At 70.0% G+C, this 57671-nt stretch carries 44 protein-coding genes and 6 pseudogenes (1 of these 50 only partly in view); 22 read left to right on the forward strand and 28 right to left on the reverse strand.

From position 1 onward, the window contains the following. The first annotated feature begins 20 nt into the window (after window positions 1–20). On the forward strand, window positions 21–1136 hold the full coding sequence (locus OG878_RS00600) for a DUF4037 domain-containing protein (protein WP_328884883.1): 1116 nt from the start codon (window positions 21–23) through the stop codon (window positions 1134–1136). A 400-nt stretch (window positions 1137–1536) separates the two neighbouring features. Here OG878_RS00600 and OG878_RS00605 read toward each other — a convergent pair whose 3' ends face one another. The 3 genes and pseudogenes from OG878_RS00605 to OG878_RS00620 form a co-directional block, all read right to left on the reverse strand. Continuing rightward, the gene (locus OG878_RS00605; protein ID WP_328884884.1) at window positions 1537–2943 is read right to left on the reverse strand and encodes a cellulose binding domain-containing protein; all 1407 of its coding nucleotides are present in this window, start codon (window positions 2941–2943) and stop codon (window positions 1537–1539) included. A gap of 283 nt (window positions 2944–3226) precedes the next feature. Next, window positions 3227–4654 carry a glycosyltransferase gene (locus OG878_RS00610; RefSeq protein WP_328884885.1) on the reverse strand — a complete coding sequence of 476 codons (1428 nt, stop codon included), beginning with the start codon at window positions 4652–4654 and terminating at the stop codon, window positions 3227–3229. Window positions 4655–5799: 1145 nt separating this feature from the next. Next, a pseudogene (locus tag OG878_RS00620) lies at window positions 5800–6039 on the reverse strand (hypothetical protein); the annotation flags it as partial. 395 nt (window positions 6040–6434) lie between these two features. On the opposite strand from OG878_RS00620, the gene OG878_RS00625 reads away from it, so the two are divergent. Beyond that, on the forward strand, window positions 6435–7043 hold the full coding sequence (locus OG878_RS00625) for a flavin reductase family protein (protein ID WP_328884886.1): 609 nt from the start codon (window positions 6435–6437) through the stop codon (window positions 7041–7043). Between the two features lie 294 nt (window positions 7044–7337). On the opposite strand, the gene OG878_RS00630 is transcribed toward OG878_RS00625, so the two are convergent. Further along, window positions 7338–9806 (reverse strand): SpoIIE family protein phosphatase, encoded by a 2469-nt coding sequence (locus OG878_RS00630; RefSeq protein WP_328884887.1) that lies wholly within the window; start codon window positions 9804–9806, stop codon window positions 7338–7340. 481 nt (window positions 9807–10287) lie between these two features. On the opposite strand from OG878_RS00630, the gene OG878_RS00635 reads away from it, so the two are divergent. From OG878_RS00635 to OG878_RS00650, 4 genes are all read left to right on the forward strand, one after another. Further along, window positions 10288–10734 carry a GntR family transcriptional regulator gene (locus OG878_RS00635; RefSeq protein WP_328884888.1) on the forward strand — a complete coding sequence of 149 codons (447 nt, stop codon included), beginning with the start codon at window positions 10288–10290 and terminating at the stop codon, window positions 10732–10734. 13 nt (window positions 10735–10747) lie between these two features. Continuing rightward, window positions 10748–11731 (forward strand): ABC transporter ATP-binding protein, encoded by a 984-nt coding sequence (locus OG878_RS00640; RefSeq protein WP_328891087.1) that lies wholly within the window; start codon window positions 10748–10750, stop codon window positions 11729–11731. Beyond that, window positions 11728–12768, forward strand: a complete 1041-nt coding sequence (locus OG878_RS00645) for an ABC transporter permease subunit (protein WP_328884889.1) — start codon at window positions 11728–11730, stop codon at window positions 12766–12768. Before OG878_RS00640 ends, OG878_RS00645 begins: the two co-directional genes overlap by 4 nt. A gap of 392 nt (window positions 12769–13160) precedes the next feature. Beyond that, window positions 13161–13922: a MerR family transcriptional regulator gene (locus OG878_RS00650; protein ID WP_328884890.1), complete on the forward strand. Its 762-nt coding sequence runs from the start codon at window positions 13161–13163 to the stop codon at window positions 13920–13922. Between the two features lie 224 nt (window positions 13923–14146). Here OG878_RS00650 and OG878_RS00655 read toward each other — a convergent pair whose 3' ends face one another. The 3 genes from OG878_RS00655 to OG878_RS00665 all read right to left on the reverse strand — a co-directional run bounded on the left by OG878_RS00655 (window position 14147) and on the right by OG878_RS00665 (window position 17429). Then, on the reverse strand, window positions 14147–14626 hold the full coding sequence (locus tag OG878_RS00655) for an ATP-binding protein (protein WP_328884891.1): 480 nt from the start codon (window positions 14624–14626) through the stop codon (window positions 14147–14149). Continuing rightward, window positions 14569–16437: a SpoIIE family protein phosphatase gene (locus OG878_RS00660; RefSeq protein ID WP_328884892.1), complete on the reverse strand. Its 1869-nt coding sequence runs from the start codon at window positions 16435–16437 to the stop codon at window positions 14569–14571. The genes OG878_RS00655 and OG878_RS00660 overlap by 58 nt, the downstream gene beginning before the upstream one ends. Before the next feature lie 410 nt (window positions 16438–16847). Beyond that, the gene (locus tag OG878_RS00665) at window positions 16848–17429 is read right to left on the reverse strand and encodes a TetR/AcrR family transcriptional regulator (RefSeq protein ID WP_328884893.1); all 582 of its coding nucleotides are present in this window, start codon (window positions 17427–17429) and stop codon (window positions 16848–16850) included. A 93-nt stretch (window positions 17430–17522) separates the two neighbouring features. Between OG878_RS00665 and OG878_RS00670 the strand changes: the two genes are divergently transcribed. Further along, window positions 17523–18365 carry an alpha/beta fold hydrolase gene (locus OG878_RS00670; protein ID WP_328884894.1) on the forward strand — a complete coding sequence of 281 codons (843 nt, stop codon included), beginning with the start codon at window positions 17523–17525 and terminating at the stop codon, window positions 18363–18365. 288 nt (window positions 18366–18653) lie between these two features. Next, window positions 18654–19286 carry a chloramphenicol phosphotransferase CPT family protein gene (locus OG878_RS00675; protein WP_328884895.1) on the forward strand — a complete coding sequence of 211 codons (633 nt, stop codon included), beginning with the start codon at window positions 18654–18656 and terminating at the stop codon, window positions 19284–19286. Window positions 19287–19683: 397 nt separating this feature from the next. On the opposite strand, the gene OG878_RS00680 is transcribed toward OG878_RS00675, so the two are convergent. Then, a complete protein-coding gene (locus OG878_RS00680; protein WP_328884896.1) occupies window positions 19684–22281 on the reverse strand; it encodes a carboxypeptidase regulatory-like domain-containing protein in 2598 nt (865 codons plus the stop codon). A gap of 932 nt (window positions 22282–23213) precedes the next feature. Here OG878_RS00680 and OG878_RS00685 point away from each other — a divergent pair. Next, window positions 23214–24209, forward strand: a complete 996-nt coding sequence (locus OG878_RS00685; RefSeq protein ID WP_328884897.1) for a winged helix-turn-helix domain-containing protein — start codon at window positions 23214–23216, stop codon at window positions 24207–24209. A 260-nt stretch (window positions 24210–24469) separates the two neighbouring features. On the opposite strand, the gene OG878_RS00690 is transcribed toward OG878_RS00685, so the two are convergent. The 3 genes from OG878_RS00690 to OG878_RS00700 all read right to left on the reverse strand — a co-directional run bounded on the left by OG878_RS00690 (window position 24470) and on the right by OG878_RS00700 (window position 27561). Continuing rightward, window positions 24470–25459 (reverse strand): nitrilase-related carbon-nitrogen hydrolase, encoded by a 990-nt coding sequence (locus OG878_RS00690; protein WP_328884898.1) that lies wholly within the window; start codon window positions 25457–25459, stop codon window positions 24470–24472. Between the two features lie 576 nt (window positions 25460–26035). After that, complete coding sequence (locus OG878_RS00695; RefSeq protein WP_328884899.1) at window positions 26036–26638, reverse strand: CGNR zinc finger domain-containing protein; 603 nt, start codon at window positions 26636–26638, stop codon at window positions 26036–26038. Between the two features lie 563 nt (window positions 26639–27201). Further along, a complete protein-coding gene (locus tag OG878_RS00700) occupies window positions 27202–27561 on the reverse strand; it encodes a hypothetical protein (RefSeq protein WP_328884900.1) in 360 nt (119 codons plus the stop codon). Between the two features lie 484 nt (window positions 27562–28045). Here OG878_RS00700 and OG878_RS00705 point away from each other — a divergent pair, with 484 nt between their 5' ends. The 7 genes and pseudogenes from OG878_RS00705 (at window position 28046) to tatC (ending at window position 33630) form a co-directional block, all read left to right on the forward strand. After that, window positions 28046–28519 carry a VOC family protein gene (locus OG878_RS00705; protein ID WP_328884901.1) on the forward strand — a complete coding sequence of 158 codons (474 nt, stop codon included), beginning with the start codon at window positions 28046–28048 and terminating at the stop codon, window positions 28517–28519. Window positions 28520–29013: 494 nt separating this feature from the next. Further along, window positions 29014–29379, forward strand: a pseudogene (locus tag OG878_RS42105) (alpha/beta fold hydrolase); the annotation flags it as partial. A gap of 79 nt (window positions 29380–29458) precedes the next feature. Continuing rightward, complete coding sequence (locus OG878_RS00715) at window positions 29459–29848, forward strand: alpha/beta fold hydrolase (RefSeq protein ID WP_328891532.1); 390 nt, start codon at window positions 29459–29461, stop codon at window positions 29846–29848. 983 nt (window positions 29849–30831) lie between these two features. Next, window positions 30832–31356, forward strand: coding sequence for an allene oxide cyclase barrel-like domain-containing protein (locus tag OG878_RS00720; protein ID WP_328884902.1), 525 nt, complete (start codon window positions 30832–30834; stop codon window positions 31354–31356). 438 nt (window positions 31357–31794) lie between these two features. After that, window positions 31795–32178, forward strand: a complete 384-nt coding sequence (locus tag OG878_RS00725) for a Sec-independent protein translocase subunit TatB (protein WP_328884903.1) — start codon at window positions 31795–31797, stop codon at window positions 32176–32178. 241 nt (window positions 32179–32419) lie between these two features. After that, window positions 32420–32683, forward strand: coding sequence for a Sec-independent protein translocase subunit TatA (gene tatA / locus OG878_RS00730; protein ID WP_328884904.1), 264 nt, complete (start codon window positions 32420–32422; stop codon window positions 32681–32683). A 98-nt stretch (window positions 32684–32781) separates the two neighbouring features. Further along, window positions 32782–33630 carry a twin-arginine translocase subunit TatC gene (gene tatC / locus OG878_RS00735; RefSeq protein ID WP_328884905.1) on the forward strand — a complete coding sequence of 283 codons (849 nt, stop codon included), beginning with the start codon at window positions 32782–32784 and terminating at the stop codon, window positions 33628–33630. A 1120-nt stretch (window positions 33631–34750) separates the two neighbouring features. On the opposite strand, the gene OG878_RS00740 is transcribed toward tatC, so the two are convergent. The 4 genes from OG878_RS00740 to OG878_RS00755 form a co-directional block, all read right to left on the reverse strand. Next, a complete protein-coding gene (locus OG878_RS00740) occupies window positions 34751–35182 on the reverse strand; it encodes a hypothetical protein (RefSeq protein WP_328891533.1) in 432 nt (143 codons plus the stop codon). Window positions 35183–35756: 574 nt separating this feature from the next. Further along, the gene (locus OG878_RS00745; protein WP_328884906.1) at window positions 35757–36209 is read right to left on the reverse strand and encodes a MarR family winged helix-turn-helix transcriptional regulator; all 453 of its coding nucleotides are present in this window, start codon (window positions 36207–36209) and stop codon (window positions 35757–35759) included. Between the two features lie 198 nt (window positions 36210–36407). Further along, window positions 36408–37013 carry a TetR/AcrR family transcriptional regulator gene (locus OG878_RS00750; RefSeq protein WP_328884907.1) on the reverse strand — a complete coding sequence of 202 codons (606 nt, stop codon included), beginning with the start codon at window positions 37011–37013 and terminating at the stop codon, window positions 36408–36410. A 45-nt stretch (window positions 37014–37058) separates the two neighbouring features. Continuing rightward, window positions 37059–38417: an MFS transporter gene (locus tag OG878_RS00755; RefSeq protein WP_328884908.1), complete on the reverse strand. Its 1359-nt coding sequence runs from the start codon at window positions 38415–38417 to the stop codon at window positions 37059–37061. Between the two features lie 671 nt (window positions 38418–39088). Here OG878_RS00755 and OG878_RS00760 point away from each other — a divergent pair. Then, a complete protein-coding gene (locus tag OG878_RS00760; RefSeq protein WP_328884909.1) occupies window positions 39089–40444 on the forward strand; it encodes a mycothione reductase in 1356 nt (451 codons plus the stop codon). A 149-nt stretch (window positions 40445–40593) separates the two neighbouring features. Here the strand turns inward: OG878_RS00760 and OG878_RS00765 are convergent, their stop codons facing one another. Further along, window positions 40594–40857, reverse strand: a complete 264-nt coding sequence (locus OG878_RS00765; protein ID WP_328884910.1) for a hypothetical protein — start codon at window positions 40855–40857, stop codon at window positions 40594–40596. Window positions 40858–40991: 134 nt separating this feature from the next. On the opposite strand from OG878_RS00765, the gene OG878_RS00770 reads away from it, so the two are divergent. Together OG878_RS00770 and OG878_RS00775 are read left to right on the forward strand one after the other, a co-directional pair. Next, entirely contained in the window at window positions 40992–41474 is a 483-nt protein-coding gene (locus OG878_RS00770) for a hypothetical protein (RefSeq protein WP_328884911.1), read from the forward strand. 1250 nt (window positions 41475–42724) lie between these two features. After that, complete coding sequence (locus tag OG878_RS00775; RefSeq protein ID WP_328884912.1) at window positions 42725–43585, forward strand: alpha/beta hydrolase; 861 nt, start codon at window positions 42725–42727, stop codon at window positions 43583–43585. Between the two features lie 716 nt (window positions 43586–44301). Here OG878_RS00775 and OG878_RS00780 read toward each other — a convergent pair. The 4 genes from OG878_RS00780 to OG878_RS00795 all read right to left on the reverse strand — a co-directional run bounded on the left by OG878_RS00780 (window position 44302) and on the right by OG878_RS00795 (window position 49333). Continuing rightward, on the reverse strand, window positions 44302–45303 hold the full coding sequence (locus OG878_RS00780; RefSeq protein ID WP_328884913.1) for a helix-turn-helix domain-containing protein: 1002 nt from the start codon (window positions 45301–45303) through the stop codon (window positions 44302–44304). A gap of 325 nt (window positions 45304–45628) precedes the next feature. Further along, window positions 45629–46096: a MarR family winged helix-turn-helix transcriptional regulator gene (locus OG878_RS00785; RefSeq protein WP_328884914.1), complete on the reverse strand. Its 468-nt coding sequence runs from the start codon at window positions 46094–46096 to the stop codon at window positions 45629–45631. Window positions 46097–47655: 1559 nt separating this feature from the next. After that, window positions 47656–48168, reverse strand: a complete 513-nt coding sequence (msrA, locus tag OG878_RS00790) for a peptide-methionine (S)-S-oxide reductase MsrA (protein ID WP_328884915.1) — start codon at window positions 48166–48168, stop codon at window positions 47656–47658. Between the two features lie 370 nt (window positions 48169–48538). After that, window positions 48539–49333, reverse strand: coding sequence for a maleylpyruvate isomerase family mycothiol-dependent enzyme (locus OG878_RS00795; RefSeq protein WP_328884916.1), 795 nt, complete (start codon window positions 49331–49333; stop codon window positions 48539–48541). A 414-nt stretch (window positions 49334–49747) separates the two neighbouring features. Here OG878_RS00795 and OG878_RS00800 point away from each other — a divergent pair, with 414 nt between their 5' ends. Continuing rightward, window positions 49748–50668: a hypothetical protein gene (locus tag OG878_RS00800; RefSeq protein ID WP_328884917.1), complete on the forward strand. Its 921-nt coding sequence runs from the start codon at window positions 49748–49750 to the stop codon at window positions 50666–50668. A gap of 243 nt (window positions 50669–50911) precedes the next feature. On the opposite strand, the gene OG878_RS00805 is transcribed toward OG878_RS00800, so the two are convergent. The 6 genes and pseudogenes from OG878_RS00805 to OG878_RS00825 form a co-directional block, all read right to left on the reverse strand. Continuing rightward, window positions 50912–51256 carry a hypothetical protein gene (locus OG878_RS00805; protein ID WP_328884918.1) on the reverse strand — a complete coding sequence of 115 codons (345 nt, stop codon included), beginning with the start codon at window positions 51254–51256 and terminating at the stop codon, window positions 50912–50914. 177 nt (window positions 51257–51433) lie between these two features. Next, the gene (locus OG878_RS00810) at window positions 51434–52018 is read right to left on the reverse strand and encodes a hypothetical protein (protein WP_328884919.1); all 585 of its coding nucleotides are present in this window, start codon (window positions 52016–52018) and stop codon (window positions 51434–51436) included. Window positions 52019–52063: 45 nt separating this feature from the next. Further along, window positions 52064–52876, reverse strand: a pseudogene (locus tag OG878_RS00815) (SDR family NAD(P)-dependent oxidoreductase); the annotation flags it as partial. 304 nt (window positions 52877–53180) lie between these two features. Next, window positions 53181–53744 (reverse strand): annotated as a pseudogene (locus OG878_RS42110) (MFS transporter); the annotation flags it as partial. Beyond that, window positions 53726–54154, reverse strand: coding sequence for a hypothetical protein (locus OG878_RS00820; RefSeq protein WP_328884920.1), 429 nt, complete (start codon window positions 54152–54154; stop codon window positions 53726–53728). The gene OG878_RS00820 and the pseudogene OG878_RS42110, both read right to left, overlap by 19 nt. A 257-nt stretch (window positions 54155–54411) precedes the next feature. Next, on the reverse strand, window positions 54412–55422 hold the full coding sequence (locus OG878_RS00825; RefSeq protein ID WP_328891088.1) for an NADP-dependent oxidoreductase: 1011 nt from the start codon (window positions 55420–55422) through the stop codon (window positions 54412–54414). A 112-nt stretch (window positions 55423–55534) separates the two neighbouring features. Between OG878_RS00825 and OG878_RS00830 the strand changes: the two genes are divergently transcribed. Continuing rightward, window positions 55535–56098, forward strand: a complete 564-nt coding sequence (locus OG878_RS00830; protein ID WP_328884921.1) for a TetR/AcrR family transcriptional regulator — start codon at window positions 55535–55537, stop codon at window positions 56096–56098. 1 nt (window position 56099) lies between these two features. Here OG878_RS00830 and OG878_RS00835 read toward each other — a convergent pair. Both OG878_RS00835 and OG878_RS00840 read right to left on the reverse strand, forming a co-directional pair. After that, window positions 56100–56700, reverse strand: a pseudogene (locus OG878_RS00835) (IS5 family transposase); the annotation flags it as partial. A 597-nt stretch (window positions 56701–57297) separates the two neighbouring features. Continuing rightward, window positions 57298–57420, reverse strand: a pseudogene (locus OG878_RS00840) (TetR family transcriptional regulator); the annotation flags it as partial. 192 nt (window positions 57421–57612) lie between these two features. Here OG878_RS00840 and OG878_RS00845 point away from each other — a divergent pair. Then, window positions 57613–57671, forward strand: partial view of a VOC family protein gene (locus OG878_RS00845; RefSeq protein ID WP_328884922.1) — the beginning only. The gene runs 412 nt beyond the window's last position; the window shows 59 of its 471 coding nt (coding positions 1–59); its start codon is at window positions 57613–57615; its stop codon lies beyond the right edge, outside the window.

The following is a 57671-nucleotide window of genomic DNA, read 5'->3' on the forward strand; positions in this document are numbered from 1 at the left end:
GCATCCAGCACAGTGGGACGATGACGATCTCTGGCGCCGCATTCATGCCCGGCATCGAGCTGTCCAGGGCCCTGTTCGAGGGGGCGGTACGGCCGATTCTTGAGGATGTCTTTCCAGGACTGCGCTACGCGGCTGCCCGGGTTGGCAGCGGTTCTGAGGTGCTGGGCTTCGACACACCGCGGTCCGCGGACCACGAGTGGGGTCCTCGGCTGGAGCTCTTTCTGACAGCCGAGGACCACGCCCGATACGACGCGGGTATTCACCGTGTCCTGGCCGAGCGGCTGCCGAAACAGGTACACGGCTGGCCCACTCACTTCCAGGAGAGCCAGGATCCGCTGGATCCGGTCGGGCGCATGCATCTGACTGATGGTCCGATCAACCATCGCGTAGACGTGTATGCCATGGATGAATGGGTGGCCGGGCAACTCGGACTGCGTCCGGCCGACGCGGAACCGAGCGTGAGCCAATGGCTGGCGATGCCCCAGCAACGGCTCGCCGAGATCACCGGCGGCAGGGTGTTCCACGATGATCTCGGCGCCTTCACCGCCGTCCGGCGCATGTTGGCGTGGTACCCGGAGCAGGTGTGGCGGTACTTGCTGGCGTGCCAGTGGCAGCGCATCTCGCAGGAAGAGGCGTTCGTGGGGCGCTGCGCCGAGGTCGGTGACGACATCGGCTCAGCCGTTGTGGCCGGCCGCCTGGTGCGAGATCTGATGCGGCTGTGCCTGCTCCTGGGCCGGCGCTATGCCCCCTACGGCAAGTGGCTCGGCAGCGCGTTCGGCCGGCTGCCGGCGGCAGGGCTGGTCGCCCCGTCGCTGCGCGGTGCGCTTGCGGCGACGGATTACCCCACCCGGGAGAGACATCTGTGCGATGCCTACGAGGCAGCGGCTTCACTGCAGAACGCATCCGGGCTCACCACCCCGGTGGACCCGAAGCGTCGGCGCTATCACTCGCGCCCCTTCCTGGTTTTGCACGCTGAACGCTTCGCGCACGCACTTGCCCGGATCATCACGGACCCCGCACTTCGCGATCTGCCCTTGGTAGGAAGCGTGGACCAGTGGGCAGACAGCACGGACCTGCTCCACCGGTCCCGCGCCATCCACGCCGCTACGCACGCGATCAGTGATGAGAATCCCTGACAATCCCCAGGGCACTCGCATTCCCCACGTGGCGGCGGGACTTCCGGACAGACCGTTAGGTCATGAAACTCCGCCTGCCTAAGGGCTGTCCCGTAATCCCTGGTGGATCAGCGCGCGGCGTCAGATGCGGTGCATCGCAAGGCGGAGGGACGTCCGCATACTGGGCGTATACGGGCGTTCCGACAACGCGGCGAGGTGCCGTAGCTGTCGTCGTGCGCCCGCCAGGGGTTACGGGACAGCCCTTAAGGTGCTCGCTCTTCTCTGGCTTTGCTGGAGCATTTACCGGCCTGGGATGTTTTGTTGAGCGAGCGTCCGAAGCTTCGCAGTATGCCCTCTCGCTCTTGGCGTACCCCGTCCCCGTCTGAAGGGCTGCCCGGCAGTCGCGCAAAATGCCGCAGGTTCAGGACTTGGGGACGGTGTTGATGTAATGGGTGCCGCTGTCGTAGAGGTTGTTCACAGCCTTCTGCACATCCGTCAGGGACTGGGCCTTGCCGGCTTTGTAGTAGAACCAGTTGACCCGCATGTCCCAGGTGCGCGGACCCGTGAAGGGGAGGTCCACGAACCAGGTGTTGAAGTTGATGGACATGTTCTGGCGCGGGAAGTATTTGCCGCCGCTGCTGAACAGCTTGTGGCCGTCCACCGAGTAGGTGGCCACGCCGTGCACGGCCGTGATCATCATGGTGTGCCAGCCTTGAAGGCTGGAGGTCAGTTTGTGTGTGACCCGGTCCCCGGTGTCGGCGCTGTACCAGCTCGTGGTGTCGAGTTTGGGCCCCGGCGCACCCCAGCCCCCGTTCGGCATGTACTCGTTGTCGAGTTCGCTGTAGCGCGAGTTGTCGGGCGAGATCGTGTAGAAGGACTCGTTGACGTGGTCGCCGTTGCGACCGCTCGTGGGCTTGTCGTTGAAGTAGATCCGGGCGGCGTAGGTCCCCGTCATGAAGCCGGTGCCGCTGCTCTGCACCTCGGCCTGCTTGGTGCCCGCCTTTGTCCCGTCGGTACTGGCCCGCAGTTGCAGGACCTGTCCGCCCACAGCGGTTTTCTCGGCCGGGAATGTGACGCCTGCGGCCGACCATGTGTCGTGGATCCCCGGGCCGCCGGGGCTGGTGCGGACCAGCCAGCCGTGCGCGTGGAGCGCGGGATCGTCGGGGCCGCTGTAGTGGAAGTTGTCGAACATGATCCCGCGCGGGTGGGCAGGCCTCGGGCGGGGGGCGGACGAGGCCCGTGCGGGCGCGGCGGCGTGGTCAGTGGAGCCTGTACGCCTGGTGGGGCTGGTGGGCTCGTCCCCCCAGACATGGGCACCGCGCAGGTATCCGGTCACCGTCTTCGACGGCTGAAAGGTGGTGGCAGCGGCATTGAACGAGCGGTCGTCCCGCTGGTCCAGCTTCCTGCCGTCGGGGCGGTACAGCTGCAGTCCGATGGCTCCGCTCTTGGCACCGGGTGCCAGGCTGCCGGCGCCCGGCGTGAAGCTGATCTGGAGGTAGCGGTCGGCGGTGGTGGCTGGATCAGCCGGCGCAACGGTCTCCCCGGCGATGTTCGAGCAGCCGACAGCGGCCTGGACGCAGTTGAACGCGTACGAGGAAGTCCCGTCCGCGGTGAAGTAGTACCGAATCGCCACGTCCGACAGGAGCACCCTCTTGGGGGAGGTGTTGACAACTTCCAGCCATGGCCGAGCCACCGCGGCCGTGGCAGGGCTCCCGGCCTTGTACCGGATGGTGAGCTGCGGAGGCGCCTGGTGCGCGGCACGCCATTGGGGATAGAGCGCGAGACCACCGGCGACGACGGCGATCACCAGGAACAGCGTCTTGAACACGGTCCACGCACGACGTCGAGGCCCGCGGCCGTCGTCAGGGCGGACAGGGCGGACGGTAGGGCGGGCAGGGCCCACAAAAGCTCCTAGGAAGGGGCGATACCGGGACCGGTGCGGGTGACGGTGGCGGAGGCTGGCGCCGTCCTCCGTGAGCACGTTTGACCTGGACGGTCAGGACGGGCAGCGGCGGTACTCTCCGTCGTACCGCCGCAGAGCGGGTCGCCGGCCGTGTGGGATCCCGTGTGTGCCGGCTTTCGGACGGCTCCTGCTCCGGACCGGGCGGCGCCTACCGGACGGCGTGCGCCGGGGAGCCGGGAGAGTCGAAGGCCGGAAGTGCGACCCCGTCGTCCGGGCTGTACGTGGGCCTGGTCCGTGCGTTCGCAGTGCCGCCCCACGCCTGGTGAGGGACTGCGGGGGACGCGGCCAGAGCGCCGCCGGCCTCGGGGGTTTCGGCGTCCACGCCGACCTCGATCTTGGCGCGGGTGCCCCACTTGGTGCGGCGCAGGGTCGCCAGGGACCACAGGCGCAGCGGCAGCAGCAGCCCGATGTTGAGCAGCGCGTACAGCGGAGCGGCGAGGAATGTCAGCACGCGGTCGACGAGCCCGACCATGGCGGCGCCGCGCAGGTAGTGGAGGGAGCGCACCCACGACATGACGCACATGTAGGCGATGTAGCTGGCGAGCAGGGCCCAGCCGGTCGGATGCAGCGCGATGGCCACGAGGGCGGTGAGCAGGGCTGCGGTGAAGCCGACCCAGGTGACGAGCTCGATCAGATTGAGCCACCAGTACGTGCGGCGCAGCCGGAACTTGGCGAAGAGCAGGAACCCCTCGCGGATGAAGGACTTGCCCCAGCGGATCTGCTGGCGGATGTAGTGCCCGAGGCGTTCCGGGACGTCGGTGTAGCCGACAGCGGACGGCTGGATGAGGGACTTGCCCTCGGTGAGGCAGTAGTACGTGAGGCGCCGGTCGTCGCCGAAGGTCGCGGGGCGTCCGAGGAACCGCTGGTCGAGGAAGTCGTCGAGATTCTTGCGGATGACCCAGCCGCGGTACATCGCGAGGGAGCCGCAGGCGCACAGGACGGAGCCGAGGCGGGAGTAGGCGACCCGTTCGCCGAGGAAGGCGTTGACGTAGCGCATGTCTATCAGGCGCGTGAGGAGGTTGGTGGCGCGGTTGTGGGCGAGGACCAACCCGGTGACGCAGTGGACACGGCGCTCCCCGAAGGGCTGGGCGAGCTCGGCGACGGCGTGCTGGTCGAGCACCGTGTCGGAGTCGATGCACAGATACGCGTCCGCGAGCGGTTCCTGCCGGAAGCCTGCGGCGAGCCCGTGGCGCTTGCCGCGGTTCTCGGGAAACCGGATGAAGCCGAGACGGATTCCAGCACGGTCGAACTGCGGACGCATCTCGCCGATGAGGGCAGCGGCGGACTGGTCGGCGGAGCAGTCGTCGATGACCGTCAATGACTGAGGTGGCAGGGTCTGCGCGAGGATGGATTCCAGGCAGCGCCTCAGCATCGCGGGGGATTCGTTGTACACCGTGACGACCCCGTGAATTTCAAGCTGACGGGTCGTTTTCTTGAACGTGAGCCCGGGGCTGCGGCGCCGGCGGATGGACAGGAGCAATTTGACACCGAGGAGGGAGCCGACGGCCATCCCGTACCAGTGCAATTGGCGCCAGGACGCGTATATCTGGTCCCAGACGTGTATGAGGGTATGCATGACGAGTGAGGGCTCCCTAACATCGTCGATTTGCTCGTACCCCGAGTATTAAAACTTGTGTGTCCCAAATGAAGACGTTTTGTCTGAGACATACGACACATGAAGCTTCCGCGGCACCCGTGAGCAGGCTTAATCAGGCCGCAGTTCCAGGCGGGGAAGGGTGCGTTATCCGAGCCGCCCGGGAGCAGAATTTCATCGGGAATGTATGGGGCTCGTCACTTTGAGTTCCGCAAGCTTGTGTCTCCTGTATCCGGGAGTGGAGTTCCGCGTTCGCTGATGCATGATCGTCTGTCTTGAGCATCGGCGTCGATCGCAACAGGCGTGGAAACTCGCCGTGCACGGACAGCTCGGCGGCCGGACTCGACTTCGTCGGAGCCGCGATCGGTGCGCTGAGGGTTTTCGGGGGTCGTACATCCGGCCGGGTCCGGCCCGTCTGCAGCGGGTGGGCCCGGCCCCGGCTGCGTGGTGGGAGGCCGTGATCGCCATGGCACGGCGGGGCGTGGCCGAGCGTGGACCTCGCCGGCTTCCTCGCTCTCCTGGATACCCGCCCTGTCCCCCATGGGCTGCGGGCCGGGCTCGAGGCGGTACTCGCCAAGGGCCTGGGCGTATCGCCCGCCACGGCGGGGATCCGGGCATGGGCCGGAGCCTTTGCCGGGCCGGTGCCGCGTGCGTGGTGTGCCGTTCGGGGGCTGTCGCCTGTGCTGCCCGATGCTGTGCGCGCCCCGGCAGCCGGTACCGGCCCTGCCGGCGCAGATGTGCGGGCCGCCCGATGCCCGGCCCGTGCTGAACCGTTGCGATGACGAAGGCCTTGTCGTCGGCGCCGCGGGGACGGCCTCCCGCCCATCGAGGGTCCGGGCGGGCCAGGCCGATCTCGTTGAACCGGTGGTTCACGTCCCGGACGGTGTCCATCAGCTGGGCGATCGCCGGCCCCCCGTTTCCCGCCTGCCGGGGGCCGGCGGGTTCATCGCGTGCCGGTAGCGCACCGAACTCGTGCTGTCTCGGTGTGCGTCAGGGCCGGCGCGACGTACAGCTGAGGCTGGGGGCCTGGATCGGCGACCAACGCTCCAGGGCAGCCATGCTCACACCCGGAGCGGATCGGCCGAGGGCCGGTGTCACTGAGGACCTTCCTCGGAACGGTCCGTGCTCACCGATGAGACCTGGCCCGCGCGCATGATGCGTACCTTGTGCTCGCCGCAGTTCAGGCACGTCGGCCGGGACAGCGGTGACGGAACGTGCACCCCGTCCGCCTTGTAGATGATGAAGTCGTGTCCTGTGGCGTCCGTGTGGTGCTCTATCTCGTACGCCTGCTCCCAGCCGTGTCCGCAGCGCATACAGGCAAAGGCATAGGCCTCGTGTTCGACGCGGATGCCTTCGATCTCGCTCATGTGAACTCCTCTGGGTGTGTTGAGCGCGGTGTGCCGTGGCCGGCCTGTCCCACTGGCTAGGGACCGGGCAGCCGCCGTGTTTGTGACAGCAGCCGTCATGGGCCGAGGGTTTGGCTGAGTTTGCGTGTCGGTGCGAGGCCGCCCGTCTCCGTCCCGTGGCCCTGATCGTCGACTCGCGATCCGTTCAGCCCCGGTCCGGTCGGCCCCCCGGACGGCCGTGGATCCGGCCGGCCTCGCTCGCCCGGCTCGAACCGGTGCCCCACCGGGTGCACGTGCTCATGGCTCGGGCACGCGCCCGGTGCGGCAGCCGATCGTCCGAGCGCGGTCTCGGCCCGACACACGCTCGCGGCGCCTACGGCAGGGATCACGGCATCCTGGGTTCGATACTGAAGCGCATGCGCGTCGAATGCGACCCTCAGGCGATAAGTGGCACGGCCTTCTACAAGTTCCTGACGTCAGTCGTCGTTCCCCGGCCGATCGCCTGGGTCTCGACGATCACATCGGACGGAGATACCGAAAACCTCGCCCCGCACTCCTTTTTCAGCATCGCCAGCACCGCTCCCCCGATCGTCCAGTTCACCTCGATCGGCCGTAAGGACTCTCTGCGCAACATCGAGGACACCGGTGAATTCGTCGTCAACTTCTCGTCCGAACCGCTGTTGGAGCTGATCAACGCCACCGCGATCGACTTCCCCCGGTCGGTCAGCGAATTCGACACCGCAGGTATCGAGCGCGAAGCCAGCAGGTGCGTCCGGCCGCCGAGGGTGGCCGCCTCCCGTGTGGTTCTGGAGTGCCGTTCGCACACCACCTTGCGTATGGGCAACTCCACCCTCGTCTTCGGGCGCGTGGTCCATGCGGCAGTGGACGAGGACTGCATCGTCAATGGCCGTCCCAGCAGCGAGCTGCTGCGCCCGCTCACCAAGCTCGGCGGCGATGAATGGGGCACTCTCGGCGAGGTCCTGCACTTGGGCCGCATCCCTTACGAGGAGCCGGGCACCGACTGATCGGGGTCCGGACAATGGTCCTTCGGGCGTCCCTTCCAAGGGCTTTTCGCGAGGGGCGACGGATGGGAGGGCTGTTCCGTTTCCGCGGCCTCCGTTTCCGTTGCGGCGATGGCGACGGGGAAGGCGTGGGCGGGCAAGGCACCGGTGGCAGCCGGTACGGGTGGATGTACCGGCTGCCTCGTACTGGTCGCAGGCCGCGCTCGTTCTTCGCGCTCTGGAAACAGGTCCGGTCGGTGGACACGTATGCCGGATGCTCGCGTGGCGTGGTGCGGCTGCCCGTCGGGTGCGGGCGGCCTACCGAAGGCCCGTGTGGGTGAGGTTGCGGGGGGCAAGGTCTTCTTCGGCCCAGACGACCTTGCCGCCCGATACCGAGCGGGTGCCCCATCTGCGGGACAGCTGGGAGATCAGGAGGAGGCCGCGGCCGTTCTCATCGGTGGTCTGCGCGGGGCGCTGGCGCGGGGCACAGACGTTGGTGTCGAACACTTCGCAGGTCAGGACCTGGTGCTGGATCAGGCGCAGGCCGATCGGGCCGGTGCTGTGGCGGACGGCGTTGGTGACCAGTTCGCTGACGATCAGCTTGGTGGGGTCCTCGAGAGTTCCCAGGCCCCATTCGGTCAGCTGGCGGGCCGCCATGTGCCGGGCGCTGCGGACGGCGGTCTGGTCACTCGGCAGCGTCCAGGAGGCGACCCGGGTGGGGCTCAGTGAGCGGGTGCGCACCAGGAGCAGGGTGACGTCGTCGCACGGTGCCTGACCGGGGAAGGACTCCGTCGCGCGGGTGCACAGCTCTTCCAGGGAGCGGTCCGGTTGCGCGAGGGCGGTGGCCAGGCGGTCCATTCCCTCCTCGATGTCGTGGCCGCGGGTCTCGACCAGGCCGTCGGTGTACAGGGCGAGGAGACTTCCCTCGGGCAGTTCCAGCTCCACGGACTCGAAATGGGCCCCCAGCCCGATGCCGAGCGGGGCTCCGGTGGGAAGGTCGGGGAAGGTGACCCGGCCCTGCGGGTCGATGACCGCGGGCGGGAGGTGTCCGGCCCGGGCCATGGTGCAGCGGCGGGTGACCGGGTCGTAGACGGCGTACAGGCAGGTGGCGCCCACCATCGTGGAGGTCTGGTGGGGGGCGTCGGCGTCTTCCTCGGCCAGTCGCTGGACCGTGTCGTCGAGACGGGCCAGCAGCTCCTCGGGGGGCAGTTCCATGTCGGCGAGTGTGTGCACGGCGGTGCGGAGCCGGCCCATGGTCGCGGCGGCGTTGATGCCGTGTCCGACCACGTCGCCGACGACCAGGGCCACCCGGGCGCCGGACAGCGGGATCACATCGAACCAGTCGCCCCCGACGCCGTTGTCCATGTCGGCGGGGAAGTAGCGCGAAGCCGCCTCGACCGCCTCGCCGCCCCTCAGACGTTGGGGGAGCAGGTTGCGTTGGAGCGCGAGGCACGTGGTGTGTTCGCGGGCGTACTGGCGGGCGTTGTCCAACGACTGTGCGGCGCGGCTGACGAGTTCTTCGGCCAGGAGCAGATCGATCTCCTGGAACGGCATCGGGTCCTGGCTGCGGATGAACATCGCCACGCCCAGCAGGGCGCGCCGCACGCGGATGGGTACGACCATCAGCGAGTGCACGCCGTTCTCGTCGAACTTCTGTGCCAGTGCCGGAGCCTGATCGATCCACGTGCCCGGAGCGGTGTCCAGGATCGGCTCCAGGTGGGACTTCCCGGTGGACGCCACGTCGGCGAAGGGTGAGGTGGGCGGTACGGGGACCGCATCGCCGCGCAGCCATGGGGATTTCGGGTCGCCTTGGTGGAACGAGGCCAGCCCGGCACGTCGCAGCATGGGCAGGCGCTTGTCCGTCGCGCCGATGTGGAACGGGGGCCCTTGGCCGAACGGGACCGACTGCTCCAGGTCGACGACGGCGTAGTCGGCGAGAAGGGGCACGGCAAGGTCGGCCAGTTCCTGGCTGGTCTGCATCACGTCCAGGGTGCTGCCCAGGCGCGTACTGGCTTCGCCGAGGACGGTGAGGCGCTCGCGCGCCTGCCGGCTCTCGGTGACGTCGACGACGACGGTGCACAGGCCCAGCGCCTGGCCGTCGGCGCCCTGGAGGCAGAAGAGCGAGGCCGCCATCGTGTGCTCCCGGCGCGGACTCGTCGGCGGCCACATCCGGTACTGGTGCACCTTGGTGGTGCCGCTCCGCAGTACCTGCCGCATCACGGCCTCGACTGCTACGGCCTTGGAATCGGGCAGCATGTCGGTGAATCGACGTCCGAGCCGCCGGTCGGGGGACATGCCGTCGTGGCTCTCCATCGCGTCGTTCACCCAGGTGCACCGCAGGTCCAGGTCGCGAACGGCGACGCCGATCGGTACGCGGGTGAGAAGCGACTCCCGCGCCGATCCGTCCATCGCTCTCCCGGAGATGCCGATGTCGGTCACGGACACGAGCCACCGAACCGCTCCGCCCTGCCCCCGCAGCATCGAGATCCGCAGGTTGACGTCGAGCATGCGGCCGTCTTGATGGCGCACCACCGTCGTGCCCAACCAGCCGTTCTGGGCACGGCACTGCTCGACGAACGCTGTTGTCGCCTCCTCGGAGGACGGCAGTACGCGTGCGGCGGACCGGCCCACCACGTCCCCGGCAAAGTATCCGAGAAGCTGCTCACCGGCCTGCGTCCATGCGACCACCGTCCCGCGCTCGTCGAGCATCGCGATCACCGAGTCGGACATTTCGGTTGCGTTCATCCGCTTACCGAGTGTCGCGGTGCCGGTTGCGGTCGTGGTCATCGCTGGTGTCCTCAGGTGGGTGGCAAGGGGGGACGGTACGGGATACAGAAAGCCGGATATCTTCCGTTTTGCACCTTTGGGGTGATTGACCGGGCAGGGCTCCGATCTGTGACAAGCCGCGGCCGGCGCCGGCTCGGCCGCTCAAGTGGCCCACGGGGGGTCCGGCGGCCGGTTCCCGGCGGACCGCGGGAAACGCGCAGCGCCGGCTCCCGCCTCGTCCCGAGCGCAGCGCGGGCGCCGGCACCCGGGCCGGCCGGGTCCGGACGAACCCGATGACGAAGCGGCCACCGAACCTGCCCGGCACTCCTGCCGTCCGCCCGGCCGCCGCCCGCGTCCTCGGCAAAACGCATGCGCCACCGCCGGGCGGCCAGAGGGACTGCCCCGCCGCGGGCCGGCAAAGGCCGTGGGAGCGCGGTCCGTTTGACATCTCCCGGACCGGCCCCCATCATCATCGTCATTCCACTAATTGAGTAGCTAAAGGGTGAGTGAGTTCGTGGAGTTCCGCATCGACAGGCGGAGCGGGATCGCCGCCTACCAGCAGATCGTCCAGCAGACCAAGCAGGCCCTGCGCCTGGGCGTTCTGATGCCGGGAGACCGGCTGCCCACCGCCAAGGAGGTCGCCGAGACCTGCGCCGTCAACCCGAACACCACGCTCAAGGCCTACCGGGAGCTGGAACGCGAGGGGCTGGTCGAGCCGAGGCCTGGTCTGGGCACCTTCATCCGCCGGTCCTTGGCCCGCCCCCAGGCGGGCGCCGACTCCCCGTTGCGCGGGGAGCTGGAGGCGTGGATGGCGCGGGCACGCGAGGCGGGCCTGGAGCGGGAGGACGTGACCGCGCTGGTCGCGTCCGTCCTGCAGGAGCGGTACGCCGAGACCACGGCGGCCGCCGGAACAGCGGAAAGTACAAAGCCGAGGAGTGCCAGTGAGTAGCGCCAGGGATGCCATGGACGTCGGGGGGCCGGCGGAGGAATCGGCGATAGAGGCCTACGGGGTGGGCCGGAAGTACCGTCGGGGCTGGGCCCTGCAGAACTGCTCGTTCCGGCTGCCTGCCGGCCGGATCTGCGGGCTGGTGGGGCCCAACGGGGCGGGCAAGACGACGCTGCTGGCGATCGCCGCCAATCTGCTGGAGCCGACGGACGGCACCCTCACGGTGTTCGGCGCGGCACCGGAATCCGCGCAGGCCGGACGGCGGACGGCTTTCCTCGCCCAGGAGAAGCCGCTGTTCCGCCGCTTCACCGTGGCCGAGACGCTGCGCCTGGGCCGCGAACTGAATCCCGGCTGGGACCAGCGGGCCGCCGAGAACATCGTCCGCGCGGGCAATGTGCCCATGGAGGCGAAGATCGGCACCCTCTCCGGTGGGCAGCGCACCCGGGTCGCCTTCGCCCTCGCCTTCGGCAAGCGTCCCGACCTGCTGCTGCTCGACGAGCCGATGTCCGACCTCGACCCGCTGGTACGCCACGAGCTCATGAGCATGCTGCTGGCCGAGGCAGCCGAGCACGGCACCACCGTGCTGATGTCCTCCCACATGCTCGGCGAGCTGGAGAGCGTCTGCGACTTCCTCCTCGTCATCTCCACGGGCGGACTGCGCATGGCCGGCGATGTGGACGAACTCCGCAGCGCCCACGTGCTGCTGCAGGGCGTCCCGAGCGGCGAGGGCGACAGCCGGCGGCAGGGGCATGCCCAGGGCGTCCCGGCGGAGCTCGCCGGTCACACCGTCGTCGAATACCGCACCAGCGGACGCCAGGCCACCGCCCTCATCCGCCCCGACGGCCCGGTCACCGGCCGGTGGCAGACCCACACCCCGAACATGGAGGAACTCCTGCTCTCCTATCTGCGCTGCCCGGACGCACCCCCCTTGATCAGCCCCGGAGCGCAGGTGCCGGGCCGGATGTACGGCTGCGACGGCCCGCGGGGAGCGGCGGCATGAACAACCCGACCCAGACCTCCGCCGGGCCCGACGGGTCCCTCACATCCGCTCCGGCCCCCGTGTCCCCCATCGCCACCAGCCGCACCCGCGGTCCCCGGCTCAGCGGCGTGACCTGGCTCGTCTGGCGCCAGCACAGGGCCGGCTTCTGGACCCTCCTGGCCGCCACCGCCGTTACCGTGGCGTTGCTCGTCCATCAGCGTGCCGACATGCTGGACCACCTCACCGCCCATGGCTATGGCCGGCCCGACTCAGCGTCCGACGAGTGGCTCGCGGGCATACACCCCCAACGGCTCCAATTCGTGAGCTACGGCTTCGGGTTCATCCCCCTCGTGCTGGGCGTCTTCCTCGGCGCCCCGCTGCTCGCCGGCGACCTGGAAAACGGCACCGCCAAACTCGTCGCCTCGCAGTCCGTCAGCCCCAGCCGCTGGCTGGCCACCAAGCTGGTCGTCAGCGCCCTGGTGGTCATCGTGTGCACGGCGGCGCTGTCCATCGCGTTCGGCCGGTGGTGGGGGCCGGTCAAGTACGAGGCCACAGTTCTGGGGTGGAGCGATGGCCCCGCGTTCGACAACACCGGCCCCGTGCCCGTCGCGCTCACACTCTTCACCGTCGTGAGTGGTGTGGCGATCGGCATGCTCCTGCGCCGCACCCTGATCTCCATGATCGTCACCTTCGCCTTCGCCGTCGTCGTCCAGGTGGTCTGGCACTTTCAGCGGCTGAACCTCGGCCACGTCATCACGGTCACCACGGACAAGGGAGTCGGTCCGGGCGCGCCCCGGGTGCCGCTTCCTGAAGCCGCCCTGGAGATCGACCACTGGCTCCTCTCGAGCTCCGGGCAGACCTACGGCTGGGGCACCTGCGCGCACGAGACGTCGCAGAAGGTCTGTACTCAGAAGTACGACCTCGTGGGCTGGTCGGTGGACTACCTGCCGATCTCGCAGATGAGCAGCATGCAGTGGTTCGGCGCCTCGATCCTCTTCGCCCTGACTGCCGCCGTTGCGGTGTTCATCTTCATATGGGGCCGCAAGCGCCTCGTCTGACGCCCCCGAGCCCCGTCGTTCCGGGACGCCGATCATCGACGTACCGAAACGCCGACGCACGCACGACGCCCCCCGCCGAAGGTCTCCGGCGGGGGCGTCGTGCGTGTGCTCCGGCTTCGATGGCCATCGGCCAGTGGCTCTGTTCACGAAAGGAGGCAGCGTTTCGACGGTGGTTCACGAGGCACCGGGCGGCCGGGGGAGGATCGCCATGCTCACGGGTTCCGACGGCAGCCGGCCCCTGCACGAGCCGGTCGTGGGGGACGTGCGTGGGGTCCAGAGGCCGAAGCCGGGTGAGCCTGGATTCGGGGTTGAAGTTGCCGCTGCGGCAGCGTCTACCGTCCTGACCAGGGCCGGAGAGACCGGCCCGGTGACGCACTCGTGAGGGAGCGGCGATGGAGTGGTCGATTGCGGAGGTCGCCCGTATGTCGGGCGTGACCGCCCGGACCCTGCGGCACTACGGCGAGATCGGTCTGCTGCCTGCGGCCCGGATCGGTGCGGGCGGCCACCGCTACTACGAGGAGCGCCAGCTCCTGCTGCTGCAGCAGATCCTCGTCCTGCGGGCCCTGGGCGTCGGACTGCCCGAGATCGGCCGGATCCTGGCCGAGCAGGTCGACGAGGTGGAGGCTCTGCGTGGCCACCGCCGGCGGCTGCTCGCCGAGCGGAACCGGCTCGACGCCCTGGCCGCCACCGTCTCCCGCACGATCGCCGAACTGGAACAGTCCAGGAAGGACGGACAACCCATGACTGCCATCAACCGACCGGAGAACCTGTTCGAGGGCGTGCAGCCCTCCCAGTACGCGGAGAGCCTGCGTGACTTTCCCGAGCACGCGCAGGAAGTCACCCGGCGGACCGCGGAGATGAGCCCGGCCGAGGTCCAGGCTGGGCAGCGGGAGCGCACGGCGTGGATGATCCGGCTGGCCGAGCTGATGGCCGCCGGCATCCCCGCCGACGCCGAACCCGTCCAGGCCGAGATCGACACCCAGTACCGGGCGCTGACCGCACTGCGCACCGTCTCCACCGACGAGTATCGCGCGATGGGGCGTTCTTGCGTGGACAACGAGGCCTGGTACACCGCGTACGAGGCGATCGCCCCGGGCCTGGCCGCCTATCAGCACGACGCCATCGAGGCGTACGCCGCGTCCAGGCTCGGCTGAGCCGCGGCAGGGCCGCTGCGGGGCGGACCGGCGGCGGCCCTGCTGCGGGTTCGCCGGCGCAGGGACCGGCGCATCGAGGAAGGCGTCCCTGTCCCGGCAGCGGTCCGGGGCCGCTGTCCCTTCTCCTGGACAGCGGCTTCGGTCCTTGACGAGTGCCTCCCGGCGAGGTGGACAACTGCTGCCGGGGCCCGTGGGCGAAGCCGGCTGCTCGTGGGTGATCGGGGTCATTCAGAGGTCGTTGACGGCTGTGTCGGCTGCTCTGCCCAGATGGTCTTTCCCTGTGTGTGGTAGCGGGTGCCCCACTGGTTCGCGAGGCTCGCGATGATGAACAGTCCCCGGCCCGTCTCGTCGATGGTGCGGGCGTGTTTCACGTGCGGAGCGCTGGTTGCGGCGTCGCTGACCTCGCAGGTCAGCATCCGCTCGAAGATCAGGCGCAGTTGCAGGGGCGGAGCACCGTAGCGGACCGCGTTGCCGACGAGTTCGCTGACGATGAGTTCGGTGGTGAACGCCGTCTCCTCGTCGATCCCCCACTCGTCCAGCCGGCGGCGGGCCGCTGCGCGGGCGGCCGGTGCGGCCTCGGGGCCCGCGGGCAGGGCGCAGGTCAGTACCCGGTCCTGGGGCAGTGTCTTCGTACGGGCGAGCAGCATCAGGGGTTCGCCGGTCCGGTGGCCTTGTGTGAGTGCGTGCGCGATGGTGTCGCGCACGTCCGGCAGGGGCCTCGTGCCGGCGCCGTCCAGGAGCGGGCGCAGCGGGCCGGACGGTGCCAGGACCTCGTTCGTGAGCGCGGCCGTGCCCATCGCCAGGATGCTTCCTTCGGGGAGGTGGACGGTGGTCGCGGGGAAGGGGGCGCTGTCCGTTCCGGCGAGCAGGGGGCCCGGGGGACGGGCAGGTCGGCCGAGGTGCCGTCGGCATGGACCACGACCGGTTCCGGGAGGCCGGCGCGGGCGATGGTGCAGGTGAGTTCGACCGGGTCGTAGATCGCGATGGCGCATCCGGCGGTGAGGGGCCCTTCCTGCAGGGGATCCGTGGGAGGCAGTGCGGCGTACGCGGCGGCGAGACGGGCCGCGGTGTCGCTCAGGCGGGCCAGCAGTTCGTCGGGCGGCAGGTCGAGGGCGGCCAGTGTGTGGGTGGCTGTGCGCAGGAGTCCCATCGTGAGGGCCGCGACAACGCCTTGCCCTGCCACGTCGCCGACGATCAGCGCGGTCCGTGCGCCGGGAAGGGCGATCGCGTCGGACCACGCGCCGCCGCCCTCCGGGCCGGGAAGGTGCAGCTGGGAGATCTCCAGGGTGGTCTGTGTGGCCGGTTGTCGGGGAAGCAGCCTGCGCTGGACGGTCGACGCGATGATCCACTCGCGCATGTAGCGGCGGGCGTTGTCGATGCAGAGCGCAGCGTGCGCGCACATGGCGGCCGCCACCGCGACGTCCTCCTCCTCGAAGGGGTCTTCCTGCTGGTGGCGGTAGAAGCTGGCCACGCCCAGGGCCTGGCCTCGCAGTGCCAGGGGGGCCACGATCAGGGAGTGGGCGCCGGATTGCCTGATGGCGTCGGCCCGGGCGGGGTCGGCGGCCAGCCACGAGCTGTCCTCGTCGATCGGTACGAGGCACGGCCGAAGGTCGGACAGGACGTTCGAGAAGGGGGTGCCGGCCGGCAGGGGGTGCACCTCTTCGACCGGGCGGGCCGGGATTCCCCCGAGGGCTGTCAGGCGCAGGGGAACGTCCCGGTGGACGGGCACCGCCGGAGGCTCCTCTCCGCGGACGACGTCTTCGACCACCTCGACGACGGCGATGCCCGCGAAGGCGGGCACGACCGCTTCCACCAGCTCCTGGCAGACAACGCCCACGTTCAGCCGGTGCCCCACCCGTGTGCGGACCGTGTCCAGGAGGGCCAGGCGGCTCCGTGCGTTCTCCCACTCGGTGACGTCGGCCGCGGAGATCACCAGTCCGAGCACCCGGCCGTGGGAGTCCTCCAAGCGGAAGCAGGAGACGGAGTAGAGCCGGCGTGGTACCTCGGCACCCCGGACGAGCCGGTTCAGTACCGGTTCTCCGCTGTCCAGGACCCCCTGCGCCACGGCGGCTTGCGTCTCGGGGTCCTCGAGTTCACATGCCTCGGTGAAATGCCTGCCCAGCAGGTGCCCCACCGGTGTGTCATGCAGCCCGCGGGTGGCGGTGCTCATGCGGACCACGCGCAGCTGGTCGTCCAGGACGTGCAGTGCCACCGGGGACCGGGTGAACATGGCTTTCAGGACCGCCATGTCCTGCCCCGACACGGTGTTCCCCGCCGCGAGCACCTGCCACACCACGGATGTACCTCGCAGCGCCGGCTTGACCAGCACCGCGGCCGTGTCCGAGAACTTTTCCCGCTGCCCTTCGCCGTCGGCGGCGGCCTCATGCATGAGAGCGGTCACGGACCGGCCGACGGCCTCCTCGGCGGACCACCCGAACAACTCCTCAGCCGGACGCCTCCACTCGACCACCCGGCCACCCTCATCGACGAGGACGAGCACGTCACCGCTGGGCATTCGACAACACCTCCGCCCCCATCCCTGCCCGCCCCGTGCCGACGGCAGGCCCGCTCGCCCGACAGCTGCACCGATCGGCGCAGCCCGCCTCCCCCAGGGCTGTGCGGAGCTCTTCGAAGTCCCTGCCGGCGAAGCCCGGGACCGCATGGCGGTGTGTCAGGCATTGGGCGCAGCCGCCGGCTGCCCGGGCAGCGCGGCCTCGTGTGCCGGTCCGTACCGGTGGATCACCTGGGTCCAAGACACAGGCCACGGCAGGCACTCCCCCGCCGGGCGATTGATCCGCCGGGATCCGTGCGCGGCGCCCGTGCCATGCACGGCCGGCCGGGAGCGGTCGTCATTTCCACGGGCCCAGGGGCCTTGCAGACCGCACCGGGCGGGTCCGGGGCTGCGCCGTCGTGACCCAAGCGGGCTCAGGACCCGGCCGTGTCCGTGCCTTCCAGTGCGCACCGGATGAGGGTGTCGGCGGCGGCGCGGGCATGTGCCGCGGTATCGGGATCCCCTGAGATGGCGGCCGTGGTCTGGGCGCCCTCGGCAAGGAGGACCAGCTGCGGGGCGAGCCGGTCGGGGCCGCCGGCAGCGCGGGCCAGTGCGGCGACGTCACGCCGGAAGGACGCCTTCTGTTCGCGTACCACCTCGGCGACCCTGCTGCTGTCGGCGCCCAGTTCACCGAACACGTTGATGAAGGCGCAGCCGCGGAAGTCGTCGTCGCGAAACCAGTGGGCGAGGAAGTCGAAGACGGCGAGCAGCTTCTCGCGCGGCGTGCCGGCGCCGTCCACGGCGGTGGCGAGACCGCTGTTCCACTGGTCCGTGCGGTGCCGCAGCACGGCGACGATCAGGTCCTCCTTGGAGGGGAACAGCGCGTAGATGCGTTTGAGCGAGACGCCGGACTCGGTGCGGACGGTGTCCATGCCGACGGCCTGGACACCGTGGGCGTAGAACAGCCGGTCCGCGGCGGACACGACGTGTTCACGTGCCGTCTTTTCGTCAATCACGAGAACCCCCTTGCACGGAGAACCAACGTTCTCTACTCTAAACCACACAAGCGGAGAACGATCGTTCTCCACGTCTGGGAAGGAATGTCCGCCATGGGCCACATCACGGTCGGGACCGAGAACAGCACCGATGTCGAGCTGTACTACGAGGACCAGGGATCCGGGCAGCCGGTCGTCCTCATCCACGGCTACCCGCTGAACGGGCACAGCTGGGAGCGTCAGACCCGCGAGCTGATCGCGGCCGGCCACCGCGTCATCACCTACGACCGCCGCGGCTTCGGGCAGTCCAGCAAGGTCGGCAGCGGTTACGACTACGACACCTTCGCCGCCGACCTGAACACCGTCCTGGAGACCCTGGATCTGCGCGACGTCATCCTCGTCGGGTTCTCCATGGGCACCGGGGAGCTGGCCCGTTACGTGAAGAACCACGGCCACGAGCGGGTCGCCAAGCTGGCCTTCCTCGCATCGCTGGAGCCGTTCCTGGTGGCCGCCGACGACAACCCCACCGGCGTCCCGCAGTCGGTGTTCGACGGCATCGCCGACGCCGCCCGGAGCGACCGCTACGCCTGGTTCACCCAGTTCTACAAGGACTTCTACAACCTGGACGAGAACCTCGGCAGCAGGATCAGCCAGGAAGTCGTCACGGCCAACTGGAACACCGCCACCACGTCCGCCCCGGTCGCCGCCCACGCGGTCGTGCCCGCCTGGACCGAGGACTTCCGCAAGGATGTGGCCGCGGTCCGTGCGGCCGGCAAGCCGGCGCTGATCCTCCACGGCACCAACGACAACATCCTCCCCATCGACTCCACCGGACGCCCCTTCCACAAGGCGTTCCCGGAGGCCGAGTACGTCGAGATCGAGGGCGCTCCGCACGGCCTGCTCTGGACGCACGCCGCCGAGGTCAACGAAGTGCTCCTGGCCTTCGTCACCAAGTGACCCATGCGCCGGCCCGCACCGTCCGGGCATCGGGGCGTGCCGGGTCCGCAGCCCGCGCAGAGGCCTGACGCAGGATCGTACGGACGGTTCCGGGTGCTTGTGCCCGGACGGTGTTCGCAGGCCGGGGCGTGCCGTTCCCGGCCGGGGTCGCACCGGCCCGCGCCGTACCGGTCCTGCCGAAGGGCCGGGGCGGCAAAAGGGGGGCCGGGAGCGGACGGTGGTCTGCCGAGGCTTTCGCAGACCGGCGATGATGATCAGACTCCACCGGTGGCAGCGAAGGAGACTGACATGCCCAGGGACGGCGACCACGGTGTGCCCGAGTCGGCCGGGAGCGGCACCTGCTCCGCTCCGGCCCGCCGGGGTCGGATCATCTTCTTGAACGGGACGTCCAGTTCAGGCAAGTCCAGCATTGCCGGGGAACTGCTGCAGGTCCTGGACGGGCCCTGCTTTCATATGCCCGTGGACGCCTTCCACGCGATGCGATCCCGTCGGGAGGTCAGCCCCGAGGAACTGCCCGGTGTGCTGCGGCGGACGTGGATGGGCTTTCACCGGGCGGTCGCCGGTATGGCCGCGGCCGGCAACGACGTGGTGGTGGACCATGTGCTGAGTGAGCAGTGGCGTCTCCTGGACTGCCTGGAGCTCTTCAGGGCCAGGGATGTCGTTCTGGTCGGCGTGCGGTGTTCGCTGGAGGAACTGCAACGGCGCGAGCACGTGCGCGGCGACCGCCCGGCGGGCCTCGCAGCCCGGCAGTTCCCCCGTGTGCACGCGCACGGCCTGTACGACGTCGAGTGCGATACGACCAGCACCAGTGCTCTGGAATGCGCCCGGCAGATCAGCGCCTTCCTGCCGCAACGACCGCTTCCCACCGCGTTCGAGCGGCTCCGGACGACACTGCGTCCCGATCTGCCGGCCGTCGGCTGACGGCCGGGGCGCTGTCATGACGGCAGGACGCGTCTGCAGCGGGACGGGGCCGGCGCGCCCGGACATCCGGCGCTTGCGCGTCTTGATGCGGTTCGCGTGTCCTTCGACGACGCCGAAGTTCCAGGGCGGCGATGACGGCGTCGCGGCCGATGCCGGCGGCGAGGGTGCGGAGGCTGGGCAGGTCGTCGGGCCGCACCGGAAGGTACCGGTGCGGCCCGACGTCGTTCACGCCCTTCGGGCTGCCCGCGCAGGGGCCGGTGCTCGTCCCCCGGCCGCCTGTGCGGGGCAGGCGCGTGACGCTCCCGGCCGGTTCGCGGCGGGCCGTACCGGCGGACGGCGTCCCGCCCGGCCCCACGTGGTGCACGGCCGGGCGGGACGCCCGCTTGCGACGGGGCGGTCAGCCCGACGTCGCCGGTGCGCTCTTCAGGAGGAAGTCCGCATGGACCGCCCTGTCCGCGCGCACCCTGGTCTTCTTGTCCGTGGTGGCGTGGCCCGGTGCGCCGGCACGCAGGGTGTGCTTGCCCGGGTCCGCGACGAACAGGGTGAAGAGGCCGTCGCCGACCGCCGGGTCGTCCGGTGTCGCGACGGTGAGCGCCATGGTGTCCGGGTGCTGCAGGTCGCTGACGCCGGCGCCGACCAGGCCCGCGCCGGTGGTGCTGTCGCGGACGGTGCCGACGGTCAGGCCGCCGGAGACCGGCACGAGGCTGCGCATCCCGACGTACACGTCGTCGACGGACCAGGAGTAGCCCCAGTCGGCGACGAAGTGGAAGCGCAGCTGCACCGCCTTGTCACCTGCGTACGTGCGCAGCGGGACGTGGACGGTCAGGCGGTCGGCGCTTCTCACCGAGGTGAGGGAGGTGGCCCAGGCCGGCTCCCAGGTGGCGCCGCCGTCGGTGGTGACGTCCACGCTCATCCGCTGGTTGGCCGGGTTGAAGGTGTAGGCCGTCTTGAAGTCGAGTTCCGCCGACTGGCCGCCGGAGAAGTCGTACACCGGGCTGATCAGCTGGGTGTCCTGGTGCGGGCCGAACGGCCAGCTGTCGCTCTCGACGACGGCGAAGGCGCCGCTGCCGCCGGTCGCGTTGCCGCGCTGGATCGGGTCGTCGAACTGCCAGCCGTTGTCGGTACCGGGAGCGTTGACCACGGTCCAGCCCTGCGGAGCGGTGGCGGTGGAGTCGAACGTCTGCGTCGCGCCGTCGCGCCTGAGCGTGTAGCCGACGGCCGTGGCGGCGTCGGGATCCGCGGTCAGCGCGAAGTCCTTGCCGACCGGGCGCTTGCCGACGGTCACGCTCTGCTCGGCGGGTTCGTAGCCGGGCAGCTCGGCGGTGACGCCCAGGGTGTAGTCGGCGCCCCTGGGCAGGGAGAGCTCGTAGGCTCCGGTGGCGGGGTCGGTCCAGACGGGGGCTTCGGGGGAACCGTCCACCGTGACCTTCGCGTAGAGCGGCCAGCCGTGGCCGGAGCCGTCCTCGACGGTGCCGCGGACCTTCTGGCGGGGGATCGCGGCGAGCTCGAAGTCCCGGTCCAGGGACTGTCCGTCGGCGATGGTGAGGTGGGCGGGGGCCGGGGAGGTGTAGCCGAACGCACGGACCGTCAGGTCCTCGACGGTGCCTGCGGGCAGGTCCAGCTTGTACGCGCCCCGGCTGTCGGTGGTGGCGGTGTCCACGCCCGAGGAGACGGTCGCCTGACTGACCGGCTTGCCGGTCGCGGCGTCCGTGACCGTGCCGGAGAGGGTGCCGTGCGGGCCGCTGCGGAACGCGCCCAGGCCCGCGGGGGTGCCCAGGCCCGTCGGGCCGTCGTAGCCGGGGCCGGCGTTGCACAGGTACGCGGCGGCGCAGGTGCCGTTGGTGCCGGTGGTGACGTCGTTGAGTCCGGTGGCGCCGGCCGCGTACGGGTAGGCGGCCGGGTAGGTGCCGGGGCGGGGGGTGCCCGCGAGGGCGTACACCGCGGCAATCACCGGGGTGGCGACGCTGGTGCCGCCGAAGCGCTGCCAGCCGGCCTTGGTGCTGAACGTGTGGTAGACGGCGACGTTGTCAGCGACAGCGGAGACGTCCGCGACGCTGCGCCCGGTGCAGCCGGTGTCCTTCTGGTAGTCGGGCTTGGTCTGGTACTGCGCGCAGCCGGAGCCGGGCCCGTAGTTGTCACGCGCCCAGACCGTCTCGGTCCAGCCGCGGGCGGTGTCCGGGGCCGGGGTGAGATCAGTGCCGCCGACGGCGGTCACGAACGGCAGCGTCGAGGGGTAGGAGACCCCGTACCGGAAGTCGCCGCTGGCCGCCACCACGGCGACACCGGGATGGTTGTAGGAGGCGCCGTAGTTCGCCAGGTCCGAGGAGTCGTCGCCCGGCCTGCCGTAGGAGTTCGAGACGTACTTGGCACCGAGGGCGACGGCCCTGTCGACACCGGCGGCGAGGTTCTCCAGGCCGGCGTTGTCCGTCTCGACGAGCAGGATGTGCGCGGCCGGGGCCGCCGCGGAGACCATGTCCAGGTCGAGTGCGATCTCGCCCGCCCACCCCTCACTGGGTGTCGGGTAGTTGGTGCCGCCGCGCTGGTCGACCTTCTTGAAGCAGCCGTTGGCGGTCGTGCAGGGCGGCAGGCCGTACTGCTCGCGGTACACGGCCAGATCGGCCTCGGCGTTGGGGTTGTCGTACGCATCGACGATCGCGATCGTCTGGCCCGCACCGCCGTTCGGGGGCAGGCTGTAGGCGCTCTGGATGTCCGCCGGGCCCAGCCCGGCGGGAGTGGCCGCGCCGCTGAGCCGCATCACGGCAGACTCACCGGTGGCGCGCATCGCGTAACAGGTGGCCTGGCCCTTGCCGGGCGCCCCGCAGACGGGCTCCAGGTGCGCCGGGGCGTCCTGCCCTGCCGGTTGCGTCGTGGCCGGCGCCGTCCGGACGGGGGCGGAGTCGGGGGCCGGGGCGGCCTGCGCGGCCGGCTGGACCCCTAGCAGCGCGAGGGCCGCGGCGGCGCCCATGGCTGCGACGCCGCGGCCCAGTATGCGCAAGCCCGTGGCGGAACTTCTCGCGGATGGGGATATCGACACTGTTGCTGCTCACCAATCCGTAAAGGGCCCGAAAAACGGGCCCGGTGACAGCGGATTTCGTGCATCCGCCGGTGATCAATTACGAGTGCGATGTGATTCCGCGTCAATACGTTGACCGCTGCGGCCGCACGGCGCGGGCGTTTTCCCCATGCAACGGCCTTAACAATCAGGCACATTGGCGGGAAGAATCGGGACAGTGATGCCAGGTCTGCACGACCCCGGCGGCCAATTGCCCACCGGGCTCGCCCACTTCAGATTTCCGGCCCGGGACACCTCCGCATGCCCGACAGGCCGGAATTGATCGGCACCCTTATGCCGATCGTCGCGGCACCGCGCCGCAGTGAACCACCAGAATCCCTGCCGAGAACCCCATCCGCGCACGTCACCTTGCATGTTGGTACGCGCGGAGGTGCCACCGAACCGCTCGCGTCGCCCTGCGCCTGGACCGGTGACTTTTCCGGACCCGTGAACGGCAGCGGAAAGCGGTTGCCGCGGGCAGGCATTGACGACACCCCGGCGGAGGCGGCGGGAGCCGTGTTCCTCGAACCGCCCCGCCGGTCACCTCATTGGGCGAGTCCGGACAGCAGATGAAGGTGCAGACAATTCCGGTGAGGGCAAGAAAGTACTCTGCCTCGTCATCGATCCGCGCCCATTCATCCGAAGCCCCCTCCGTCTCACCGCCAGGCCGCGCCGATTTCGCTCCGGGTCCGCAATATTCGCGCAGACCCGGATGAGTGACTCACGACGGGCCGGCCCGTCGACCCGATTTCTGACGGGCCGACAGCTTTTCCGCATCGGCTGACGGGTCCAGCTTCCTCTTCGATCGATATGATCTCGACCTGCTTCGGCCTGACCCGAAGAACGACATTCCGGAAGGATCACCTCAGGCTGCCATGGTCTACCGCATACACTTCACGGTTCAGGATCTGGCCCGGACACGTGTGGCCGAGGCGCCGATGCCGCTGCATGAGCTGGAACTTGCAGCGCGAGCCCTGCAGAGCCGCAGCCAGCCCGCACGGCTCGACGCCTGGCGCCACCGCGCCCGCACGCAGCTGTCCGCCCAGGCGCGCATGGCCCTGGCCCTCATGCCCGCAGTGGGGCATTCGCCGGGCTTCCTCAGTCCTGCCAGAGCGGGCGCTGTCGAGGAGCTCCTGGAACAGGTACGCAGTACACCTCGCGAACGCGTGAGGACGAATCTGCTCGAAACGGCGCACCGTCGTCCGTCCTTGCCCGCGTGGACCCGCCGCCTGGCAGACGATGCCTCACTGTTCGCCGAGCTGTGTACAGGGCTCAGCCATCTCCACGCATGCCTGCTCGCTCCGCACTGGGACCAGTTCACCGAACACCTGGCGGTCGATCGGACTCTGCGCCTGCAGCACCTGCTCACCGGCGGTGTCGAGCAGCTGCTGACCCGGGCCAACCCCCAGTGGATGCGGTGGAACCCGCCGGTTCTGGAAATCCGGATGATGAACGGAGCCGATCGTGACCTCTATCTGGAGGGGGAAGGCTTCTTGCTCATTCCGTCGATGTTCTGCACGCGCACCGTCGTCACCGACGGCCGGCCGGTCGCCGTGAGCTATCCCGCCTGCCCGGACCAGTGCCCCTGTGAGCTCACCACCCCTGTTTCGCCCGGCCGGGTGCACTCCCCCGGCGTGTCGATGCTTCTGGGCCGCACGCGCACCGCAGTGCTCACCACCATCGCAGAGCACCAAGGCTGTTCCACCAAGGAATTGGCCGCCCGTGCGGGTATCGCGTCCGCGAGCGCCAGCGAACACGCGACCGTTCTTCGCGAGGCCGGACTGATCCGCTCCCTTCGCCACCGGAACTCCGTGCTGCACAGCCTCACCCCTCTCGGCCTGGCGCTCCTCAACGCCCCGGAGGCAGACTGAGACTCTTCGGGGTGGGCCCGGCACGAGGGGGACCTCTCCTGCCGGCGGGACCCCCGCCCCGTGATCGTCATGGTCGGCGCGACACATCTGCCAAAGGCCCTGTTCTGCGTCATCCGAGGCTCGATGAGCCACCGGCCGGCCCCCTGCGACGCGTCTTCCCTGACGGGGCAGGTCGGCCCCGGCCGACAGCCCGTCCGCCGAGGGGAGTTGTCACTTCGTCAGCTCGGCGGCCGTGCGGGCGGGGCGGGTGGGAGAAAAGCTCACCGGGCCTCGAGGGTGCGGTCCTCGTCAGCGGCCGGGGCGGTGCGGACCGGCAGGTGGGTGCCGCGCTCGTGGAGGTTGGCCGTCGGCGTGCGTTCGATCTGCAGGCTGAGCAGTTCCGGGCGGCTGTAGTGGCCGCGCGCATCCATCAGGCGCTTGCGCAGGTCGATCTGTGCGAAGTCCAGGTCGGCGATCACTTCGCCTTCCCCGGACGTGAGCGGCTCGCCGATGATGCGGCCCTCGGGATCGACGATGGCGGTGAAGAAGCCGCCGGACATCGCACCGACGGGGCCGCCGGTGTCCTTGGCGATCTGTGCCTGCTGGCCGGCATCGAGCCAGGCGGTGGCGTTGACCACGAAGCAGGCCGACTCCAGCGCATGCTGGCGGATGCTGACCTCCATCTGGTCGGCGAACTGCTGGCCGCCGAAGGAGCCGGGGTACATCGCGGCGTGGATCTGCTCGCCGTCGGCGATCAGGGCATAACGCGCCAGCGGCAGGTAGTGCTCCCAGCATGCGAGCTGGCCGATGCGGCCGACGGCACTGTCCACCGCATGCAGGCCCGAACCGTCGCCCTGGCCCCAGACCATCCGCTCGTGATAGGTCGGCGTGATCTTCCGGCGGCGCTGAATCAGTGTGCCGTCCGCGTCGAACAGCAGCTGCGTGTTGTAGATGGTGCCGCCGTCACGCTCGTTGACGCCGATCGAGACGACCATGCGGGCCTCCCGGGCCGCTTCGGCGATCGCGTCGGTCTCCGCGGACGGCACGGTGACCGCCTGCTCGAGCAGGCGCAGGTGTTCCTTGGCCATGGTGTAGGGCGGCTGCACGAAGGAGAAGTAGGGGTAGTAGGGAACGACGGTCTCGGGGAAGACCGCGAACTGAACGCCCTTCTCTCCCAGTTCACGGATCTTCTTCACGACTTTCTCGACGGTGCCGGCACGGCTGTAGAGCACGGGACTGATCTGGACTGCAGCGGCCTTCACGACGGTCATAGGGGTGTCTCCTTCAAAAAAATGCCTGGTGGATCAAGCCTGTGGCGCTGTGCCCGTCCGCAGGCAGGCACGAAGCGGGAAAAGAGCCGGGACCGCCCGGGGGCCCGGCAGGATGCGGGGCGATGCACCGGGAACGGGGCGGCGGCAGAAGCGGCAAACGCCGGCGAGGGAAAACCCTCACGCAGATACGAGCATACGCTCCTATCTGCGTGGAGGCAAGGACGGACCCCCGGGCCGGGGCTGCCGGGCCCACCTCTCACTGCCGCGCCCGCGCGCGGGCGGCAACCGTGCCGCGGGCCGAGGCGGAGCAGTGAAGGCGTACGTACGGCACCTGGCTGAGCAGCGGCACCTCTGCGCTCTCCGTGCAGGCCGGTACCTCTGCGCCCTTCGTGCAGGCCGGCCCCGCATGGTGCTCACCGGCGGGCCCGGTGGACGCCGCAACCGTCACCGCCGCGGATGGGCTTCCCCGGCACGCCCTGAAGGCGAGCGGGACGGCGCGGTCCCTGCCGCGTACACGGGCGGGCGCCGACGGTCACCGCATCCCCCGAGGCAGCGGGCCTCTCCCCCGCGGCGCCGTCAGGTCGGCGGTGCGGCAGTCAGCTCCTTCCTCCTCTGCCGGTAGGCGCGCATGGACGCCTGCGAGCCGCATTTCGGACCGCAGTAGACGGAGGAGCTGTTCCGCGTCCGGTCGAAAAAGCAGAAGTGGCACGGCTGGTTCCGGCACGCCCGCACCCTGTCCCACACGCCCGCCTGGGCGAGTTCGGTCGCGCTCGCCAGTACGGTGGCGAACAGCCCGGGGACACCGGTCCGCGTGGTCGCCAGCGAGGCCCCCGAGGCGGTGACGACCGTGACCAGCGGATACCGGGACGCGATACGGCGCAGGCGTCCCTCCGCCTGGGCGAGCACCTCGGGCGTGATGTCCTTGTCGCCGGAATGAGCGAGCAGCACGGTGATCAAGGCGTCGCGCAGTTCGCGTGCGCGGGCCGCGTCGGCCTCCGTGACGCGTGTGGCCTGCGAGCCCATGGCGTTTTCCAGCAGCCATGCGTGCATGTCCTGGGCGCTCTTGAAGTGCTCCGGCAGCCGGTGGGGGCCCGCGGGGTGGGTGTTGACGAATTGCAGGACGACATCAGCCTCCGGCGGCTGGGTCAGCGGGCTGCGCTCGGTCTCGCGCGAGAGCATCGTCGGCCTCCTTGATCGAAGGAAGGCTAAACCATCCGGCGTTAGGCCTGAAACCGTTACGGTGGCAATTTTCTTCCCGTGAGGCGAGGTGCCCCTCCCCCGGACACGGAGCGGAACCCGGGGATGTTCGCCGGGTGACCCGGCGGTGCCGCGCCGCCGCACCGGGGGGTGACGCAGTGGCGCGGAGCCTGCGGGGACGCCCCGGTGATGGTGCGGGTGATCGTGGCGCAGTGCTGCTGCGAACCGGCCGGGGCGCCGCCCGGGCGGCCGGGGCGCCGTTTTCGTCGGGGTGCGCGGCAGGACGGTCCCGATCAGGGGCGGCGCGCCCCGGCGTGCGCACGGCCGCGAGGGCGGCGCAGGCGGTCGTCCCGCCCGTCGCGACGGTCGGGGCGACACGGTGCGCCGGTGCGGGTGGCCAGGCCGAAGGGGGAGGTCACCGGCGGGCACGGCAGCGGATGTCCCGGTGCGGTGACGGCCCGGCCGGCCGCCGTCCCGGCGCGTGGCAGGGCGGTGATGTCCCACGCCACGATCCGTGCGCCCGGCGAAGCGGGCCATGGCCGCGCTCAGAACCCGAAGGCTCCCGCGCAGATGCCGGCGGCCCGCCGGCCTGTGGGTGGCCCGTTCCCGTGGCCGTGGCCGTGGCCGTGGCGGGGAGCGCGCATGGTGGCACCGGCGCCTTGACAGCCCAGGTCGGCCGGCGGCGTGCCCAGGCCCGGCCGTGCCAGGGCGCCGGTGGCGCCGTGGGCGCGGGCGGCGCGGATGGTGTGCACCGCGCCGGGCGGCGCGGGCCGGGCCCACCACGGGCCTCCCGGCGGACCGGCGGGGACCTGGGCGGTCGCGCCGTGCTTCTTGTGCCTGACGGGGGCTGCCCCGCTGCTCGCACCATGCGATGCCTTCTTCGCACCGGGCACGAAAGAAGACATTGCATGTTGCGAGCTAACCGCTTATGGTCATAACCATGAAGAACGCACCGGGCCGTACGGAGAGGCCTCGGCGGATCCTCGCCCGAGCCCTTCTCCCGTACCGAGCGGGCACTTCTTCTCACGGTGGCGGTCGCCGACGGCCCGCCGCTTCGGCGCTCTGAAAGCACGGCTCAAGAGCCTCGACGACCGGACCGAGTCCGCTCGGGAGCCGATCCGTGGACAAGTGCTTCACGGTCGGCGCCGCCTGCGCCGGCCGACGGCACAGGCGCATCACCGTGGCTTCGAAGGGACCGGCCACAAGGACCGCCGCGCGACGCGGGGCGCAGATCCCGGCGCGGCTTCCTCACATCTGAATGATCAGCATCATCCGGATTGCCTCACCGAGCCGATGGGCGGCAGGTATCGCCCTGCCGGCCTCGGACACCCATCGAACCGGTGACTCGCGGGCGCGAGATTCACCGACTCAGAAAAGAGAGACCCTCACATGGATCTGAAGCTCGAAGTCATCGTGCTGCCCGTCTCCGACGTCGATCGGGCCAAGGCCTTCTACGAGGCGGCCGGCTTCCGTCTGGACCTCGACAAGGCCGCCGGCGAGAACTGGCGCGCGGTGCACTTCACGCCGCCCGGCTCCGCGTGCTCGATCATGTTCGGCACGGGGATCACCTCCGCCGCACCCGGCTCGGCCCAGGGTCTGTACCTCGCCGTCTCCGACATCGAGGAGGCCCGCGCGGAGCTCGTCGGTCGCGGCATCGAGGTGAGCGAGGTCTTCCACGACGCCGCAGGACTGCTCTACCACGGCCACGAGGCCGGAGAGGTCACCCACCGGGTCGAGGGCCAAGGCCGGCTTGCCGGCCCGCACCCCGACCGCGCCTCCTACGGCTCCTTCGCCGACTTCAGCGACCCGGACGGCAACGGCTGGGTGCTCCAGGAGATCACGCAGCGGTTCCCCGGCCGCTGACATCTCGTCAGCCGTCCGGCGGATCCGATGCCGGGCGAGCATCAAAGCACCGCCAAATACGAGCATATGCTCTTGATTGTCGGGTGTCCTGGCTGTGCCCTGATGCTCGAGCAACATGGTGAATTCTCATGACCATGTCTCCCATGGAGCCGCCCGCGCAGGAAGGCCCCGGCTCGGAGCCGGTGTCACACGGTGCCCGGCGGGGGTTGTCCCGACGCGTCTTCGTCGGTGGTGCGGCTGCTTCTGCTGCTGCGGCGGCCGGCCTCTCGCTGGTGGGTGCGCCGTCCGCCCTTGCCTCCCCCGCCGTGCGCAGGCCGAAGGGGTTCGGTTCGCTCGCCACGGCTCCGGGGCTGCCTGCCGGGTTCGCCAAGACGTTCACCAGCCGGTTCGTCCACGCCGGCGGACTGCGCCAGCACGTGGTCACCGGAGGCGAAGGTCCGCCGCTGCTGCTGGTGCACGGCTGGCCGCAGAACCGGTACGCGTGGCGCATGGTGATGCCGGAACTGGCCCGCAACCACACGGTCATCGCCGTCGACCAGCGTGGCATCGGACTGACCGACAAGCCCCACGACGGGTACGACACCCGCACCTTCGCCAATGACCTGATCGCGCTCATGGACGCGCTCGGCCACCAGCGGTTCGCCGTGGCCGGCCACGACACCGGAATGCTGATCGGCTACGCGCTGGCCGCGGACCACCCGGACCGGGTGGAACGCGTGGCCCTCGCCGAGGTCCCCGGTCCCCGGTCCCCCGACGCTGGAGGCCTCGCCGCCGCTGTTCATCGACGAGGCGCACAACAACAGGCTCTGGCACATCCCCTTCAACCGGGTCGACCACCAGCTGACCGAGCAGCTCGTCAGCGGACGGGAAGAGATCTTCTTCGGCTACGAGTTCGCCATTCAGGGCGGCGAGCTGCCCCAAAGGGCGATCGACTACTACGTGCGCCTCTTCTCCAACCCCGAGTCCCTGCACGGCAGTTTCGGGCTCTATCGTGCGTGGGACGCCACCCTTGCGCAGAACGCCGAGCGCGCGGGGACGAAGCTTGCGATGCCGGTCCTGGCGATCGGCGGAGCGGACAGCTGGGGCGCGGGCGTCGGGAAGGCGATGAAGGACCTCGCACAATCCGTGCAGAGCGTGGTCATCCCCGGCGCCGCCCACTGGGTCGCCGAGCAGGCTCCCAAGGAGATGCTGACGGCGCTGACCGCGTTCCTGGCCCCGTACCGCGCTGCCGCCGCGTCCCGCCCGCTGCGCCGGCCGACACCGCCCGGGCGTCCGGGCGTCCGGGCAGGCCCTCGACGAGAGCGGGATGGGGCTCGACCGGGGTGGTAACGGCTCTTCACCGAAGAGCTCGATGGCTTGCCCGTCTCCTGTGCTGATCTCAGGCCCCGGTCCTGCCCGCCGGTGTCCCGGCGGGCAGGACCGGGGCCGTCGCCACTCCATCGCCACGCTCGCCCGCATTACCGTCTTCGTTGGCCCCGCAATGGGGCTCCCGGCCTTCGGGCCCGGCATGACTCCCCCTGTCAACCAACCATGATCCGGGGGGGTCACCGGGCCCGGGACGGGCGGCGAGCGGCCCAACGGCGGCCGGGCGCAGTCAGGCAGCGGCATTCACCAGATCGGTCAGTTCGGCCTCGGTGGCGCCGGCACGCAGCTGTACGTCGAAGGTGTAGCCCTCATCGCAGAACACCAAGTCAAGGTCTGCCTTGCCGGGGCCGGCTCGCGGAACGCGTCGCCAACCGGACAGCGTCTTCTTGCCGGACGTCCCTGTACAGGCAGGTGCCGTCCTGGTGCAGATACGCCTCAGCCGGACCATGCGCCGTCTCGAACTCCCAGAGGAGGCTTTGCACTTCGCTGGGGTGACTCGAGTCGATCTCGATCTCTGTCCACCGCGCGCAGATCGCCTCCGTCAGCGCCGTCCGGCCGACATGCCATCCGCCCGCATCACCTCGACCAACGCCAGGAACGTCATGGACAGGGTCTACCAGCTACCCCGGACAAGGCGCCGGACGGCGTCGGCCCGAGGTTGGAATGGGCTCAGTGTGACCCGAACCCCCTTGCTGTCATCACAATAGGAGCTTATGCTCGTATTGTGCCTGTTTGCGGGATTTGCGCAGACGTTGCCAGACCCGGCACCCAGGGCACTTCCACGAATCACCCTCATCACCTCACAAGCAGGTGACGAAGTAATGGTGCGAGTGCCCGATCACCAACCCGACAGGGACTCGGCTCGAAAGGGCCGGCCCGTGCATCCGGACCGGGTCCTGCACCTTTGTGCCGCCAACGGATCGACCCATCACGAAACGGAGAGAAAATTGCCGAACACGCTGAAGCTCAACAAGGTGCGATACCTCACCGCAGCGGCCGGTATCGCCACAGCCCTCGCCGCCGGCGCAGCCACCGCCCCGACGGTGTCGGCCGCCACACCTGCCTCGCCCGCCTCCATCAGTGCGCACGCCGCCGGACACCACATGGAGACCTTCGAGCTGACCGGCAAACAGACCTCCCTCGAAGACCTCGACCTGGGCCGGGCGGGAATCAGCCCGGGTGACCAGCGCGTCATCCACGAAGACCTCTACCGCGACGGCAAGAAGGCCGGCGATCACAGCGTCGTCTGCACCTACACCCACGTCGACCCGGCCGCGCTCCAGTGCCTGGGCACCTTCTCTCTGCCCGAAGGACAGATTGCCGCACAGGCACTCCTCCATCTGCCCGCCCCCTCCTACGTCGACGTCGCCATCACCGGCGGATCAGGCGACTACCACAACGCCCGGGGCTTCGTCCGCACCGTCCCCGCCGGAGACACCGAACGGCACTTCACCGTCCACCTGAACCGCTGACCACCCACCGCCCCGGCTGCCGAGCCAACGATTGGCACCGCAACCGGAGGTCGCCCCTCATTACCGTCTTCGGTGGCTCCGCAATGGGGCTCCCGGCCTTCGGGCCCGGCATGACTTCCCCCCTGTCAACCATGATCCGGGGTGGTGTCACCGGGCCCGGAGGCACTGACTGACCGCCGATCAGAGGCTTGACCACCGACTTTCCACAGGCCGGGAGACTCTTCGTCATGTGGATGCGGCGATCGGTGCCATGGGTAGAGCCGGGCGAAAGCACGGCCGGAGGACGCTCGCCCCGGGGCGGTAGGCCTAGACGTCCTCACACCGTTGTGCGGCCGTCCCCCTGCGGGGCGGCTGCCGGGTCCGTGCAGCCGGCCCACCCTGCTTCCCCTCCTGCCCGGGAGGCGACGGAGCCTTCACCACCCCAGACGGGAGTCGTAGATGTTCTCCGACATCGGCCCGCTCGAAGTTGTCACACTCATTGTGCTGGCCGTCATTCTGGTCGGGCCCGACAAGCTCCCCAAGATGGTGTCCGACACCGCGCGGACCCTGCGCAGGATCCGCGAGCTCTCCCAGAGCGCTCAGGCGGGCATTCTCAACGAACTCCCCCCTGAGCTGGGGGATCTGACGCTTGAGGACCTCAACCCGAAGGCCTTCGTGGCCAAGAACCTGCTGAGTGCCGAGAGCCTGGACCTGACCGGGCTGACCACGGGCTTCGACCTCGAGGAGGAACCGCCCGCCGGTGCCGCGGCGCAGGCCTTAAAGCACCCCGGAAAGTCCGCCGGACCCGGCTCGAAGTCCACGGCCGCCGGCCACCGGCCTTGAGGAATCACCGGCGCCGGGGACCGGTGGGCCCCTTGCGGCCGCGGCAGGAACACCCCCGTGACACCGGCCTTTGCGCGCCGCCGTGCCGGCGGCCCACCCACCGTTCGCCGCGGTCGCCGTCGGCCCGGTGAGTCCACCCACCGATCCGCACACAGGGCAGGGCTCCCGCATCCGCGGGCAGCCAGGCCGACCGCACCGGAGCACCGCTCCCGTGCCGCAGTCCCTCGGAAAGGAAACGCCCATGTTCGGAAGGCTCGGAGCACCCGAGATCATCCTCATCCTCGTCGTCGTCCTGCTGCTCTTCGGCGCCAAGCGGCTCCCCGATATGGCCCGCTCCTTCGGGCAGTCGCTGCGGATCCTCAAGAGCGAGACCAAGGCCATGCAGAAGGACGACGCGGGCGAACCCCCGGCCGGCGTGGACGCCGTCGCCGCCCTTCAGCCCGTGCCCGCCGGCCGGCACACGGCCCCCGAAACGGCCGAGGCAGACATCCCTCACCGGCGCTGAAGCGCCCGAACCACTGACCGACAGGTGTGCGGCCGGTGCTGCACAGGAAGGGACCGGGACCGCCCATGCCCACCCGTACACCGCATGACGCTGCGCAGATGCCCCTTGGAGAGCATCTTCGCGAGCTGCGAAACCGTCTGGTCAAGGCCGTCGGAGCGATCCTGCTCGTCACGGTCGTGGCAGCCCTGTTCTACAAGCAGCTGATCGGGTTCCTCATCGATCCGCTGCCCGGCTGCGCCCCGGGCCGGCCGGCCGGCCGGAGCGACGCGGGGCACTGCGGCGTGATCGCCCTCAACGGCCTGCTCTCCCCGTTCACCCTCGCGCTGAAAGTATCGGCCACCGCGGGAATCGTCGCCGCGAGCCCGGTGTGGCTGTATCAGCTGTGGGCTTTCGTCGCGCCAGGACTGCACCGCAACGAGAAGAAGTACACGCTGGTCTTTCTCGGGGCAGGTATCCCCCTGTTCCTGTCGGGCGCCGCCGTGGCGTACTGGAGTCTGCCGACCACGACACGGGTGCTGATCTCCTTCACCCCGGACAACGCCACCAACCTCCTGCCCGTCGACGACTTCCTCGACCTGGCCACCCGCATGGTCGTCGTCTTCGGTCTCTCCTTCGAACTCCCGGTCCTCCTCGTGCTGCTGAACCTCGGCGGCCTGATCACCGCGCGCCGGATGATCGGCTGGTGGCGCGGCATGCTCATGGGTATCGCCGTCTTCGCCGCGGTCACCACTCCCAGCACGGACCCGCTCAGCATGCTGCTGCTCGCCACCCCCATCAGCCTGCTGTACCTGGCGGCATGCGCGATCTCCTGGTGCAACGACCGCCGCCGAGAGCGCACCGGCGGGGCCGGGCCGGACAAGAACCCGCAGGACACCGAAGCATCCCCCGTGGACCTGACTCCGGCCCCCGTCGAACCGCCCGACCGTGTCACCACCAGCCGGCCGTGACGGCCAGGTGACCGGATGAGTATGCGGCTGTCGCGAGGGGGCGCCCTTGCCGCACCCCACATACGAGCAGCCTCCAAGCGGGGTCGGTCCCGTCCGGCCCCGGCCCGAAGCCGTTGCCGCGCGGGGCCCGGCACGGGTTGTCCCGACGCGCCTTCGTCGGCGGCGCTGCCTGGCTGTCGCCGCTCCCACGCGCAGGGCGAAGGGGTTCGGTGCGAGCACGATGAAGCTCGCCGCGGACAACGTGCAGAGCCTGGTCATTCCCGGCTGCGGTCACTGGGTCGCCGAGGAGGCCCCCAAGGAGATGCTGACGGCGCTGACCGCGTTCCTGGCGCCGTACCGTGCTGCCGCCGCGTCCCGTCCGCTTCGCTGGCCGACACCGCCCGGGCGTCCGGGCATGCGTTTGCCCGGTGGGGCCGAGTGGCTGAACCACGAGCCGCTCGGCCCCACCGGGCTGCCTGCCCGCTGCCTGCCGCTGCCTGCCGCTGCCTGCCGGATCCTGTGCCCGTGCCATCGGGTGTGTGGGCGGGCGCAGACCAGGGGCGTCAGGGGGGTCTCCCCGGCGCGAGGCGGCGGTGAAAGCGGCGGTCGTCGTCCCCATCCGGTCGGCGACGCGTCCACGGCGAGGCGGACTTGTCGAGCCGCGACCGCTGTTGGCCTGACGGCTGCGGTCGGGCGCCGCCGTGCCCGGCAGGGTGATGCCTCGTCCGGCGGGCGCACTCGGTCCTCGCCGGGTGATGCGGGCGGCGAGGTGTCCGGCCGGGGCCGGGTGGGCGTCGACGAGGTCGTCGTGGATCCGTTCGGTGATGTCGACGTCCTGGACGGGGCGATCGCGGTGATCACCCGGCCGGCCGCCTCGAACCGGACGGTGCCGCAGTCTCGGTCAGGCGGACCCGGCAGCCGCTCCGGTGCCCCGTCGGCCGTCCGCCCGCCGGCTCAGGGGCGAGCCGGCGGGCGGTCGTCACGGTGCCCGTCGCCGGGGCGCGAGCGATCGGCACCGGGGGCGTCAGAAGACCTGGACGAAGCAGCCCACGGCAACGGCGGCCGAGAGCATGGCCACTGACACTGCCATGAGGGGTTTGGGTATGCGCATGGGAGTCCTTCGTTGTCGGGCCGATGTGGGTCACAGGCAGTAGCGAACGAGCCACTCGTCGGGGCTGTAGGTGTTCTTCGCCGGGTCCGGCACCGTGGCCGCCCGTTCTTCGACCATCTCCTCGGGGCGGATTCGCTTCGGCAGGCTGCCGAACCGGGCGCGGCGCGCCGTTTCGGCAGGGTCGGGGCTCTCCTGCACAGATTGCATTGCATCGTCTCCTTGAGAGATCCGTGATGGTTCCTGGTCGGTGGCGGGCCGATACGGCCCGCACGGTGCAAGTCGGCCCAGAGGTAAGTCCTTGCGCGCGGCGACGAACGTCTCGACCGACCGGGCAGGTACGCCCGTCACGTGTTCGACGTCGTCGAACGCGCGGTCCAGCGGTACGTCCGCACGGAACACCGGGTGCGGCCCGTGCCACCGGCGCCGGCGCCGGCGGACAGGAACAGGGGTGCCGGCAACCATCGGTCGGTCTCCTTCCGGTGACTGATGCATCCGGATGTGATCACACGCGGGTGTGGCGCGTGGAGGATGTGCGCGACGTGCGGCCCTGAAGCTGCTGCCGGCGCCGGTAGGGGGCCGGGAGCAGGGACCCTCCCGGAGCGTGGGTGGATATGCACCACCCACTAGGAGTATATGCTCGCATTTGCGGGACGGCAAGGACGGCGCCGGCCCCCGCCCGACGCAGAGCCAAGAACGCCGGTACGGCCGGGGTCTCCTCGCCGTGGCGGCCGTGACCAGTGCGCGGGAACAGTTCGCCGGCCGGGGCGAGGCGGTCTCGCCGGGCATGCCCATCCGTGCTGCCCGAGCACGACATGCCGGCCGCCGCCGTCCGCACTCCCCGCACGCCGGCGCCCGGCCCGGTTGGTCCGCATCGATCCCGCCGACGCCCTCGGCCGCCTCCCCGCCCCTGCGCCCGGGCCGGGGCGGCGGCCGCGTCACGAGGGCCGAAGTCCGCCGCGGCCGGCGGGTGCACGGGATGCCGGCGGCGTCCGGGCGTGCGGGGGCGGCCCGCCGGCAGCGCCGGAACCGTCGCGCCCTACTCGGCCCAGGGATCGAAGCCGGTGTCGAGGACGGCTCTCAGTGATGCGCGCAGCCGGGCCGCCTTGTCGGCTCCGAAGCTCCCCTCGAACCGGTCCTGCACGGCTTTCCACAGCGGCAGTGCCGCCTTCACCCGGGAGAGGCCGTCCGGCGTGATCGTGACGATCCGTGCCCGGCGGTCGGCCGCCGACGGCTCGACGGTCACCAGGCCCTCCCGCGCGAGCGGCTTGAGGTTCGAGGCCAGCGTCGTACGGTCCATGGCGATCATGTCGGCGAGGCCGGTGATCGTCGTTTCTCCGTGCGCACCCAGCTTCTGCAGGATGCTGAACTGCGTCGCACGAAGACCGACCGGGGCCAGCGCCTTGTCGTACGTCGCGCCGAGATACCGGGCCGCCTTGCGCAGGGTCAGGTTGTTGCACGCATCGTCGGGGTTCGTCGGCGCAGGGGTCATCGTCTCCTCCAAAGCTTCCCCTCCCAGGATAAGAGCATGTGCTCGCACATGGAAGCCGGGCCGGCGCCCTGAAGCCGCGGGAGCACCGGGCCGTGTCGGCGGGCGGCCGGCGGGATGTGCGCGTCCCGTCCGCGGCTCGCGCGCGGGCCGGGGCGTCCGGCCGGCGGCGGCCGGGGCGGGAGCGGTCGTCGTGGGCCGTCAGTTTCCCGGGGCGGTGGCCGCGGGTTCCGTGAGCGGCGCCGCGTCGAGCAGGACGGCCGCGGCGGCGCGGGCGGTGGTGGAGGCCGAGGGGTCGCGGTCCATCCGTGCGGAAAGTGCGGCGCCGTCGTAGAGCAGGTGCAGCCGGCGGGCGAGCCCTTCGGGGTCGGCGTACCCGGCCTCGGTGGCCAGTTCGGTGAACAGGCCGCGTACCCAGGTCCGGTAGTCGTCGGCCGCGCGGCTGATCGAGCTGTCGTCGGGTGCTTCGGCGGTGGCCCGCACGAACGCGCAGCCGTTGTACCGGGGGGTGGTGAAAAGCTCGCCCTGTGCGTCGAAGACGCCGAGCAGGCGTTCGCGGGGGGTCCTGAAGCGGGTCAGGGTCCGCAGGATCCGGTCCTGGATGCGCGTCTTGCGGGATTCCAGGTAGGCGCAGACCAGGCTCTCCTTGTTCCCGAAGGTGTTGTAGAGGGATGCCTTGGCGACGCCGGCGTGCTCGATGATGCGGTCGATGCCGACGGTCTGCACGCCTTCGCTGTAGAAGAGCTCGTTGGCGGCCTCGAGCAGGCGCTCCCGTGCGGACGGCTTCGTTGCGGTCCTGGTCACCATGACGATCACCCTTTCAGACAGATCAGTCTATTCTAGCCTTGGTCTTCAGCCGGAGACGGTCTGCGGCACCTGTGCGCTCTGCGGTGCGGGTGCCGTCTCGTCGGCGGCTTCCGGCCGGAGCACTGCCACCGGTTCCGCGCGGCGGCCGCTGAGGAGCAGCCCGGCCAGCGCGGCGACCGTCAGCACGATGACGGCGATGCCGTACTCCCGGGCGGTCTGCAGCAGCCCGCCTCCGTGCACGACCAGGACGCCGCCGATCACCGCGGGGACGCCCAGGCCCAGGTAGGACACCACGTACAGCAGGGACAGCACACCGGCCCGCTCGTGCGGTCGCGTCTGCGGCATCACCATCCGGATGCCGCCCTGGAACCCGCTGCCGAAGCCGAAGCCGGCGATCGCGCTGCCCGCGAAGAACCCGGTCGCGGCGGCCGGGCCGCCGGTGCCCGAGCCGATGGACACCAGGGTGATCGTCACACCGGCAACCAGTGCGCCGGCGCCGATCAGCATCACCGTGCGCGTCGAGGTCCCGCGCAGCACCAGGACGGCCAGGCCCGCAAAAGCGGCGAGCACGAACAGCGGCAGCCCGCCCCACACGAGGGAGGTGGAGTGCACCAGGGTCCGGACGATGGCCGGGCCCAGCGAGCCGTAGAAGCCGGCCAGTGCCCACACCGCGAACAGGACGGGGGCGGCGATCGCCACCGGGGTGCGGGCGGCCCTGGGCAGCTTGATCTCGGGGGCCAGGCTGGCCAGCGCGCCCGGCTTGCGGCTCACCGTCTCGCGCAGAGCGAGCACGCCGAGTGCCTGCAGGACGAACATGCCGAGCAGTACGAAGTAGACGAGGCGGGTGGGCACGGGCAGGTACTGCACGATCAGCCCGGAGACCAGGGCGCCGCCGGCGGTGCCCACCGCGGGCGCGAAGGAGTTCAGGAAGCCGCCCCTGCGGGGGTCGATGTCGAGCATGCCGGCGCCGATCGCGCCGAGCGCGGCGCCGGTGCCCACGCCCTGGACGACACGGGCGGCCAGCAGTGCGTCCACCCCGCCGGCGGTGGCGAAGACGACCATGGCCGCGACCTGTCCGGTCAGCGCCGCCAGCAGGACCGGCCGGCGGCCGACGTGGTCGGAGATCTTGCCGAAGACCAGGAGCGAGACCAGCACGGCGAGCGCGTAGACGCCGAAGACGATGGTGGTGGTGATCGGCGAGAAGCCCCAGCGCTGCTGGTAGATCGCGTAGAGCGGGGTCGGGGCGCTGGATGCGGCCAGCAGCGACACGACGATCGAGGCGAGCAGGGCAAGGGAGGCGATGGGTCCCAGGTCCCGTCGTCGCCGGTGGGCGGCGGGCGCGGCGGACCGTCGTACGGGGTTGTTCGTACGGGCGGCGGAGCGCGCAGTGGGGGTGAGGCTCATGGGTCACTCTCATGGTTAGACAGGTCTGTCTAGTACAGGGAAGAGATTAGACAGACCTGTCTAGTCCGGTCAAGTGAGGGGTTGATGACTCAGGTCACGCGGCTCCACCGATCGGTCTGACTGTTCGGCCCGGGCAGGTTCGCGGCAGGGGGCGGAAGCCTGTGGCGCAGGCGGGGAGCCCGGCGGGCATCACAGGGGCGCACCTGGCGCAGGGGACGCCATGAACCGTCATGCCCTCCCGCGGGCGCGGGAGGTGCCGGTGGGCGGGGAAGGGGTCGCATCCACCGGGGCGCCCGGCGGGCGGGCCGCCGGGCTCGGGCGTCGGCCGTGGGGCGCCGCGTACGCGCGATGGGCCCGACGGCGCTCCGAGCCCGGGCGGCGCCACCGGCCGAGGGGGCGTCCGGGGTGGCGGCCGGGCCGTCGCGCGGCCGGACGGGCGCGGCGGGTGCCGGCGTCGTGCGGGCACGGCCGGGGTGCGCCCTGTCCGTGTGGACGCCGCGCTCCCGTATCGGCGTTGCCCGCTGATGTGCTGTTTGTCGTGATAAGTACCTGGAGGGAATGGGTGTGGAAAGGGGCCGTGGGGCCGAAGTCCGGGTGAAACGGGTTCGGGGCCTCGTGGGGCGGCCATGCGCTGCAGGGCCGAACATTTCGCCGGCGGAAGGTGTACGGGCGTGCGGCATTACGATCTCGTGGTCCTGGGGATGGGCAGCGGCAACATGCTGCTCACCGACGAATTCGCTCATCTGCGTACCGCTGTCGTGGAACCGGACCGCTTCGGTGGCACGTGTCTGAACCGGGGCTGCATTCCGAGCAAGATGTTCGTCGTCACCGCCGACGCGGTCGAGGGGGTGCGGGCGGCAGCGCGGCTCGGTGTCCATGCGAGCGTCGAGCGCGTCGACTGGAGGGCCATCCGTGACCGGGTGTTCCACCGGATCGATCCGCTGCACGACAGCGCGCTGGACTACCGCAGGGAAAACGGCGTCGACGTGTACACCGAGGAGGGGCGGTTCGTCGCGCCGAAGGTGCTGCAGGCCGGAACCGAGCGGATCAGCGCCGACACGTTCGTCGTCGCGGTCGGGTCACGGCCCGTGGTGCCGGACATCCCCGGCCTGGACACCGTGCCGTACCACACCTCGGACACCATCATGCGGATCGACGAGGTGCCCGCGTCCATGGTCGTCATCGGTGGGGGTTTCATCGCGGCCGAGTTCAGTCATGTATTCGGCGCGTTCGGTACGGATATCACGATCGTGCAGCGGGGGCCGCGCCTGCTGATGGCGGAGGACGAGCAGGTGTCGGCGCGGTTCACCGAACTCGTATCGCAGCGACATCGCGTACTTCTCGAGGCCGCCGTCACCTGCGTCGAACGGCATGCCGACGGCGTCGCGGTCACCGTGACCTGCCCGGACGGCGAGCATGTCGTGCGGGCCGCGACGCTGCTGGTGTGCGTCGGCCGCCGGCCCAACACCGACCGGCTGGACGCGGCCGCCGGCGGGCTGGACCTCGACGAGCACGGCCACATTGCGACCGACAACACCTACCGCACCTCGGTACCGGGCGTCTGGGCACTCGGCGACGTGGTGAACCACTTCCAGCTCAAGCACATGGCCAATGCCGAGTCGCGGCTCGTGCAGCACAACCTGCTCCACCCCCAGGACCTGCGCACGCTGGCCAACACCGTTGCGCCGCATGCGGTCTTCACGAGCCCGCAGATCGCAAGTGTCGGACTGACCGAGCAGGAGGCGCGCCGTCGCGGGATCGAGTACCTGGTCAGTACCCGCCCCTACGCGGAGGCCGCGTACGGATGGGCGCTGGAGGACACCACCAGCTTCGTGAAAGTCCTGGCGAACCCTGTCGACCGTACGGTCCTTGGCGCGCACATCATCGGCCCGCAGGCCTCGACGCTCATCCAGCCCTTGATCCAGGCGATGACACTGGGCCTGACGGTGGACCAGGTCGCCCGGGACGTGCTGTACATCCACCCGGCCCTGACCGAAGTGGTCGAACAGGCTCTGCTGGCCCTGTAGCGCCCCGGACCGGCCCTGTGGGCGTCCGGCCCTGTAGCGCCCCGGACCGGCCCTGTGGGCGTCCGGCCCTGCAGCGCCCCGGACCGACCCTGTGGGCGTCCGGCCCTGTAGCGCCCCGGACCGGCTCTGCGGGCGTCCGCCGCCTCGGATCAGGTGCGCGGCTGCTCGGCCCCGACCGGTGCCCGCTGCACGCCGTGCGGGAGGGCGGGCCGGGAGGGCTTCGGCCCGTCACGGTCGTCCTCGTCGTCGGCCGGTTCCCCGAGGCCGAGGGAGGCCGTGGCCTCACCCAGGCCCGCCGCGTCCTCGGCCTTGAGGAGTGCCGCCGGTGCCCCGGCTCGGCCGGCCGGCAGGGCGCCGGCCCGCGTCTGCGCGGCCTGCGTTCCCGTCGGCTGCGCCGTGGAACTCCCCGACACCCTGCCCGGCCACCCGCCCCGACTCCGCCGCCAGGAGCAGGGAGCCGTCGAGCACCCGGCGGGCCCGCCGGGTGCTCGACGGCCGGCCGGCACCGGCGGCCCGCTCTCGGCCATTCGGGTGACACACTTCCTCCATGACGACCCCCACGCCGCAGCAGGCCCGCATACTCATCGCGGCGTTCGCGGTCACTTTGATGACAGTCCTGGGCGCTGCAGGCGGCTACCTTCTGGATGGCCCTGTCGCCGCTGCCGGCGCGGGTGTCTCGACGGGGTGCGGCGCCCTGCTGGGCACCTTCCTGGTCCGCGGCCGTCAGGCTCGGCAGGAAGCAGCGCTGCGGGGCTACGCCGACGGCATCGCGCACATGGTCCTTGCCCACACGGCCGCCTACGAAGCTGCGGTGTTCCCCGTCTCGGGTCCGGGCGCCGTCACACCCCAGGAGCGTCAAGCGCGCCGCACCCGCTCGTATGCGGTCGCGGCGGAGGAGGCGCTGCCGCACCCGGTGCGCAGGGCGGCGGCCGCGGCTCTCGCCGCGCTCGATCACGGCAACGCCACAGCGTCGCGGGAAGCGATGCAGAACCTCTTCTTCGCCGTGCACGAGGAGACCGTCCGGCCCTGACGCACCCCGGAACGGGAGCGTCGCGGTATGCATGTTCTCGTTCTCGCTCCCGCCGCTCCCCGGTGCCGTCGATCCGGCGCGCGGGAGCAGGGCGAAGAATCCCGGCGTGGCCCCTCGGCGTCGCCGCACCGGCCCCACGGACGTCGTCCGCCGACTCGTGCGCGACCGTGACGGCGGACACTGCGTGCGCTGCAGCAGCGCCCAGAGCCCGGCCATCCACCACCAGGTCAACCCCGGGGGGTGAGCTCCTCTTGTGAGGAGGGGACCGATCAGGCGGGCCATCTGCTGCTCGCGTGCGCCGTCCGCACCCCCCGGTCCGGGGACCGCCCCTGCGGGTCCTGAGCCCACGGCGGGAAGGGAAGGTCCGCCGCCCGATGCTCCCGGGCGAGAATGGCCGTCGCCTCCCCCGGCGGCGCCCCTGCGTGCTCCCGCCCAAACGGCGGTCGCGTGCGCGCCACGCGGACGGGCGGCACGGTGAAGGCCCGCACGATCCCGCTCACGTTGCACCGGCCCGGTCCGCGTCCACGAGGACGACCCGGCCACGATCCGTCGCAGCACACGCCGAGCATCGCCGGGTACACCGTCGGGCCGGCGCGCCTCGAGGCCGCCCCGCCCGGTGTCACCCGCGCCCGGTGTCACCCGCGCCCGGTACCAAGGCTGCGGCCGGTCCGTCCCCGGCAGGTGGCACACCGTGCGCACCGTCCCCTTCAGTGCCGGACGGGTCGCGGCAGGGGTGCCACCGGACCGGCGTGCTGATCACGATCGCCTCACGCTCACGGACCGTCCACGCCGGTGTGGACCGGAGCCGAGTACCGCGAGCACCGGTGGGCCGGGACGGATGACGGCCGCCCCGACGCCCGCCCCTGCCAGCAGCGCAGGTGCCGCAGCGACAGATGCCGGCGGGCGCGGCGGGGCGCGCCGCGGTGGCGCTCACACGAGGAGGACCCCGCAGCGCCCTGAGCCCGGGACGCCCTGGACCCCAGGGGCGCTGCGCCGTCCTGGGGCAGGACACCGGCGGGATACGTGTCAGGACGAGCGGCCCGTGGCCGACGAGAACCGCCGCCGCCGTCCGCCGTGTCCTCACCGACCTCATCAACTTGTGCACGATTAGTCAGCTCACCGTCGCATAACTCACAATTAACTTGTATGCGTGGTAAATGCTCGCTACCTTTTTCAGGAAGGCGGAAAGCCGGGGCCCATCCGGGGCCCCCTGCCCGACCGGTCCGTCCACACGCTCGAGGAGAACCACCATGAACCGACTGTCCGCACGCCGCTCGCCCCGCGTCTACGCCTCCGTGTTCGGCGTGGCCGGTGTCGCCGCGGTCATGGCAGCCGCGACCGGTGCGGTGGCTGCCACCGCCACCCCTGCGAGCCGTGCCGGCAGCAAGCCGACCGTGGTCCTCATCCATGGCGCCTTCTCCGAGTCCGCCGGCTGGCACGGCGCCGTCAAGCGTTCGCAGCACGAGGGCCGCCCGGTCGTCACACCCGCGAACCCGCTGCGCGGCCTCACCGGCGACACCCACCCGGCCGGCGCCCCCACCAGCGTCAAGGGCCCCGGCGCGCTCGCCGGGTACCCCTACGGCGGCTCTGTCATCGCTCAGGCCACAGCCCACAAGAAGAACGCCAGGGCACTCGTCCACATCGCCGCGTTCTGCCCCGGCAAGAGCGAGAGCACCACCGAACTCGCCGGCAAGTTCCCGGGCCACGCCCTCGGTCCGGCCCTGAACAAGGCCCCCTTCGCCCTGGAGAACAGCAAGGCGGGCACCGGCCCGTCCACCGGGGCCGGCACGTTCGACGACCGGTCCGCCGCCGACACCCCCCGTCGTGCCACCGCACTCACGGCCGCCACGCAGCGTCCCGTCGCCGCCCCGGCCCTGGACCAGAAGGCCGCCGCGACGTCCTGGAAGCACATCCCGTCATGGAACCTGATCACCCTTGACGACACGAACATCCCGGCCGCCGCCCAGCGCTTCACGGCCAGGCAGGCACACTCGCACACCGTCGAGATCAAGACGTCCCACCCCGTCACCGTCACCCACCCCGTGGCTGTCTCCCACTCCGACACCGCCTCCCGGCTCGTCGAGCGCTCCTCCTACGCCACCGTGCGGTGATGACCCGTCAAAAACCGTGGCAGCCGCACCGGTTGCACAGCGGGGCGCTCATGCCACGGCAGAGCCCGGTCCTGCACACGCGATACCGGCAGAGCCCGGTCCTGCACACGCGATACCGGCAGAGCCCGGTCCTGCACACGCGATACCGGCAGAGCCCGGTCCTGCACGCCCGCGAAGACCTCCGGTGCGGTGGAGACATCCCTCTCCCCCGCACACGGAGGTCTTCGCGCGCACCATCACACCCCGACCACACACGACAGACAGCACCACCCCCACCCGCTCCCCCCGCACCCCCGGCCCGTCACGGGGCAGCTCAGCCCGTACCACCAGCACCAGACCACCCCACTGCCCGGGCAGAACAGCCGAAACACCCCAGTCCCATGCACATGCGACACGACGGCCGTGACCGTGCGCCGGGCGGGAGGGCCGGGGGCAAGCGGGCCGGAACACCCCGTCCCACGCACATGCGACACGAGGGCCGTGACCGCGCGCCGGGCGGGAGGGCCGGGGGCAAGCGGGCCGGAACACCCCGTCCCACGCACATGCGACACGACGGCCGTGACCGTGCGCCGGGCGGGGCAGCAGCGGTGCGGTGCGCCGGTAAGGGCACGCGTGTTGTGGGTGAGGAGCGGTGAACGGGCTCTCAGGAACACAGCACAGCAGCAGCGGTGGGGTGAGGGCCGCGGGTGTGTGCCGGTGCCCGAAGGCCGGTGCTGCTACATCCAGTTCCGGCGGGCGGCGTGCCACGCCAGTTGCATGCGTGTGGTCGCGCCCGCGCTGGCCATCATGGCCTGGATACGTCGCTGCACGGTGCGGCGGCTGAGCCCCATCTGGCTGGCTATGGCCTTGTCGGCCACACCCGCGACAAGGAGGGACAGCAGCTGACGGTCCATCGCCGACAACTCGTGGCCGCCGCTGTCCCCGTCGGTGCCGTTGACCGTTCCGGACTCGTTCACGTGCAGGGGGACCGCGTCCTCCCAGTAGCGCTCGAACAAAGCAACCAGAGCCTCGAGCAGATTGCTGTCACGGACCAGAGCGGTAGTGGGCTCTTCGGAACTGCCACCGGGACCACCGGGCACGAGAGGGCAGATGGCGATGGTCCGGTCGGCAACGGCCAGCCGCAGAGGAAGATGCGGGACCGCACGCGCCGTCTCTCCCGCCCGTACACCCTGCGCCACATTGTCGACAGCACCAGGATCATCGAAGAACGCCCGCTCATACACCACGCGATAGCGCACCCCCCGGTCAAGCGCATCGAACTCCGCCTGGTTACTGCCCGAAGGCATCGCCACGTAATGCGCCTTGCAGAACCACAACATCTCGTGACGCGCACCGTCCTGGATCCGGCGCAGATTCTGGCGCAACGCCTCGGCACCCGTGATCACCTCGATGAGCTGATCAGGATCACTACGACGCCTGGTATGCCGGTACGTCTCCACCAGACCGGTGACCGCCACCCGGGCACGGTCCAAAGCATCGGTCTGCCGCTGCAGATGCGGCAGCAAAGCCACGTCCGGAGGCGCAGCCGCGAAACTACGCGGACTGCGATCCGTCGCACTGGCCAGCCCCTTGGCTTCGAGCGAGGCCAACGCCTGCCCGACATCGGCCGGCACCAGAGCACACTGCCGCGCAATCTCGTCCGCCGACGCGGCAGGCACCATCACCAAAAGCCTGTACACAGCCTCCTCGGCCGAGGTCAGACCCGCTGCTTCCAGCATCGTGTTCCTTTCCGCTCACACCAGCGACAAGCAGGAGTGACAGGACGGGCTGAACATGAAGAGCAACACGCCAGACACCCAAACACAAGCAAGGGCACAAGCAACGACAGAGACACAGGCACAAGCAAGGGCAGCAGCACAGGCAACGACACAAGCAAGGGCAGCAGCACAGGCAACGACACAAGCAGGGGCAGCAGCACAGGCAAGGGCACAGGCACAGGCACAAGCAGGGACAGGGGCACAGGCAGGGGGTGACGATCCGTCCGAGAAACCCGCGCACGGCACATCACCGACGGGCGGCAGCCGGGATCGCTCAGGTGCGAAGTCAGGTGCGAAGGTTGACCGTCAAACGCTCCAGGAGCGACTTGGTGTCCTCGAACTGCTGAGGACTGAAACCGACAGCCTCCCCCATCGCGGCAGGAATCGCACGAGCACGCTCACGCAGCCCGGCCCCCTGCTCGGTAAGAGTGACCAGCACCGAACGCTCATCCTCGACCTGACGCTCACGACGGATCAACCCATGCGTCTCCATCCGCTTCAACAACGGCGTCAACGTCCCATAATCGAGCTGCAAAAGCGCACCCAAAGTCTTGATAGGGACAGCACGGTGCTCCCACAACACCAACAACACCAAATACTGGGGATAAGTCAGATCGAACTCGTCGAGCAACGGCCGGTAGCGGTTGGTCATCGCACGCTGCGCCGCATACAAAGCGAAACACATCTGATCCTCAAGAAGCAGACTGGCCACAGAGGCATCAGCCCGCACCCCATCCGTCTCGATCCCGCCCATCACAACCCCTCTCCCACCTCACAGATCTCCCGCATTGCTAGTAACATACCCCAAAACTTCAACGCACGCAATTACATTGCACACAAAGTTCCTGATGTTCCCGAGAGGCTCCCGACCCACACAAACCCAACACCACCAACCAACACCAACCACACCCCACCCAGGGACAGACCAAAACCACCACAGCGCCATACCCGCCACGCCACGCCCAGACAGACCAAAACCACCACAGCGCCATACCCGCCACGTCACGCCCGGGATGGACCAAGACCGCCGGGACGCCATACCCGCCACGTCACGCCCGGGATGGACCAAGACCGCCGGGACGCCATACCCGCCACGTCACGCCCGGGCGGGAGCAGCGCTGTGACCTCAGTACAGGACGCGGTACAACAGCCGATGCACGGCGGCCGTCACCACGACGGACAGCAACACACCCCACCCGAAGACACCGACCAAGGCCGGGCCGCCCACGCCCGCCGCCCACCGCCCGCAGGGAGGCGAGGCGGCAAAAACACGGACGGGCCGTCGGCCAGGACCGGGCCAGGACGGGCCGGGCCAGGACGGGCCGGGCCAGGACGGGCCGGGCCGGGCCGGGCCGGGCCGCGGTACCGCACCCCGGTGCACGGCAGCAGCCACCACAACGGCCAGCCCCCCAAACAAGACACCCACCCGGACCGGGCCACCCACCACCCCCGCACACACCCCGAGCACCCACCCCCGGCATTCCCAACCGATTCCGACCCGCGTCATGCTGCTCACCGGCCCCTACGGCTCCGGCACGTCGCCCCTCGCCGTCACCGCCATCCGCGCCTTCGCGTCCTGGATCCACCAAGCAGACACCGAACAACACCCCCCAGGGGTGACGGCACCCCACACACCACTCAAGGGCGACGGCGGCCCACACACCAGGGTGACAGCGGCCCACACACCACCCAGAGGGTGACAGCGGCCCACACACCCCCCAGGGGTGACGGCACCCCACACGCCACTCAAGGGTGACGGCGGCCCACACTCCGCCGCACCGCGGGGTGTTGCAGGACCCGCCCGGCGTGTTCACTACGGACCCTCTCCCGGGCACCGCGGCAGCCAGCCCCCTCCCCCGCCAAACAAGCGGACAAGCGGACAAGCGGACAGGCGCACAGGCGCGCAGGCGGACAGGCCCGGTACCTCCCCAGGCATTCAGCCGAAGCAACAACCGAGGCACAACGGCGCGCCCGACAGCAGCAACACCCCCCACCTCATACGCATGGTCGGACAGCAGATGCCACAGCCCACCGAAAGCCTCGGCGTCGACCCCCAGATGGAACTGCAGGGCGCGACCACGGCAACCGGTGCACCCCCGGTGCGTTGATGCACCGCGGGTGCCGGCCGGCGACACCCGGACACGCCACCGGCCCAAAGCACGGGAAACAGCGGCGGCACAGACCCGAGGAAGGCAGCACCCGCCACCCAAAAACTCCCCGGCACCCGCCACCCAAAGATTCCCCGGTGCGGGCGCGTGCCGTCAACGCCTCGCGGGCGGTGAGGCCTTCACCGAGGCCGGTGAACCCGCAGGATCAGGCACCCGCCCTTTTCGGCAGCCGCCAGTTCGGACGCGGAAAGTGACAGGTATAGCCCTCCGGATAGCGGACCAGGTAATCCTGATGCTCCGGCTCAGCCTCCCAGAACGTGCCCGCCGGCACGACCTCGGTCACCACACTCCCCGGCCACAGCCCCGATGCCTCGACATCGGCAATGGTGTCCTCGGCAACCCGCCGCTGCTCGTCGTCGAGATAGAAAATCGCGGAACGGTAACTGGCACCGACATCGTTACCCTGCCGGTCCCTCGTCGTCGGGTCATGAATCTGGAAAAAATACTCCAGAATGGTCCGATAGTCGGTGACCGCCGGATCAAACGCGATCTCGATCGACTCCGCATGGCTTCCATGATTGCGATACGTCGGATGCGGCACATCACCACCGCTGTATCCCACCCGCGTACCCACAACACCCGGAAGCACCCGCAGCAAATCCTGCATACCCCAGAAACAACCACCCGCCAGCCAAGCCCTCTGCCGAAAATCACTCATACCCACTCAACCCTCATCCCACACTCGAAAACACACAAACAAGACGTCACCCACACCGGACAACAACCCGAAAACGACCAGACACCCCACACTAATTCCACCCACCCACCCACCCGGCCACCCACCCGGCCACCCACCCCGCACTCCTGCCACGACCCCCACCAACACCCCACCACCAACAAACCCACCAACACAAAGACCCCAACCACACCCCGCTGACCTGAACCGGCGAGCCGGCCTGGCCCGAGGCATCCAAGGGAAACCTGGCCGGACGGAGGCCGCGATCAGCGCCCGGACGCGACGACGGCGTGGCTGTAGCCGCTGGTGGGAGGCACACCCCGGGGCGCACGAGGTGGCGCATCGTCACGTCCTACTCATCCGGGTCCCACGCCAGGAGCAGGTCGAAGAGACGTCGGTCGCCGTCGAGCTTCAAGGAGTCCACCGGAATACGGCCGTACAGGGCCAGGACCAGCTCACCGGCCGTGCCCCGGGCGGAGGCGTCGGCGGCGTCCGGGTCCTCGCCGGCAGCGGCGGCGGGCATTGTGCCTGGCGTGGGGAGACGGGTGGTCCGTCCGCCGTCGGCGGAGAGCGAGAGGCGCCAGGAGCGGCCCTCGGTGGCGTGGTATTCGACGGCGGCGGGCTCGTGCGGCCAGGCGTCCGTCCCTGCGCAGCAGGTGGACAGGAACTCGTCGACACCGTCGAGTGCCGCTTCGTCCGGCAGCGGCTGCTGGGCACCCACGGTGTTCTGGGCGTCGTAGGTGTGCACCGAAACTTCCTGGACCTGGTGCCGGGCGACGGCACCGGAGGTCTGCGGCGACTGCGACCCACCCCACCACGTCCAGCAACCGCGATCCGGACCGGACTCCCGCAGTGCGCTCAGCAACTGCTCCGTGGACTCGGCCGACCAGGCCAACAGGGCCTCCCGCTCCCGGGGCGCAGCCGGGGCGCCCGCCGCAGCGGTCGCGGCGGGGGCAGCGTCGGCAGGCCCTGCGGCGACGGCGGCGGCCCAGAAGCGGTGCACCTTGCCCAGGTGCCGCACCAGGTCCAACAGCGTCCACTCAGGGCAGGTCGGAACCTGCACATCAAGGCTGGGCGCGGACGCGATCGCGGCCCGGAACGCGATCGACCGTTCGTCGATCAGCCGCAGCAGAACAGGGAGCAACATCCCGTCCCTCTTGGACAATCCACGAACTCAGCAGCTCAACAGGCCCTGCCTCACGCATCGATGCAGTGCGAAATCACGGTTCGAAGGCCGGGGCGGAGAAAGGTTCCGATGCCTTCACGTGGGGCGGCGTGGTCCCCCCGGTACAACATCGCACGCGAAGGGGCACCCCGGCCGGGCCCGTGGAACCGGCCGTGCCCCGGCTGCGGCAGGGCTCGTGCTTTCCCGAGTTGCTGCGGGAACGCCGCCGCCGTCCTTCGCCTGGTCACCGTCGTCCTCGCCCAGCCGATCGACGAGTGGACCGAACCTTCGCCGTTACTGAGGAACCGGGCCCGGGGGCGGCTCGTCACAGGGGCAGCACGGCCTCCACCTGTCACTGCACAGCCTTCGTCACCGCCACCGTCCAGGGGGACACCCATGCGTACACGCGCCGCACGAACCGTCGAACTGCTCGTCGTATTCGCCCTGTTCACTGTCGGAACCGCTGCCGTCACCGGCTGCGGCAGCGAGAAGGCCACGGGTGGCACACAGGTCCGCGGCGCCGACTCGGCGCCGGAGTCGGAGGCCCGCGCACGCCAGGTCGCCGATGCCTGGGACGGCTCCAAGGCCGCCGAGGTGTGGGCCAAGGGCTACTACCCGATGGGCAAGGTGGTCCAGCTGCCCGAGAACGCCTTCCACAACGGAGACGACAAGCTCGCTTACACGGCCCGGAACCTCGTCCTGCGCGGCGAACTCCCCGCCACGTCACCGAAGGACGGGCGGGTGAAGTGGGAGAGCGGAGGCTCGCTCACGTTGCCCCTGATGGAGGCGCGGGAGGCGTTCGCAACGGTGGCCGGCGGCAGCACCGACGGACCACACCTCACCGTGACCGGGGTCAAGCTGGGCGAGATGTCCCTGTCCACCAGCCGTGGCCCGGCGATGGTGCCGGCCTGGTTGTTCACCCTGGAGGGCTACGACACCCCGCTCAAGCGGGTTGCCCTCAGCCCGTCGAAGCTCCCAGAGGCGCCCATCAAGCCGGCCGGGGAGGTGCCCACCGACGAACTGGCGCCGCTCGGCCGGATGGTCGGGGTGGCTGGGGACGGCCGGTCCGTCACCGTGGTGGCCACCCACGGAGCCTGCGACGACGGCCCCGCCGTGGACGCGCTGGAGACCGGCGGCAGCGTAGTGCTGTCCGCATCTGTCATCGGGACCAAGGACGGCCCCTGCACCAAGCAGCTGCTTGCGAAAGAGGTGACGGTGAAGCTGGACCGGCCGCTCGGCGATCGTGTCCTCCTGGACGCGTTCACGGGCCGACCTGTGCTGAACGGGGAGAGCGGGCTTTCGGCCGACCGGAGCTGAGCGCACAGTGGGGCGAATAGGAGACCACCGCGCCGAACAGGTGACCGTCGTCGACGGTCCGAAGTCCTCGATGGGGTTCCTTTCCTGAGGCGGTAGTTCGTCCCGGCGCTCTCAGACACCGGTTCATCACCTCCCGACGCCGTGGCGATCCGATGCGGGAGCGCCGGGACCGATTCCCCCCAGCCCGAAGAACCGCCCGCACTCCGCGGCTGAGCCGAGAAAGTGACCACGCGCTGACGCCCCTCATGGCGTCAGCCGTGCACCACGTCCGTGCACATGGCCGCTCGCCCCCGCGTGAGGGCGCATCGCCACCATCGGGACCGGGGCGGCCGGCCGGTGTCCACCGGCCGACGCATCGGGCATCAGAAGATGCTGTGCGTGCTCGGCCCGCGGATGGCTGGAGGGCCACCCATAGGCGAATGCCCTCAGCTGCTTTCGGTGCCGTTCTTCCTCCGCGATACGGTCGCCGAGTACGGCTTGATCGATGTACGGGGTGACAGCGGCGCGGACCAGGCACTGAAGCTCGGTCGGGTCGAGCGCCTCGACCTCCCACTGCACAGGCTGTCCCCAGCCCCCCTCGTACGACATCAGGACACTACGGGCGAACTGCCAAGTCGACCAGCAGCCGAACCCAGCTGAGGAATTGAGGGCAGCGCGGGTCCCAAAAACTGCAACCATCGCCTCCGTCGTCGGTGGGTGTCAGTTTCTGTGGTGAGCCAGATGCCGGATGCGCGAAGGACTGAGCGGCGACGGGGGATGCACTGGTCAGCAGGGCACCCGCGACCAGCACCACAGCTGCCGCCATGCGAGCGGCATGGGAAGAGAAGGACATTCGATACCTCCTGGATGCGACGTACGTCTGTAACGCAAGGCTTGCACCACGTGACGCACAGTGCGCTTGGAGCGAGCCCGAACGAGGACCTGCACGTAGCTCTGGCTGTGGAGCCCTCTGACGACAAGGACGGGCATCCGCGTACGCTCCAGCCGGCCGGTCAGCTGAGCGCGCAATGTGTCCTTCTCGCAGGGCACGTACAGGTCCGTTGTCCAACCAGCGGTCCGGTCCAGGGCGAACCAGTCAGGCGCGGCCCGCAGAAACTCGCCGGCGTCCGGCCGAGCCGGCAGAACATGGACCTCGCGCAACGGGTCGACGAGGTCGGGGAACCGCTCTTCCCGGCGGGCCTGTGCAAGACGGGCGGACAGACGCCGGTACGCCGGCGCGGTGTGCGGGATCAGATCCTCCGAGACGAGCCGGTGGTAAGCCTGCCGGAGGGTGCAGCCGCCGACCTCGTCGTAGCTGGTGACGATGTCGGCGGCGTGGTCCACGGTGCGCGGCCACTGGCGTCTGGGCACACCGGTACATGTACCCCTCGACTCAACGGCGGGTGCCTCCCGAACTCATGGACATCGATCTGCCCGCCATCGGGTACCTCCCGCGATCACCGACCAACGACGTCGTAACCCGCGCACAGAGCCGGACCCGCCTACGAACGTTGACGAAGCTCGGTTCGGCTCCCGGCAGACGGCACCCGCATCGAGCGGCATGTACCGCGTGTTCCGACGTCGGGCGGCCGACCGCGCTCGGTGGGCCGGCCCGGTCGCGCCCTCAGAGCAGCGACTCGGTGACCGCGGCCAGCCGTATCCGGTACTCCCGGTCGTATGCCTCAGCTGCCGCCCGCCCCTCCTGCTCGCCGTCGAAGTAGCGCCCGGTGACGCCGGCCAGTTCGGGGAGGTCGACCAGGCGCCGGCTGGCAGCAACTCCTTGCTCGAGCGAGTCGACGATGTCCAGACCGTTTGCCGGGACATGTTCGTCGGCATGAACGTTGCGGGGTGGAGGGTGTTGACGGTGATGCCGGTGCCGGAGAGTTCTTCTGCAAGGTCCATGCTGTGGCAGATCAGCGCCAGCTTGGAGCGGCAGTAGGCGTCGACGTCGGTGTACTCCCGAGTGAGTTGTGAGTCGTCGAGGTCGACCGGCTGCTGGCCCATGGAGGCGATATTGACTATGCGGGAAGGCGCCGCGCGGTGGAGCAGCGGGAGGATTTCCCGGGTGAGTGCCACGGGCGCCAGGCAGTTCACCGCCAGGCGGAGTTCGTACCCGTCCGCGGAAGTCTGTCGCTCGGTTCCCTCGGCGTGGAAGCCGATGCCCGCGTTGTTGACGAGGACGTCCAGCCGGTCGTGTACGGCGGCGACGTCGGCGGCGAGTCGCCGGACCTCGGAGAGTGAGGAGAGGTCGGCCTCGTAGGGCTCGCCGCCGGTGGCCGCGGCGAACGTCGGAGAGCCGGGCCTTGTCGCGGCCGTGCAGCAGCAGCGTGTGCCGGCCGTCGGCGGCCAGGTTCTCCGCGAGGGCCCGGCCGAGCCCGTCGGATGCGCCGGTGATGAGGATCGTTGCCATGTCGTTCACCTTTCGGGTGCGGAATGCGAGAGGTACTGAGGGGAGGTGACGGGACCGCTCGCTCAGGCGCTGCGGACCGGTTCGGGCCCCGTGCCTGCTCGCGGTGTTCCGCACGCGACCGCGTCCGGTGTCGCCACGGGGCGGGGTCATGCCGAAGCGGGCGAGGGCCGCGATCAGTGCGAGCGCGGCGCCGGCCAGGGCGAAGCACAACGTGAAGCGGGACTCGGCGGGGGGACGGCCCGGATCCCCGGTCGCAACGAGCGTGGCGACGAGAGCACTGGCCATCGCGCTGCCCACCGAGCGGGCGACGGAATTGACGCCGTTGGCAACTCCTGTGTGCTCCGGTGGCACGGCGGCGAGCAGGACGGCCGGCAGCGTGGCGAAGCCGAAGGCGATGGCGATTCCGACGAGCAGTCCGGAGCCGATGACCGCGGCACTGCTGCCGTGCGAGACGGCGAGCAGCGCGAAACCCGCAGTGCCCGCCACTGCTCCCAGCGCGAGCGTCCGCCGTGGCCCGGTCCGGCACCCCAGGACGCCGGCGAGGCGGGCGGTGATGGGATACGGCGCTGCGCCTTGTGTCCCTGGAGCACAGTCCGCCGCGTCAGGAGCATGCGCCCGCTGGGAACGGCGTGTACAGAGCCGTGCACGGCCCGAGAAGGCGGCGCCGATCAATGTGTCCCGCCGCACAGTTCACCGCGTCTCGGACTGGGCTCCGCGACAGCCGTTCCGTCACGTCGTCCCATGTTGATGGCGTACAACAGCCGGCAGCCACCGCGGATGAGCGGTGGCCTCCGGCTGTCGGAATGTGTCCCGTGATTCAGTCTGCGGGAAGGCCCGGCGAACTCCGCCCGGGTCATCTCCTCGTCCCGCTGCTCGACTGCCGCGGCCTTCGGGCGGTCGAGAACGCTGTCGTGCCGGCCGAGGGCGAACCCGGCGGGGACGGTCACCGCCCCCGGCACCGTCTGCTCTGCGAGCCGGAAGTCGAGGTCAAGGAAGACCGCGCCCGAGATCAGCGGCGAGACAGCGACCAGCGCCGGGGTCAGTGCGGTGGCGCCGTACCGGCGCCACCGGCGCCCCGGCTGGTGAACCGCGGCCACAGCATCCCGTGGAGCAGCACCGGCGCCAGGGCCGAGACGGACAGCGACATGCTTACCGTGGACAGCGCGAGCAACGGCCGGCCGCCGGCCAGAGCCGCCGATGCGACGGTGACACGCCGATCGCCGCCGCGCTCCACCGGGCAAAGGCGGCGGCCTGCGCCCGGGAGACGTCACCGCCGCGCCGGGCGTGTGCGTACAGGTCATGGCTCACGGCGCCTGCTGACGAGCGCCGGAAGCATCGGCGAAACGGCTCGTTCCTAAGCGACCGTGAGCACGATCTTGCCCTGGATGTGCCCTCGGGCTGCGCGTTCGTGCGCGGCGCGGACATCCGCGAGCGCAAACGTGCTGTCGATCGCGACGCGGACCGTGCCCGCGTCGAGCAGGCGTCCCAGTTCGGCAAGTTGCGCGCCGTTCGAGCGGACCTGGGTGCCCGTGACCGTGACGCCCAGCTTCACGGTCTCTTCTTCGTCGAATTCACCGAAGAACACGGGGAATTGGGAGCCGCCACGCTTGAGCGTGCGGAGGAAGCGCTTGCTGTCGGGGCCACCGACGGCGTCGAGAACGAGGTCGACGCCGCGCACGAGTTCCTCGGGACGGCTCTTGGTGTAATCGATGAACTCGTCGGCACCGAGCTCGCTCAGGAACAATTCATGCGCGCCCGACGCCACCGCGATGACACGCGCACCCTTCCATTTCGCCAGCTGCAGCGCCAAGTGCCCCACGCCGCCCGCGGCGCCGTTGATGAGCACCGTCACGTTGGCGTCGAGTGGCACCGGACGATGTTGCGCCGCCTGGAAGGGCGACGGATGATCGTGTCCGAGCTCGATCAGGAACTGCCACGCGGTGAGCCCGGCCATGGGCGCCCCGGCGGCGTGCACGTGGTCGATGCCGGCCGGCTTGAGTGCGAGGTCCGACGCAGGCGCGGCCACGTACTCGGCATATGTGCTGCCGTCAAAGCTGGGGAAGCGAAGGAGACCGAAGACTTCATCACCGACGGAGAAGCCGTCCACATCCGCGGCGACGGCCTCGACGACGCCCGACAGGTCCGTCCCCGGAATCACGGGCAAGCTGAACTTCGGCCTCACCTCCGGAGGCAGGTTGGACATCCCGTCGCGCAGGTACCAGTCGGGGGGGTTGATACCGACCGCGTGCACGCGAACGAGCACCTCACCCAGTCCCGGCTCGGGAATCGGTACCTCGTCGTAACGCAGAACTTCAGGGCCGCCGTGCTCATGGAGCCGGACCGCCCTCATCGTGTGTTTCGGCATCGTTCTCTCCTGCCCGCGCTGCGGGATAGGCTTATTCGGATCAGCGATCCATATAAGTGGACCACTGATCCGAATATATGGACCACTGATCCGAATAGTCAAGAGGGGCCAGATGCGCGCCGACGCCAGGAAGAACCGCGACCACCTGCTCGCAGTAGCGGGCACCGCCATCACAGAGCAAGGCGTCGACGTGTCACTGCGCGACATCGCGCGCAGGGCCGATGTCGGACTCGCGACGCTGCTGCGCCACTTCCCCACGCGCGAGGCGCTGCTCGACGCCTTGCTCCGCACGAGCTTCGACGAGCTGACCGCCAAGGCATGCGCCCTCGAAACGTCCGACTCGCCCGCCGATGCTCTCGTTTCGTGGCTACGCGACTGTGTCGCGTGGACGACTGAGTACCGGGGCGCGATCGTGCTGATGGCAGCCGCCATCGAGGACACCGAGTCCGCACTCCACGCTTCGTGCGTCACTCTGCGATCGGCCGGCGCGCGGCTCCTCACCCGTGCCCAGGCCGCGGGCACAGCGCGGACCGACATGGATGGCGCCGATTTGTTCGCGCTGGTCACGGCGCTCGCCTGGGTCGGCGATCAACGCTCGCTCGCGTCACGCGCCGATCACCTCTTCGACATTGTCGCAAGCGCGATCCTGACCAGCACGGCAAGCGGCCACGCCTAGCCTAGGCGGTTTCGTTTGGATCACCGGCGGACCAGAGGAAGATGCCAGCGATGCGAAGTCCGGCGAGGTAGATGATTGCGGTCTTCTCGTAGCGGGTGGCGATGCCTCGCCACTGCTTCGGGCGGTTGATGCACCGCTCGACGGTGTTGCGCTGCTTGTATGCCTCGCGGTCGAAGGCCGATGGTCGGCCGTCACCGGCTGCCCCGGCGCAGCCGGTGACCGCGCCGATCCGCCGGGATCGGAATCACCGCCCGGACGCCGCGCTTGCGTATGTGGTCGCGGATCACACGGGACGAGTAGGCCTTGTCCGCCAGGACCACGTCCGGCCTGGTGCGCGGACGGCCGCGCCGTCGGGCAACGCGCAGACGGGCCATGACGGTGGCGAAGGCGGGTGCATCTCCCGCCCGTCCGGCAATGAGAACGAACGCGAGGGGTCGGCAGCAGGCATCGGCTGCAAGGTGGATCTCGGTGGTCAGCCCACCGCGGAACCGGCCGATGGCGTGGTCGTCCGGCTCGCCGGCCGGTGCCCCTTTTTTGCGGGCCCCAGCCGCGTGCTGGTGAGCTCGTACGACCGTGGAGTCAAGCGACACCGCCCAGTTGAGTCTTCGTCAGCGTCGGCCCGGGCTATCAGCGTGCGTGGTGAGCACTCTCTCCCACGCGCCGTCCGTAGGGATCGACGTCAGTCAGGCTGGACAGCCGGTGCCTACCAGGCTTTTCGAGGGCTGTCCAAAACTCATCGTCGACGACTCTCCGCTCCAGCATCCCTGGGACCGCGCGCGGGCCTGGCTTGCGTCCGGCCCTGGAGGCAGAAACCCCGCGTCGCAACTCGATGACGAGCACCATCCCGACCCCCATCTTCGTTCATGGCTCACCTTGTCCGGTCTGGCCAACCGACAGCCATTCCTCATGATCCAAACGAGAGGCCTTGGGGGGAATGCCGCCCTCGCGCCCGTCGCTGAAATCGTCGCGCACGCGGGGACCGGCGAACTCGAGCGCGCGCTCAGCGAGAGCGGATAGACGCCGAGTTCGCCAAGGTGGTCAAGGTCACCGGCATCGAGCCGCCCGCCCCCCGGGAGCGGACCGCGGCCGCTGGGAAGCGACGGACGGCGACGGAGGCGCGCTGGCCGATCACGCCCATGGTCGGCCCTTCACCGTCGTCGCCCCTGCCCGGTTCGGACGCGTCCGGATCACGCAGGAGCTGCAGTCCCTCGCCCGACCCTGCGCGCGATGTTGCGCAGTGGCACATCGACGCCTTGCTCGGTGATGGCGGTGCCCGCTGCCGCGAGCAGGTGGTCGCGGCTCTTCCTGGAGTCGGCGCTCATCTGTCGCCCTTGACTATTCGGATCAGTGGTCCATATATTCGGATCAGTGGTCCGTTTATGTGGATCGGTGATTCGGATAAGCCTACCCCGCTGCGCGGGCAAGACGACGAGGCTCCCCGGCTGCGACCACTACCCGTTACCGGTGACGCATTGGGCGTACTCCACCGACGTCAACAAACAAGGACATCCCCCATGGATCTGAAGCTCGAAATGATCGTGCTGCCCGTCTCCGACATCGACCGGGCCAAGGC

This window comes from Streptomyces sp. NBC_00316 (assembly GCF_036158715.1).
GTDB lineage: Bacteria > Actinomycetota > Actinomycetes > Streptomycetales > Streptomycetaceae > Streptomyces.

Bases quoted from the DNA above. Each gene is read 5' to 3' on its own strand.
- OG878_RS00600 (WP_328884883.1), top strand. From the start codon at position 21: ATGACGATCTCTGGCGCCGCATTCATGCCCGGCATCGAGCTGTCCAGG.
- OG878_RS00610 (WP_328884885.1), bottom strand. From the start codon at position 4,654: ATGCATACCCTCATACACGTCTGGGACCAGATATACGCGTCCTGGCGC.
- OG878_RS00625 (WP_328884886.1), top strand. From the start codon at position 6,435: ATGCGCGTCGAATGCGACCCTCAGGCGATAAGTGGCACGGCCTTCTAC.
- OG878_RS00630 (WP_328884887.1), bottom strand. From the start codon at position 9,806: ATGACCACGACCGCAACCGGCACCGCGACACTCGGTAAGCGGATGAAC.
- OG878_RS00640 (WP_328891087.1), top strand. From the start codon at position 10,748: ATGGACGTCGGGGGGCCGGCGGAGGAATCGGCGATAGAGGCCTACGGG.
- OG878_RS00645 (WP_328884889.1), top strand. From the start codon at position 11,728: ATGAACAACCCGACCCAGACCTCCGCCGGGCCCGACGGGTCCCTCACA.
- OG878_RS00650 (WP_328884890.1), top strand. From the start codon at position 13,161: ATGGAGTGGTCGATTGCGGAGGTCGCCCGTATGTCGGGCGTGACCGCC.
- OG878_RS00660 (WP_328884892.1), bottom strand. From the start codon at position 16,437: ATGCCCAGCGGTGACGTGCTCGTCCTCGTCGATGAGGGTGGCCGGGTG.
- OG878_RS00670 (WP_328884894.1), top strand. From the start codon at position 17,523: ATGGGCCACATCACGGTCGGGACCGAGAACAGCACCGATGTCGAGCTG.
- OG878_RS00675 (WP_328884895.1), top strand. From the start codon at position 18,654: ATGCCCAGGGACGGCGACCACGGTGTGCCCGAGTCGGCCGGGAGCGGC.
- OG878_RS00685 (WP_328884897.1), top strand. From the start codon at position 23,214: ATGGTCTACCGCATACACTTCACGGTTCAGGATCTGGCCCGGACACGT.
- OG878_RS00690 (WP_328884898.1), bottom strand. From the start codon at position 25,459: ATGACCGTCGTGAAGGCCGCTGCAGTCCAGATCAGTCCCGTGCTCTAC.
- OG878_RS00695 (WP_328884899.1), bottom strand. From the start codon at position 26,638: ATGCTCTCGCGCGAGACCGAGCGCAGCCCGCTGACCCAGCCGCCGGAG.
- OG878_RS00700 (WP_328884900.1), bottom strand. From the start codon at position 27,561: ATGTCTTCTTTCGTGCCCGGTGCGAAGAAGGCATCGCATGGTGCGAGC.
- OG878_RS00705 (WP_328884901.1), top strand. From the start codon at position 28,046: ATGGATCTGAAGCTCGAAGTCATCGTGCTGCCCGTCTCCGACGTCGAT.
- OG878_RS00725 (WP_328884903.1), top strand. From the start codon at position 31,795: ATGTTCTCCGACATCGGCCCGCTCGAAGTTGTCACACTCATTGTGCTG.
- tatA (WP_328884904.1), top strand. From the start codon at position 32,420: ATGTTCGGAAGGCTCGGAGCACCCGAGATCATCCTCATCCTCGTCGTC.
- tatC (WP_328884905.1), top strand. From the start codon at position 32,782: ATGCCCCTTGGAGAGCATCTTCGCGAGCTGCGAAACCGTCTGGTCAAG.
- OG878_RS00740 (WP_328891533.1), bottom strand. From the start codon at position 35,182: ATGGTTGCCGGCACCCCTGTTCCTGTCCGCCGGCGCCGGCGCCGGTGG.
- OG878_RS00745 (WP_328884906.1), bottom strand. From the start codon at position 36,209: ATGACCCCTGCGCCGACGAACCCCGACGATGCGTGCAACAACCTGACC.
- OG878_RS00750 (WP_328884907.1), bottom strand. From the start codon at position 37,013: ATGGTGACCAGGACCGCAACGAAGCCGTCCGCACGGGAGCGCCTGCTC.
- OG878_RS00755 (WP_328884908.1), bottom strand. From the start codon at position 38,417: ATGAGCCTCACCCCCACTGCGCGCTCCGCCGCCCGTACGAACAACCCC.
- OG878_RS00770 (WP_328884911.1), top strand. From the start codon at position 40,992: ATGACGACCCCCACGCCGCAGCAGGCCCGCATACTCATCGCGGCGTTC.
- OG878_RS00775 (WP_328884912.1), top strand. From the start codon at position 42,725: ATGAACCGACTGTCCGCACGCCGCTCGCCCCGCGTCTACGCCTCCGTG.
- OG878_RS00780 (WP_328884913.1), bottom strand. From the start codon at position 45,303: ATGCTGGAAGCAGCGGGTCTGACCTCGGCCGAGGAGGCTGTGTACAGG.
- OG878_RS00785 (WP_328884914.1), bottom strand. From the start codon at position 46,096: ATGGGCGGGATCGAGACGGATGGGGTGCGGGCTGATGCCTCTGTGGCC.
- msrA (WP_328884915.1), bottom strand. From the start codon at position 48,168: ATGAGTGATTTTCGGCAGAGGGCTTGGCTGGCGGGTGGTTGTTTCTGG.
- OG878_RS00795 (WP_328884916.1), bottom strand. From the start codon at position 49,333: ATGTTGCTCCCTGTTCTGCTGCGGCTGATCGACGAACGGTCGATCGCG.
- OG878_RS00800 (WP_328884917.1), top strand. From the start codon at position 49,748: ATGCGTACACGCGCCGCACGAACCGTCGAACTGCTCGTCGTATTCGCC.
- OG878_RS00805 (WP_328884918.1), bottom strand. From the start codon at position 51,256: ATGTCGTACGAGGGGGGCTGGGGACAGCCTGTGCAGTGGGAGGTCGAG.
- OG878_RS00825 (WP_328891088.1), bottom strand. From the start codon at position 55,422: ATGCCGAAACACACGATGAGGGCGGTCCGGCTCCATGAGCACGGCGGC.
- OG878_RS00830 (WP_328884921.1), top strand. From the start codon at position 55,535: ATGCGCGCCGACGCCAGGAAGAACCGCGACCACCTGCTCGCAGTAGCG.